This is a genomic window from Pseudoalteromonas sp. S554 (assembly GCF_005930865.1).
Classification (GTDB): Bacteria; Pseudomonadota; Gammaproteobacteria; order Enterobacterales; family Alteromonadaceae; genus Pseudoalteromonas; species Pseudoalteromonas marina.
Window position 1 is genome coordinate 1 of record NZ_PNDV01000093.1, and the last position, 41,836, is coordinate 41,836.

The 41,836-nt window shown below is 39.8% G+C and carries 37 protein-coding genes, 7 tRNA genes and 1 pseudogene; 28 read left to right on the forward strand and 17 right to left on the reverse strand.

What is annotated here, in order from left to right; translation table 11 throughout:
* The first annotated feature begins 581 nt into the window (after nucleotides 1-581).
* Both CWB65_RS17245 and CWB65_RS17250 read left to right on the forward strand, forming a co-directional pair.
* Nucleotides 582-1,172: an ABC transporter ATP-binding protein gene (locus CWB65_RS17245; protein ID WP_138741084.1), complete on the forward strand. Its 591-nt coding sequence runs from the start codon at nucleotides 582-584 to the stop codon at nucleotides 1,170-1,172.
* The gene (locus CWB65_RS17250) at nucleotides 1,169-2,284 is read left to right on the forward strand and encodes a DUF6136 family protein (RefSeq protein ID WP_138741085.1); all 1,116 of its coding nucleotides are present in this window, start codon (nucleotides 1,169-1,171) and stop codon (nucleotides 2,282-2,284) included. The genes CWB65_RS17245 and CWB65_RS17250 overlap by 4 nt, the downstream gene beginning before the upstream one ends.
* Here the strand turns inward: CWB65_RS17250 and fadE are convergent, their stop codons facing one another.
* Nucleotides 2,285-4,741: an acyl-CoA dehydrogenase FadE gene (gene fadE / locus CWB65_RS17255; protein WP_138741086.1), complete on the reverse strand. Its 2,457-nt coding sequence runs from the start codon at nucleotides 4,739-4,741 to the stop codon at nucleotides 2,285-2,287.
* Nucleotides 4,742-5,045: 304 nt separating this feature from the next.
* On the opposite strand from fadE, the gene CWB65_RS17260 reads away from it, so the two are divergent.
* Nucleotides 5,046-5,810: a class II glutamine amidotransferase gene (locus tag CWB65_RS17260; RefSeq protein WP_008132190.1), complete on the forward strand. Its 765-nt coding sequence runs from the start codon at nucleotides 5,046-5,048 to the stop codon at nucleotides 5,808-5,810.
* A 28-nt stretch (nucleotides 5,811-5,838) separates the two neighbouring features.
* Here CWB65_RS17260 and CWB65_RS17265 read toward each other — a convergent pair whose 3' ends face one another.
* From CWB65_RS17265 to cmoA, 5 genes are all read right to left on the reverse strand, one after another.
* Nucleotides 5,839-6,567: a DUF3108 domain-containing protein gene (locus CWB65_RS17265; protein ID WP_039038063.1), complete on the reverse strand. Its 729-nt coding sequence runs from the start codon at nucleotides 6,565-6,567 to the stop codon at nucleotides 5,839-5,841.
* A 16-nt stretch (nucleotides 6,568-6,583) separates the two neighbouring features.
* Nucleotides 6,584-7,231, reverse strand: a complete 648-nt coding sequence (gene purN, locus CWB65_RS17270; RefSeq protein WP_138741087.1) for a phosphoribosylglycinamide formyltransferase — start codon at nucleotides 7,229-7,231, stop codon at nucleotides 6,584-6,586.
* Nucleotides 7,231-8,283 (reverse strand): phosphoribosylformylglycinamidine cyclo-ligase, encoded by a 1,053-nt coding sequence (purM, locus tag CWB65_RS17275; protein WP_138741088.1) that lies wholly within the window; start codon nucleotides 8,281-8,283, stop codon nucleotides 7,231-7,233. Before purM ends, purN begins: the two co-directional genes overlap by 1 nt.
* 191 nt (nucleotides 8,284-8,474) lie before the next feature.
* A complete protein-coding gene (gene cmoB, locus CWB65_RS17280; protein WP_039038061.1) occupies nucleotides 8,475-9,443 on the reverse strand; it encodes a tRNA 5-methoxyuridine(34)/uridine 5-oxyacetic acid(34) synthase CmoB in 969 nt (322 codons plus the stop codon).
* A gap of 12 nt (nucleotides 9,444-9,455) precedes the next feature.
* A complete protein-coding gene (gene cmoA, locus CWB65_RS17285; protein ID WP_138741089.1) occupies nucleotides 9,456-10,181 on the reverse strand; it encodes a carboxy-S-adenosyl-L-methionine synthase CmoA in 726 nt (241 codons plus the stop codon).
* A 116-nt stretch (nucleotides 10,182-10,297) separates the two neighbouring features.
* Between cmoA and CWB65_RS17290 the strand changes: the two genes are divergently transcribed.
* The gene (locus CWB65_RS17290; RefSeq protein ID WP_006794039.1) at nucleotides 10,298-10,984 is read left to right on the forward strand and encodes a DUF3334 family protein; all 687 of its coding nucleotides are present in this window, start codon (nucleotides 10,298-10,300) and stop codon (nucleotides 10,982-10,984) included.
* 97 nt (nucleotides 10,985-11,081) lie between these two features.
* Here the strand turns inward: CWB65_RS17290 and CWB65_RS17295 are convergent, their stop codons facing one another.
* The 3 genes from CWB65_RS17295 to CWB65_RS17305 form a co-directional block, all read right to left on the reverse strand.
* Nucleotides 11,082-11,645 (reverse strand): hypothetical protein, encoded by a 564-nt coding sequence (locus CWB65_RS17295; RefSeq protein WP_138741090.1) that lies wholly within the window; start codon nucleotides 11,643-11,645, stop codon nucleotides 11,082-11,084.
* 119 nt (nucleotides 11,646-11,764) lie between these two features.
* Nucleotides 11,765-12,259, reverse strand: coding sequence for a M48 metallopeptidase family protein (locus CWB65_RS17300; protein ID WP_138741091.1), 495 nt, complete (start codon nucleotides 12,257-12,259; stop codon nucleotides 11,765-11,767).
* A gap of 30 nt (nucleotides 12,260-12,289) precedes the next feature.
* The gene (locus CWB65_RS17305; protein WP_138741092.1) at nucleotides 12,290-13,138 is read right to left on the reverse strand and encodes a DUF72 domain-containing protein; all 849 of its coding nucleotides are present in this window, start codon (nucleotides 13,136-13,138) and stop codon (nucleotides 12,290-12,292) included.
* A 248-nt stretch (nucleotides 13,139-13,386) separates the two neighbouring features.
* Here CWB65_RS17305 and aspS point away from each other — a divergent pair, with 248 nt between their 5' ends.
* The gene (aspS, locus tag CWB65_RS17310; RefSeq protein ID WP_138741093.1) at nucleotides 13,387-15,165 is read left to right on the forward strand and encodes an aspartate--tRNA ligase; all 1,779 of its coding nucleotides are present in this window, start codon (nucleotides 13,387-13,389) and stop codon (nucleotides 15,163-15,165) included.
* Nucleotides 15,166-15,279: 114 nt separating this feature from the next.
* Entirely contained in the window at nucleotides 15,280-15,510 is a 231-nt protein-coding gene (locus tag CWB65_RS17315; protein ID WP_010557107.1) for a hypothetical protein, read from the forward strand.
* Nucleotides 15,511-15,606: 96 nt separating this feature from the next.
* Here the strand turns inward: CWB65_RS17315 and CWB65_RS17320 are convergent, their stop codons facing one another.
* Nucleotides 15,607-15,930 (reverse strand): hypothetical protein, encoded by a 324-nt coding sequence (locus tag CWB65_RS17320; protein ID WP_006794033.1) that lies wholly within the window; start codon nucleotides 15,928-15,930, stop codon nucleotides 15,607-15,609.
* A 222-nt stretch (nucleotides 15,931-16,152) separates the two neighbouring features.
* On the opposite strand from CWB65_RS17320, the gene CWB65_RS17325 reads away from it, so the two are divergent.
* On the forward strand, nucleotides 16,153-16,872 hold the full coding sequence (locus tag CWB65_RS17325; protein WP_138741094.1) for an alpha/beta fold hydrolase: 720 nt from the start codon (nucleotides 16,153-16,155) through the stop codon (nucleotides 16,870-16,872).
* 50 nt (nucleotides 16,873-16,922) lie between these two features.
* On the opposite strand, the pseudogene CWB65_RS17330 reads toward CWB65_RS17325, so the two are convergent.
* A pseudogene (locus CWB65_RS17330) lies at nucleotides 16,923-17,672 on the reverse strand (alpha/beta hydrolase family protein); the annotation flags it as partial.
* 260 nt (nucleotides 17,673-17,932) lie between these two features.
* On the opposite strand from CWB65_RS17330, the gene CWB65_RS17335 reads away from it, so the two are divergent.
* Together CWB65_RS17335 and CWB65_RS17340 are read left to right on the forward strand one after the other, a co-directional pair.
* Nucleotides 17,933-18,772: an isopenicillin N synthase family dioxygenase gene (locus CWB65_RS17335; RefSeq protein WP_006794030.1), complete on the forward strand. Its 840-nt coding sequence runs from the start codon at nucleotides 17,933-17,935 to the stop codon at nucleotides 18,770-18,772.
* Nucleotides 18,773-18,968: 196 nt separating this feature from the next.
* Nucleotides 18,969-20,366: a DEAD/DEAH box helicase gene (locus CWB65_RS17340; protein ID WP_138741096.1), complete on the forward strand. Its 1,398-nt coding sequence runs from the start codon at nucleotides 18,969-18,971 to the stop codon at nucleotides 20,364-20,366.
* A 55-nt stretch (nucleotides 20,367-20,421) separates the two neighbouring features.
* Here the strand turns inward: CWB65_RS17340 and CWB65_RS17345 are convergent, their stop codons facing one another.
* Together CWB65_RS17345 and CWB65_RS17350 are read right to left on the reverse strand one after the other, a co-directional pair.
* The gene (locus tag CWB65_RS17345) at nucleotides 20,422-21,165 is read right to left on the reverse strand and encodes a DUF3307 domain-containing protein (RefSeq protein ID WP_008132224.1); all 744 of its coding nucleotides are present in this window, start codon (nucleotides 21,163-21,165) and stop codon (nucleotides 20,422-20,424) included.
* Entirely contained in the window at nucleotides 21,165-21,788 is a 624-nt protein-coding gene (locus tag CWB65_RS17350) for a hypothetical protein (protein WP_008132226.1), read from the reverse strand. The genes CWB65_RS17345 and CWB65_RS17350 overlap by 1 nt, the downstream gene beginning before the upstream one ends.
* 147 nt (nucleotides 21,789-21,935) lie before the next feature.
* Between CWB65_RS17350 and CWB65_RS17355 the strand changes: the two genes are divergently transcribed.
* The 8 genes from CWB65_RS17355 (at nucleotide 21,936) to CWB65_RS17390 (ending at nucleotide 30,469) form a co-directional block, all read left to right on the forward strand.
* On the forward strand, nucleotides 21,936-22,439 hold the full coding sequence (locus CWB65_RS17355) for a LabA-like NYN domain-containing protein (protein WP_008132228.1): 504 nt from the start codon (nucleotides 21,936-21,938) through the stop codon (nucleotides 22,437-22,439).
* A 152-nt stretch (nucleotides 22,440-22,591) separates the two neighbouring features.
* Nucleotides 22,592-23,512 carry an NAD(+) diphosphatase gene (gene nudC, locus CWB65_RS17360; RefSeq protein WP_008132230.1) on the forward strand — a complete coding sequence of 307 codons (921 nt, stop codon included), beginning with the start codon at nucleotides 22,592-22,594 and terminating at the stop codon, nucleotides 23,510-23,512.
* A 9-nt stretch (nucleotides 23,513-23,521) separates the two neighbouring features.
* Nucleotides 23,522-24,703 carry a cystathionine beta-lyase gene (locus CWB65_RS17365; protein WP_008132231.1) on the forward strand — a complete coding sequence of 394 codons (1,182 nt, stop codon included), beginning with the start codon at nucleotides 23,522-23,524 and terminating at the stop codon, nucleotides 24,701-24,703.
* A 144-nt stretch (nucleotides 24,704-24,847) separates the two neighbouring features.
* Nucleotides 24,848-25,675, forward strand: a complete 828-nt coding sequence (locus tag CWB65_RS17370) for a DUF2705 family protein (RefSeq protein ID WP_039038051.1) — start codon at nucleotides 24,848-24,850, stop codon at nucleotides 25,673-25,675.
* On the forward strand, nucleotides 25,672-26,580 hold the full coding sequence (locus CWB65_RS17375; RefSeq protein ID WP_138741097.1) for an ABC transporter ATP-binding protein: 909 nt from the start codon (nucleotides 25,672-25,674) through the stop codon (nucleotides 26,578-26,580). The genes CWB65_RS17370 and CWB65_RS17375 overlap by 4 nt, the downstream gene beginning before the upstream one ends.
* Nucleotides 26,580-26,954 (forward strand): PH domain-containing protein, encoded by a 375-nt coding sequence (locus CWB65_RS17380; RefSeq protein WP_138741098.1) that lies wholly within the window; start codon nucleotides 26,580-26,582, stop codon nucleotides 26,952-26,954. Before CWB65_RS17375 ends, CWB65_RS17380 begins: the two co-directional genes overlap by 1 nt.
* A gap of 197 nt (nucleotides 26,955-27,151) precedes the next feature.
* Nucleotides 27,152-27,940 carry a putative porin gene (locus CWB65_RS17385; protein WP_006794020.1) on the forward strand — a complete coding sequence of 263 codons (789 nt, stop codon included), beginning with the start codon at nucleotides 27,152-27,154 and terminating at the stop codon, nucleotides 27,938-27,940.
* 252 nt (nucleotides 27,941-28,192) lie between these two features.
* Nucleotides 28,193-30,469: an acyl-CoA dehydrogenase gene (locus tag CWB65_RS17390; RefSeq protein WP_138741099.1), complete on the forward strand. Its 2,277-nt coding sequence runs from the start codon at nucleotides 28,193-28,195 to the stop codon at nucleotides 30,467-30,469.
* Nucleotides 30,470-30,533: 64 nt separating this feature from the next.
* Here the strand turns inward: CWB65_RS17390 and CWB65_RS17395 are convergent, their stop codons facing one another.
* Complete coding sequence (locus CWB65_RS17395) at nucleotides 30,534-30,968, reverse strand: hypothetical protein (protein WP_008132238.1); 435 nt, start codon at nucleotides 30,966-30,968, stop codon at nucleotides 30,534-30,536.
* A gap of 143 nt (nucleotides 30,969-31,111) precedes the next feature.
* On the reverse strand, nucleotides 31,112-32,080 hold the full coding sequence (cysK, locus tag CWB65_RS17400; protein ID WP_006794017.1) for a cysteine synthase A: 969 nt from the start codon (nucleotides 32,078-32,080) through the stop codon (nucleotides 31,112-31,114).
* A gap of 458 nt (nucleotides 32,081-32,538) precedes the next feature.
* Between cysK and CWB65_RS17405 the strand changes: the two genes are divergently transcribed.
* The 11 genes from CWB65_RS17405 to CWB65_RS17455 all read left to right on the forward strand — a co-directional run bounded on the left by CWB65_RS17405 (nucleotide 32,539) and on the right by CWB65_RS17455 (nucleotide 37,853).
* Nucleotides 32,539-33,690 (forward strand): dicarboxylate/amino acid:cation symporter, encoded by a 1,152-nt coding sequence (locus CWB65_RS17405; RefSeq protein WP_138741100.1) that lies wholly within the window; start codon nucleotides 32,539-32,541, stop codon nucleotides 33,688-33,690.
* Between the two features lie 150 nt (nucleotides 33,691-33,840).
* Nucleotides 33,841-34,491, forward strand: a complete 651-nt coding sequence (gene uvrY / locus CWB65_RS17410) for a UvrY/SirA/GacA family response regulator transcription factor (RefSeq protein WP_006794015.1) — start codon at nucleotides 33,841-33,843, stop codon at nucleotides 34,489-34,491.
* A 9-nt stretch (nucleotides 34,492-34,500) separates the two neighbouring features.
* Nucleotides 34,501-36,324 (forward strand): excinuclease ABC subunit UvrC, encoded by a 1,824-nt coding sequence (uvrC, locus tag CWB65_RS17415; RefSeq protein WP_008132243.1) that lies wholly within the window; start codon nucleotides 34,501-34,503, stop codon nucleotides 36,322-36,324.
* A 42-nt stretch (nucleotides 36,325-36,366) separates the two neighbouring features.
* Nucleotides 36,367-36,912: a CDP-diacylglycerol--glycerol-3-phosphate 3-phosphatidyltransferase gene (pgsA, locus tag CWB65_RS17420; protein ID WP_006794013.1), complete on the forward strand. Its 546-nt coding sequence runs from the start codon at nucleotides 36,367-36,369 to the stop codon at nucleotides 36,910-36,912.
* A gap of 140 nt (nucleotides 36,913-37,052) precedes the next feature.
* Nucleotides 37,053-37,128 (forward strand) — tRNA-Gly (locus tag CWB65_RS17425).
* A gap of 39 nt (nucleotides 37,129-37,167) precedes the next feature.
* A tRNA-Leu gene (locus CWB65_RS17430) sits at nucleotides 37,168-37,254 on the forward strand.
* 52 nt (nucleotides 37,255-37,306) lie between these two features.
* Nucleotides 37,307-37,382 (forward strand) — tRNA-Gly (locus tag CWB65_RS17435).
* A gap of 39 nt (nucleotides 37,383-37,421) precedes the next feature.
* Nucleotides 37,422-37,508: transfer RNA gene (locus CWB65_RS17440), tRNA-Leu, on the forward strand.
* A 51-nt stretch (nucleotides 37,509-37,559) separates the two neighbouring features.
* Nucleotides 37,560-37,635: transfer RNA gene (locus CWB65_RS17445), tRNA-Gly, on the forward strand.
* A 19-nt stretch (nucleotides 37,636-37,654) separates the two neighbouring features.
* Nucleotides 37,655-37,728: transfer RNA gene (locus tag CWB65_RS17450), tRNA-Cys, on the forward strand.
* Nucleotides 37,729-37,766: 38 nt separating this feature from the next.
* Nucleotides 37,767-37,853: transfer RNA gene (locus tag CWB65_RS17455), tRNA-Leu, on the forward strand.
* Between the two features lie 441 nt (nucleotides 37,854-38,294).
* Here the strand turns inward: CWB65_RS17455 and CWB65_RS17460 are convergent.
* Nucleotides 38,295-39,893, reverse strand: a complete 1,599-nt coding sequence (locus CWB65_RS17460) for a BCCT family transporter (RefSeq protein ID WP_008131063.1) — start codon at nucleotides 39,891-39,893, stop codon at nucleotides 38,295-38,297.
* 140 nt (nucleotides 39,894-40,033) lie between these two features.
* The gene (locus CWB65_RS17465) at nucleotides 40,034-41,449 is read right to left on the reverse strand and encodes an alanine/glycine:cation symporter family protein (RefSeq protein WP_138741101.1); all 1,416 of its coding nucleotides are present in this window, start codon (nucleotides 41,447-41,449) and stop codon (nucleotides 40,034-40,036) included.
* Between the last annotated feature and the right edge of the window lie 387 nt (nucleotides 41,450-41,836).

Sequence of the window (41,836 nt, forward strand, 5' to 3'; positions counted from 1 at the left end):
GAGTCCCGTCCACTCCGCCACTTGTTATTTCCTCAATAACAAGGTTTTAAAGATTAATTTTCTTATCATCAAATCATTTATAAATTTTATAGTCACCGATACTTATCAAACTATTAAATAAAAATTAATAAATAATCACTTTTATTTATTTTTTGTATCTTAAATAATACTTTTAAATATAAACATGTATTTGCCTTAAATAGGCTTATAACGCCACTGTTGATGCTATTTTTCGTTATCAGATAAAATCCTCTATTTAATTTTTTTACCGCCAAAAATTTCCTCAGAGCTAATTAAGTTGTTTTATACCAATCCGCAATAATACTTAATCATTTCGCGGGGCTAAACGTGTCGGTACCTGCGTTAAAAAATTCTCATTTAGAACAATTAAATAGTGAATTTTTTACCTAGCTATTAACACGTTTTCCCAGCCTCAAAATAGCTCATTTAATTAAGCGAGTTGGTATTAGTTTATTTATAAAAATGAGTAAGTACTTTTAGCTAACGCAGTAATCAAATCAATAAGTATGCCTCTTTACTTTGTAGGCTTATAATAAAACCTTAGTTTATAAGGATATTTTATGATTGAAGTTATTGGTTTAAATAAGCAATTTTCCAACAATGTAGTTTTTAAAAATTATAACCAGGTTTTTTCAGATCAAAAACTCTGCATAGAAGCACCTAATGGCCACGGTAAAACCACCTTACTTATGATGCTAGCAGGACTTGATAAACCGCAAAGTGGCTCACTTTTGTTTGCGGGGAGGGAGTTGAATGAGCCCACAAAAACAGTGGCCATAGCCAGTGACCGTATTACGTTACCTGATTTTTTAACAGCCCATCAAATTATTGACTTGTCTGTTAGTGCTATCGACTGCCCGTGGCCACATGAGCTGGTTAAAGGGTTTAGCTTTACAGCATTTTTAAATACGCGTTTTGATGCTTTGTCCTCGGGTAACCAAAAAAAGTGTCAGCTAATTTTAGCGCTAATGCGAAAGTCACCGTATTTGCTACTTGATGAGCCAAGTGCTGCACTTGATCAAACAAGCATTGAGCACCTTTTACAATTACTCGATGTGTATTTAAATGATAAGCCTAATGGGCAAATTATTATTACTTGCCATGAGCCGGCTGTATTTATTGAGCATGGCTTTAAGTGTGTTTCGCTATGAGTTTCGCGAGCGTGAAAGGTAAGCTTGAGCAGTATCGTGCATTTATGAGTTATCGGTACCTAGCATACACGTTTGAGCTTAAGCAGCTGCTACTGCAGTTAAAAAGCTTTGGTTTGATATTTTTAGTGGTGTTGGGTTCATCTATTTTAGGCTTGGTGTTGTTGCTCTTTTTGGGCCTAGGGAAAATTATAGATAGTACAGATGCACCTGCATATGGTGCCCAAATAGCCTTGTTTTATTTGTTATTGCAAAGTGTGATGTTAAGCGCGATTAAGTCGGCAATTAAAAATAGCAAGCAACGGCTATTTCAACACACAATAGCTTGTCCTAGCTGGCTGAACATAGCAGATATTAAATTATTACTTATTAGTAATGGCTGGCTTATAGCGAGTCTGTTGATAGCGCTTGATTTAACCTGGGCTCAGTGGATAAAAGTACCGCATTTTTTTGTTTTTATGTTTATACAGTTAGGTTTAGGCATTGTTTGTTTATACAAACCTAGCGCGCTCGTGTATGGATTTACTTTAACTACTTTATTTTTGTTTACTCCTGTTGAGTTATCGCCGCTAATTTATCATTTGGGTTTTGCAATTATCTTTCTTTTAAGCGCATTTATACCTGTCATTAATATAAATGGAATGATGAGTGTTCGGTCTTTATTTAGCTTTTGGTTTTGTTACTTCATAAACCATAGTTGGACATTAGTATGGCGTATATCGTTGCTTTTGTGTGTATTTATGGCATCGGCTGAGTTATTAGAAAAGCGGCCAGATCTTGTGACTATAATAGACGGTGTGGCAGTTGCTTTTATTGTTCTTTTTAGCAGCTCATTACAGTTTGATTGCACTAAAGTTTATGAACAATATCGGTTGTTTTTTAAAATGAATCAAAAGGCACGAGCGTTTTATATTGGCCAGTTTATGCCCAGTATGCTTTTGCTTTTAGCAGCCTTTATAGCCTATAGCATTATGTTTGAGAGATTAAACAGCACTTTGCTAAGCGTGGGGTTTGTGTGGTGTTTATTGCAGGTTTATTTTGCACAAAAAAAACCAGCGCATTATGCGCTGGTTTGGGTTCTTTCTAACATTGGGTTGCTTGCTTTACTAAACTAGTTAAGCGGCATCCACTTTTGTAATAACGCTATCACGCGCTGCTTTACCTGCAAGCAAATCAGCAGGGTCAAAATCGTCTACGTTAATTACGTCTAAACGAGCTTGCTCTACAGCAGCTAGCTTATCGGCCTCGGCTTGGCTTAAAATACCTGCTTCAAGCCCCATTTGCGCCACTTTATCAAGTTGGAAAAACGGTAGTTTCACACCTTTCTCTTTACATACTCTTTCAAATAACGGCTCAACTTCAAGTACGTCTTTAAGCGTTTGCTCCTGACGACCTACAAGATTAAGAGGCTCATTTGTTAAGTATACATAACTAGCTAAACGGTTACGTGTTTCGCTAGGAACTTGTAAGATTTGAGCTAGTTTATGCTCTAACTTATCTGTCGGTTTACGTACCGGGCGACCAAACGGGAACAATAACACTTTTAATACGCCACGAAGTGGTGCAGAAGGCATATTGTTAATTAAATCAGCAAGCGCACGTTGACAGTGGTAAAGGTGATCCTGACAGCTCCATTGAACAAGCGCAAAATCTTCTTTTTTACGGCCTTCGTCGTTATAACGCTTAAGCGTTGCAGATACTAAGTAAAGGTAGCTAAGTAAGTCACCTAAACGTGCAGAAATACGCTCTTTACGTTTAAGAGAGCCGCCAAATACAGCCATGCTAATATCTGACATAAGTGCTAAAGAAGCACTAAAGCGCGACGCTATACGGTAAAACTCAGCTGTTTCGTCATGGTAAGGCACACTTGTAAAGCGAGCACCTGTAAGGGCTAGCCATTTAGTACGCACTAGGTTTGACATAGTAAAGCCTATATGACCCATTAGCGCTTTATCAAATACGTTAAGCGCTTCTTCGCGGTCTTCAATTTCGCACGCACCTAGCTCGGTTAGTACAAACGGATGACAGCGAATCGCACCCTGGCCGTAAATGATCATATTACGGGTCAGGATGTTTGCACCTTCAACGGTTATGGCAATAGGTGCACCTTGATAGCCACGACCTAAATAGTTATTTGGACCAAGCATGATCCCTTTACCGCCAAGAACGTCCATTGCATGGATTGTTGCATCGCGCATTTGTTCGGTTAAGTGATATTTAATAATCGCTGATACAACAGATGGTTTTTCACCTAAGTCAACCGCACCAGTCGACATACTTACTGCAGCATCTGAGCTGTATGCGTAACCGGCAAGTTTAGCCATTGATTCTTCAACACCTTCCATTTTACCAATCGGTAAACGGAATTGACGACGAATACGGCTGTATGCACCCGTAGCGGTTGCAATCATTTTAATGCCACCGGCAGAATTTGACGGCAAAGTAATTGCACGGCCTACCGATAAACACTCAACTAGCATTCGCCAGCCTTGGCCAGCCATATCTGGCCCACCAATAATGTAATCAAGAGGTACAAAAATGTCTTTACCGCAAGTAGGACCATTTTGGAATGGTACGTTAAGCGGGAAGTGACGACGACCAATTTCTACTCCAGGAGTATCTGTTGGGATCAATGCACAGGTAATACCTGGCTCTTTTACATCACTTAATAAGCCATCTGGATCTTGTAATTTAAATGCAAGACCAAGTACCGTTGCCACGGGCGCAAGCGTGATATAGCGCTTGTTCCACGTTAGGCTTATACCTACAACTTCTTCACCGTTCCATTGTCCTTTACATACAACACCGTAATCAGGGATTGAACTTGCGTCAGAGCCAGCTTCTGGTGATGTTAATGCAAAACATGGAATTTCTTGGCCGCTAGCTAAGCGCGGTAAGTAATGGTCTTTTTGCTCTTTTGTACCATAGTGTTGTAATAATTCACCTGGACCTAACGAGTTTGGAACACCAACAATTGACGAAAGTAATGTTGATTTACTCGTTAGTTTTTGAAGTACACAAGACTGAGCAAACGCAGAAAACTCTAAACCGCCGTATTCTTTTTTAATGATCATGGCAAAGAATTTATTGTCTTTAAGGTATTGCCATACATCTTGCGGTAAATCAGTTAGCTCGTGTGTTGCTTCCCAATCATCTAGCATGCTACATACTACTTCAACAGGGCCATCTATAAAGGCTTGCTCTTCAATAGTAAGTTTAGGCACAGGGTATTGGTGTAGCTTTTTCCAATCAGGGTTACCGCAAAATAAATCAGCTTCCCACCAAGTTGTACCCGCATCGATGGCTGACTTTTCAGTGTCAGACATGCTCGGTGTTACTTTTTTGAATACCGTAAAGATAGGTTTGATGATGTATTGCTGGCGAATACCAGTAACTGAAAGAGGCACTGCGATGATCAAAAAGATCAACCAGCTAATTAAACCAAAAGCACCTGCGAAGGTACCGATTAATAATGTTGCAGAAGAAACACCAAGTGCTGTGTTCCAACTCGCTCTGTGGTAAATCGCAGTGCACAGCAGCACGATTAAACCGAGTGTAAATATGAGTGTCATTTTAATTCCTTAATAGAGGTCAGACCACCTCATTTAGAGTAGCGCTAGTCAGCTTAAGTTTCAAGTAAATTAGCGTGTAAAATTATAGTAAAAAGTCAGAAGTTTTGCTTTACAAAATACCTTTTAAGGGTACGGATAGTGCTTTTTGCCATACACATTATGTTTTTTATTAACTCAGAGCGTTAAAAATTTATAATTCAGGTAGCCATAATGATTTTTTTAAGTAAATATGCAACTAATTTAGAAAATTTTTTTTGTAAAGTGTACTGCTATTCATCCGTACTTTTTAAGGGCTTTTTTATAAATGTGTGAATTACTTGGTATGTCTGCCAATGTGCCTACTGATATATGTTTCAGTTTTGCAGGGCTATTAGAGCGTGGTGGTAATACGGGGCCACACAAAGATGGATGGGGCATTACGTTTTATGAGGGAAAAGGGTGTCGAACTTTTAAAGACCCAGAACCAAGCTACCAATCAGAAATTGCTAAGCTTGTTAAAGCCTATCCTATAAAAAGTGTGTCGGTTATTAGCCATATACGTCAAGGTAATCGCGGGCGAGTATGCCTTGAAAATACCCACCCGTTTACGCGTGAGCTGTGGGGGCGAGAAATAACCTATGCACACAATGGGCAGCTTTCAAACTATCACGATTTAAAACCCGAATATTATCGTCCAGTGGGTAATACTGACAGTGAACTCGCTTTTTGTTGGTTGCTTGATAAAATTCGTGAAAAATACCCTAAACGACCTTCTAATATGGCGTCTGTTTTTAGATACGCTGCCAAGCTTTCTCACACGCTGCGTGAAAAGGGCGTATTTAATATGTTGTTGACCGATGGCGTATTTGTTTTAGCGTACTGCACAAATAACTTACATTACATAACGCGCCGTGCGCCTTTTGGTAAAGCTACATTAATTGATGCCGATATGGTTGTTGATTTTCAAAAAGAGACAACCCCAAACGATGTGGTAACTGTCATTGCAACAAGGCCGCTTACTAACGATGAGCGTTGGCAAAAAATGGAGCCAGGAGAGTTTTCGTTATTTAAAATGGGTGAGCTTATATAGTTCACCCATTTTGCAAATAAATCGTTAGCTAGTTCGCTTGAAGGTTTTTAGTGTGCTCAGCTGTTGCGGTTGGGGCGGTCACAGTAAACGAGTTCATTTGAACTTCAAACTGCTCAGTCCCTTTTTCACCTTTCCACATGCGCACAAGCATGTAATCCATTTCAGGTGCAAACCAAGCGAGGGCTTGTCGCTTGTCGGTATCGTATAAACGTTTTACTTTAATTGCCTCTATGTTACCTATAGGCAAAGAAATCATCTCTGTGCCTACCACTTCAAAGTTATAATCCCGACGGTTACCTTTTTTATCAACAAGCGGAAACGAGAAGTTGGTTTCGCCTTTTTTTAACCCTTCACGAACCTGAACTTGATACGAAATGGCATCTTGAAAATCATCAGTCCACTCGCATTTTAGCGGGTACTCACTGTTACTGCTGGTAACAATTTCATTCTCTTTGTCAAAATCAATTTTATAGTTTTTATCAGGACCTGTTCCTTTACGTACCATTGAATAATGATCAGGAGAAACCTTACCGTCTTTAAACGTAAATTGAGAGGTTTCTTTACGCGAGTCAGAAAAAATCATCCACTCAATGTCACTGTGGTAGGTTAATTCATAATTTTCATCATCAAGCTTTTTAAGAGAACGAACTGCCGTTCCGTGATTGCTGCCTTTACGCAAAATATCATACTTGGCTTCGTATTGAGTCAATTCGCCTGCAATAAGGCTTGTTGGAAGTAAAGCGCCCGCACATAGCATTAGGGCGCTTATTTTTTTATTGTGGGTAGTGCGCGCCGTGTGCAGGAAGTTGTTTTTTGTCAAGAACCGCATAATCTTCTTCCATAGTAAGTCTTTGTTCACTGAACCATTTGACCACCAAAGGATAAATTATATGCTCTTGTTCGTGCACGCGTTTTGCTAATGTGTCTGCTGTATCATCCTTGAGTACAGGTATTTGCGCTTGAAGAATGACCGGACCACCGTCTAATTCTTCAGTTACAAAGTGAACACTTACGCCATGAACATCGTCTTTTGCATCAATTGCTCTTTGGTGGGTATTCAGCCCCTGGTACTTAGGCAACAAAGATGGATGAATGTTCAACATTTTTCCAATATATTTTTGCACTAAGCTAGGTGTAAGAATACGCATAAACCCAGCTAATACAACTAGATTTGGTTCAAAAGAGTCAATAACGTTCATTAACTGCGCGTCGTAGGCCTCGCGCGAGTCAAAATCTTTATGACTGAGTACTTGCGTTGCAATGCCTGCATTTTTAGCACGTTCTAGGCCATATGCGTCTGCTTTATTGCTAATAACAGCCGCAATATGTCCGTTTATCTCGCCACGTTCACAGGCATCAATGATGGCTTGTAAATTAGAGCCACTGCCTGAAATTAAAACTACTAGACGAGTAGATGCCATTACTTAGCACCACCTACGATGTCTACTTGCTCTTCGCCTGGTGCCGCATCTTGGATTTCGCCAAGGTGCCAAGCGTTTTCACCTAAATCTTTAAGCATAGTTAAGCTTTGCTCAAGTTTATCGGCAGGAACAACCAAAACCATGCCTACACCACAGTTAAATGTGCGGTACATCTCATGCGTAGTAATGTTACCGTTTTCTTGTAACCAGTTAAAAACACTTGGCCACTTCCAGCTATCGCCTTTAACCACAGCTTTAGCTGATGCAGGTAATACGCGTGGAATATTTTCCCAAAAGCCACCGCCAGTAATGTGCGAAAGGGCATGCACGTCAACGTGCTTAAATAACTCAAGTAAAGGTTTAACGTAAATACGTGTAGGCTCTAATAAATGCTCGCCTAATGTTTTACCATCAATTACTTGATTGGTGTCGGCGTTAGATACCTCAAGTACTTTACGAATTAAAGAAAAACCATTTGAGTGTGGGCCACTAGAGGCAAGGGCAATAAGCTGATCGCCTGCAGCTACTTTAGTACCATCAATGATTTTTGATTTTTCAACCACACCGGTACAAAAGCCTGCCATGTCGTAGTCTTCACCATCATACATACCTGGCATTTCTGCTGTTTCGCCACCAATTAGGGCACAACCTGAAATTTCACACCCTTTACCAATACCTGTTACTACGTCGGCTGCTGTGTCTATGTCTAGTTTACCCGTTGCGTAGTAATCTAGAAAAAACAGGGGTTCAGCACCTTGAACAATTAAATCGTTTACACACATAGCTACTAGGTCAATACCTACGGTATCGTGCTTTTTAAGGTCAATTGCCATACGCAATTTAGTACCCACGCCATCAGTACCCGCTACTAATACAGGTTGTTTATAACCTTCAGGAATTTCGCAAAGTGCGCCAAAACCACCAATTCCGCCCATCACTTCAGGACGACGGGTTTTTTTAACTACGCCTTTAATACGCTCAACAAGTGCATTACCAGCGTCGATATCTACGCCCGCGTCTTTATAGCTAAGAGACTGTTTTTGTTCGCTCACAGGTTTTCCTCAAAATAGTTGTTTTGGGTTGCTTAGAAACGCGCGTATTTTACAACAATTGCATCTGCGCGGCTAGCGTAAATATAGGTTTGAAATAATTAACAAGGACACTTGTCCGCTGTTTGTTGTTTAAATAAACTAAAAAAACGCCCGTTGGCGCTTTTTTAGTATTAAAAGCGTTAAATTAACCGCTATGCTTTGGCGGTTAGTATCGCTCTAAGTGGAGCAGGGTAGCCTTCAATGGTTTTACTGGTGTCGGTTGGGTCTAAAAAATCAACTAACGATTCGTTTTCCATCCAATCGGTTTTGCGTTGTTCATCAAGCGTGGTCATTGCGCAATCTTTTATTTGCACATCTTTAAAGCCAACGCGCTCCATCCACAGTTTTAATGCAGCAGTACTTGGAATAAACCACACATTGCGCATTTTTGCGTAGCGGTCGGTAGGCACGAGTACTGTATTTTCGTCGCCTTCAATAACTAAGGTTTCAAGCACTAACTCGCCGCCCGGGCGAAGCTGCGCTTTTAACTGCGCTAAAAAATCAATTGGTGAACGACGATGATAAAGCACCCCCATTGAAAATACCGTATCAAAGGCTTTAAGCTCTGGAAGGGCTTCTACACCTAATGGTAATAAATGCACGTTTTCGTCGGGGTTGAAGTGTTTAATTGCCTGAAACTGGCACAAAAATAAGTCAGAAGGATCAATACCCACTACAAACTCGGCGCCTTCTCCGCGCATGCGCCATAAATGATAGCCAGAGCCACAACCAATATCTAACACTGTACGGCCTTTTAATGGCTCAATATGTGGAAGGAGGCGATCCCATTTCCAATCACTGCGCCATTCGGTGTTTATTTCAATACCGTGCACACTGAATGGGCCTTTTCGCCAAGGCATCATGCGCTTTAATAAGTGTGTAGTTTGCTTTTGTTGGCCTTCACTCATTTCCCCTTTTGCGCCAATTTCTACTTTAGTGGCTATATCAACGTGAGTTGTGTTTATTTCAGGCAAATTTTTAAGCACTTTTTGCCATTGTGGTAAATCACCATGGCTTGCCTCTAACTGCCAATGTTTTAATTGGGCAGGTAGCGTTTCTAGCCAGTGGCTAAGTGGGCTTTGTGCAATTGCAGCGTAAAATTGGTTAAACCATTGAGACATAAATTACTCTTTTTATTTAATTGCTACCATTGAGCAAAAATTAAAACATTGATACCACACTTGTGTTTGGCTAAAGCCAATATCACTTAACCTATTAATATGTGTGCTGAGTGTATCGGGGCGCATAACGTTTTCTATTGCTGTGCGCTTTTGGCTTATTTCAAGCTCAGAGTAGCCATTATGACGCTTAAAATCATGATGCAAATCGATCAGTAAATTATCGCACTGCTCGTTTTCGGCTTTAATTTTTTCACTAAGTAGTAATACACCACCGGGCTTTAAGTTAGCGTAAATTTTTTCAAGCACAGCTTGGCGCTGTGCATGGGGTATAAACTGCAGTGTAAAGTTCATTGCTACAACCGATGCGTTTTGAATTTCAAGCTCGTTAATATCGCCAAGGGTAACAGTAACCGGCACGTCCGATTTAAACCCTTGTAAATGCATTTTACAACGCTCAACCATGGCTTGTGAGTTATCTACTGCAATAATGTTGCAATTATCGGTGCGAATATTACGGCGCATGCTCAGCGTAACCGCGCCCAATGAGCAGCCTAGGTCATACAAGTTAGAATTACTTTGAGCGTATTGGCCCGCTAATTTACCCATAGTGCTTACAATGGTGGCATAACCAGGCACTGATCGCTGAATCATATCAGGGAATACTTCAACCACATTTTGGTCAAAGCTGAAATCTTTTACTTGTTGCTCAGAGGCGTAAATACTGTCTTTTATGGTCACGAAGGCAGTCTCTTTAAAAATAATAAGGTTATTTTAACATTTTATGCTGGATAGTCAGTGATAAATTCAGTAGGTTGGCTAGAATTATGAATAATAAGTACAAAAGAGAACGTTAAATGAGCAAAAGTAAAGTTATTAGCACCGACGATATACTAGCAACGCTTTGTCACTCTGTGACAGGGGTACTTTCATCAGCAAGCGGTAACGAAATAAGTTACTCGGCCATGGTTCAAAAAATAACACGCACCTGCATGCGACCAGACATTGGTTGCTTTGTATTGTTTGATGGCGGCTTTACAGGGCTTGTTGTAACCAACTTTACATCGCAGGCTGCAATGGAAATCTACGGCGACTACATGCGCAACATGGGTATGCCAGAAGAAGAAATTGCACATAGTCACTTGTCAGACGATGTTTCAAACGTAATGGGCGAGTTAATGAACCAAATAGTAGGTGACTTTACTTCTAAGGTTCGCGAGCAATTACATACCTCTATTACGCAAAATCAGCCAAAAATGATGGCGATCAATAAACAAGTGCAAATTTCGGTAGATACCACAATGGATCGCCCACAAGCACGACGTGTTACTTTTACTACACGTAATCAAAATATTTTTTACCTAGAACTGGCAATGGATAAAACAGAGTTTATTAAACTACACGATTTTGACATTATTGAAGCCATTGACCCTGACGACATTATTGAAAACGAAGCAAAGCAAAAAGCTGAAAAAGCGCAGGCTAAAAAAGAGCCCGTGCAAGATGATGCCGATGACGACTTTATGGCTGAGTTAGGGCTTTAACACCCAAAGTTGTCAGTTTAAAGCTTTCAGAATTGAAAAAGTATTAATAATAAAAGCGCGATTTAGTTCGCGTTTTTATTGTGTTGGGAATAAACAGCTAATTATGAAAGTCACATTTATCTCTAAAACGGTATTTGGTGCTGTTGGTAACCAGCTCTTTTGTATTAGCTGCTCTTTCCAGCAAGTCATTGAAATACTTTTCGTTCGAGACTTTATTTCTTGGTGAAACAATATAATTCCCCTGTAATTCTAAAAGAAACTTTATTGAGCTTTCTAGAGTGATTGATTTTTCAGCATTTTCGATATAGTTTTTATATATATTTTCAACTTCCTCTAACTGCTTTTTTGACGCCTCAAGCATTCTCTTTTGTTGAGCTAAATATTCAGAACCGAAGTTCGGATAATAGGTTTTTAGTTTCATGTACAGTATATTATGCTGGTTATATATTTCAGTGAGGTTGTCCATTGATTCTGAAAACAGAGATTTAATATTCATTTTTTCCTCTACTAACTTTATCCTTTCCTCATGTGCTCTAGATGCTTTTGCATTGGAGAGCATTTTAAAGCTTAGATAGACAGCAAAGACACTGATGATTAAAAAAAGTAATGGTTGTATTTTAATCATAAACTCTAGAAAAAGGCCTAAATCTCTTAAAATCATTTTTAATCCCTTAAATTGTTAAGTAAAGCAAGCAGATCACTTACTTTTATGGATAAACTTGTTTATATTTTCGCTGACCGCTGACCGCTGACCGCTGACCGCTGACCGCTGACCGCTGCTCAATACGGATTCTCTCCCATCGCCACCACTACACAAAAAATGCGTAAATCTAACTCTAGCTGGTGGTATTGTGGCTCCATGTGGCAACACAGCTTATAAAAGCTTTTGTTGTGGTCTTTTTCTTTAAAATGGGCGAGTTCGTGCACAACCAACGCTTTTAATAATGGCTCGGGGGCGCGCAGTAAATCGCTATTTATGGCTAAATCGTGTTTACGGGTTTTACCTTGCATACGGTAGGTGTGTGTACCCAATGCGTTTGTTACCATGTCGCCTTGTTTTTTAAACGCCGCGCGACCAAACGGTGGCGCATTTTTTAAATACTGTTTTTTTAAATCAGTGGCGTAGCTGTAAAGTAACTTATCGCTGGTAATAGTATGTGCATCTGGGTATTTTTTAAGTAAGTAGTCACATACCTTATTGTTACTAATAAGACTTAATACTTGCTCAACAATATTTGCAGGGTAGCCTGTAAAGTAACGGGCGTATTCACTCATTTTTATGTCTCTATATTTTTGTTTTAATTTTTAAAACAGGGCGTGCTGCTGCGCTTCTTTTTCGCCGCTGAACGGGTTGAGTACAAGGTGATTATACCCAAGGTCTTTACAAAATTGACGTGCAAGTAGTGGCGACTCACGATTATCGGCAGTATGAAAAAACACATAAGGGGATTTACCCTCATCAAGCCATTGTTTTACTTTACTCAGCCACGGTTTATAAAAGGCTTGATAGTCGTTTTGTAAATCAGCGATTACAAATCGGGCCATAGGTTGCGAGCCAGTAGCAATAGCGTGTACAGGTAAGTGAGGCTTTTTTTGTTGGGCGTCTATTAGCGCTTCGGTGGTTGGCTTTACTGCAAAAAGCGCCCGTGTATCCATTGAAATACGATTTATGTTATTTGCTATTAATAGTTGATTGAGTGCTACTTCGGCTTCACCCTTTTTGAAAAATTCAATATGACGAACCTCTACACCGTAAGTAAGCTCTTTGGGGAGCAAGCTAATAAATTGCGCCAGTTTGGGTAAATCGTTCGGGCCAAATGCTTTGGGTAGTTGCAGCATTATTTGCCCTGTTTTTTCAAGTAAAGGGGCAAATAATGTAAGCCAGTCGGTAAGCTCTGTTTGTACGTTGCTAAGCGCTAGCTCATGGCTAAAACGGCGATGAAATTTAAAGGTAAACTTAAAATTGTCAGGTACGCTTTGTGCCCAGCGCAAAACAGTACTAGGTGATGGGTCGGCGTAAAAGCTGGTGTTACCTTCTACCGAATTAAAATGCTGTGCGTATTGGCTTAGCATGTCGGCGTTTTTACATTGGCTTGAAAATAAATTGCCTTTCCATGCACTGCTAGACCACTGAGGGCATCCAATATATAACATAAGAAATAGCTGATAAATTACATCGTGGCGCCAGTGTAGCAAATACCAACAGCGCCTGCTTTAAATTAACACCAACACACCAAACACGCCTAGCATCTTCAACCTACTTGGGTATAATGCAGGGCTTAATTTGAATATTTTTAGATTGCTTACGGCTTTATTTGAAGTGTGGTAGCTCTTTTTTAAATTATGCGCCTATAAAAACAAATAATTTTTACCGTTGAAGCCTTTTATCTGACAGGAAAACTATGCGCTCTATATACTGCGGACAGCTAAATAAAACTCACGTAGATCAAGAAGTTGAACTATGTGGCTGGATCAACAAACGACGTGACCTTGGTGGACTTATCTTTGTCGATTTACGCGATAGAGAAGGTTTAGTACAAGTTGTATTCGATCCAGAAGTTGAAGGACTCATGGATACAGCGAACAAGCTTCGCCAAGAATTTTGTGTTCAGTTAAAAGGGGTTGTACGTGCTCGCCCAGAAAGCCAAGTAAATAAAGATATGGCAACAGGCGAAGTGGAAATTTTAGGCACCGAGCTTACAATTATCAATCGCTCAGAGCCATTGCCGCTTGATTTTAACCAAACAAACTCTGAAGAGCGCCGCTTAAAGTACCGCTACTTAGACCTTCGTCGCTTAGAAATGAGCGACCGCATTAAATTACGTGCTAAAGCAAGCAGCTTTGTTCGTCGCTTTTTAGATGAAAACGGCTTTTTAGACATCGAAACACCGGTACTTACAAAAGCAACGCCAGAAGGTGCTCGCGATTACTTAGTACCAAGCCGTGTGCATAAAGGCAGCTTTTACGCATTACCGCAATCGCCGCAATTATTTAAACAATTGTTGATGATGTCAGGCTTTGATCGTTACTACCAAATTGTTAAATGTTTCCGTGATGAAGATTTACGTGCCGATCGCCAACCTGAATTTACTCAAATAGATTTAGAAACCTCGTTCATGAGCTCGGATCAAGTACGTGGTATGACGGAAAAAATGATTCGTGAAATGTGGCAATCGTTACTTAACGTTGACTTAGGCGACTTCCCGATTATGCCTTATTCTGAGGCGATGAGCTTATATGGTTCTGATAAGCCAGACTTACGTAACCCAATGAAATTAGTAGACGTTGCTGATTTAGTGAAAGATGTTGAGTTTAAAGTATTCTCAGGCCCTGCAAACGACGAAAAAGGCCGTGTTGCTGTATTAACAGTACCGGGTGGCGCTAAGCTTTCGCGTAAGCAACTTGATGATTACACTAAGTTTATTGGTATTTACGGTGCTAAAGGCTTAGCATGGATGAAAGTAAACGACCGTGATGCAGGCGCTGAAGGCGTGCAATCGCCAATCGCTAAATTCTTAAACGAAGATGTGATCACACAGTTACTTGAGCGTACTAATGCACAAACTGGCGATATCATTTTATTCGGTGCAGATAAGCGCAACACAGTAAATGAAGCCATGGGTGCACTACGCCTTAAAATTGGTGTAGATTTAGAAATCACTAATCTTAACAGTTGGGCACCACTTTGGGTTGTAGACTTCCCAATGTTTGAAGAAGACGACGAGGGCACATTACACGCTGTGCACCATCCGTTCACCGCACCAAAAGATATTAGCGCAAGTGAGCTTGAAGCAAACCCTGCAGCGGCTATTTCAGATGCCTACGATATGGTATTAAACGGCTACGAAGTGGGCGGTGGCTCGGTACGTATACATAATGCAGATATGCAAGAAGCAGCATTTAGAATTTTAGGAATTGATGCACAAGAGCAACAAGACAAATTTGGCTTTTTACTTGATGCCCTTAAATACGGTACACCGCCACATGCAGGTTTAGCATTTGGTCTAGACCGTTTAGTTATGCTTTTATGCGGAACAGATAACATTCGTGACGTTATTGCTTTCCCTAAAACTACACAAGCATCTTGTTTATTAACCGACGCGCCAAGTAAAGCGAACAATGATTCGTTAACTGAGCTTGCAATAAGTGTGGTAGAAAAATCAGCCGCTAGCGAAGAGTAATTTGAGCTGAGTTTACAGCATTGAATTTAAAACCCTTAAGTTGTTTGCTTAAGGGTTTTTTTGTGGTTAAATTTAGCGCAGATTATAATTTAACCACTATGAAAAGGAATTCCCATGTCAATTAATCTCACTTTATTTGGCGAGTTTTTAACATTTTTCATCTTATTTTGTATTCCTATTTTTGCGCTTATTAGCTACAAAATTGGCAAGCGAAAAAGCACCAGCCCAGGTGTTTTAGCTTTTGTAGGCGGGTGCTTAGCATTATTTCCATTATTTGGGCTTATTTATATTGCAGTGCTTGCGCTAAGAAAAGATTTGCCAGAGAGAGGCGACTACAGCCATTGATAATTGTGAAGAGGAAAGCGTTAAGTAAAAAGTTTAACTAAAACATTAGAAGCAAAGACGATGCCTAAGCTTCTAAACGTTACATGCGTTGTTTAATTATCGGCTAGGACCATTTTTATTGCGTGCACTGGCTAGTTGCCTAGCAATTGCTAGTAACGCCGGCGAAATATCGTCAGCGCCATTTTTAATTAAAGCAGTAACATCACCAGATGAAAACAGCCCATCACGCGGTGATTTAATTCCTAATTCACGAACAAAGTCCTTTGTTTTACCTGTACTGCCGGTTTCAATAAACTTAAATATAATCCGTTCATTGTTGTTTTTAGCGGGTGTTTTTAATGTGCTAATTTCATCATTAATTAAGGCTAACTTTTCTTCTAGAATTTCAATGCGCTGTTCAATGGTGCTGTATGATTTCATGTATCGGATCTTTTACTGAGTATATTGGAACAATTGCCTCTATTATCGCACAATTTTGTGTTTGCGGCTGTTAGTCTTTTTCAACATTTTTTAATCTGCAATTTAAATGTAAATAAATTTGGTATAACCACACAGACTACTATTACTTTTAAGGCTGTCATTAATAGTATAAAACGCCTAAACTAACCCGCATTAATTATAATAAACAATACGTTAAGTAATATGCATAAAACACTTTTTTACCTCACACTTCTTTTCACAAGTGTAAGCTCCTATGCCAGCGAAACATATATTACAGACATTAGCCGTGATCGTGAGATCCCAATTAGCATTTCGTTGCCAACAAATAACGTTAAATGCAGCAAACAAAATAAATGCCCAGTTGCCTTTATTAATGCAGGGTATGGTATGGCTCACAATAGCTATACTTTTGCCAGTGATGAATTTAACAAACAAGGCTATTTAGCCATTGCAGTGGGCCATGAATTAAAAACAGATCCTATGTTAAATGTGCATCCACCTTATATGGCAACTCGCATGGAGAACTGGCACCGCGGTGTGGTCACCCTTAAATTTTTAGTTAATGAATTAGCAGCCAAATACACAGAGTATGATTTTTCAAAGCTCACTTTATTTGGTCATTCTAATGGTGGAGATATTTCAGCCTTGTATGCTGCAATGTATCCTGATGAAGTCAGTGACTTAATTACGCTTGATCATCGCCGCATGTTACTGCCTCGTAATAAAGATATTCGTGTACTTACCCTTAGAGGTAGTGATTACCCGGCAGATGCCGGTGTGCTCTTAAGCGAAAAAGAGCTGAGTGAGTTTCCGGTTACTCAATTACGTATAGAAAAATCGCGCCATAACGATATGTATGATGGTGGTCCTGACTGGTTGGTTGATAGAATGAGTAAAGAAGTTGCTAAGTTTATAAATTAGCAGGTTAACGCGCCGTTTTAGCAGCGCGTAATGGTAAGTTTTCCTTATGCGTAATTTACGTAGCGGTTTGCCCAATGTGCAATAATTGTTGCTGCGTAATCGGCATCGTTTTTATTTGTCAGTAAATGATCGGCGTTATCTAGACTTATAAAGCTTTTTGGGTGCTTAGCGGATGCGTAAATTTTTTCAGCTTCAGTAATGTTTACGGTTGTATCAACCGGTGAGTGCATGACTAATAAAGCGCGTTTAAGTTTACTTATGTGGCTTTTATCGTATTTAGCTATATCGTCGATAAATTGCTTTTTAATGGTAAATTCACGCCCAGCTAAACTCACTTTTGCTTCGCCAGCTGCGTTTATTTCATCTAAATGGGCTTCAAAATTATGTGCTACATGTTGTGCATCTGACGGTGCGCCAATGGTTGTAATAGCTGTCACCTCAGGAATATATTGTGCAGCAGCAAGCACTGCGGCACCCCCTAAACTGTGACCAATGAGTAATTGCGGTGCTTTAAAGTGCGCTCGTAAATGATCAGCAGCAGATACTAAGTCTTGAATGTTTGATGAAAAGTTACTGTTTGCAAAGTCGCCATCGCTGTTGCCTAGGCCGGTAAAATCGAAACGAAGTACAGCGATTCCTTGCTGTGTTAAAGCACGACTAATACGTGTTGCTGCTGCAATGTCTTTACCGCAGGTAAAACAATGGGCAAAGAGGGCATAAAATTTTACTTCATCATCGGGGAGTTCAAGTTGTCCGGCAAGTTCTAAATTACCACTTTTAAAAGATACTTTTTGTCGCATGGGTCGCCTTTTTGAACAAATAAAATACGTTGTAATACTAGACCATACATATGCATCAATGTGTGCAAATTCAATCATTTTTATTTATTGATCTTGATCAATACACCCTTTGATGGGGGCGCTTTGCGGACATATGTCCTTATGTTTTTGGGGCTGTTTGTCTATCCTCGCATGGCGCTATAATGAAGTCCTTGCTACTTTATATACATAAAAGTACTTGAAGTACCTAACTTCAAATAACCTATTCACTGGAACGTACAATGCAATTACCTACTGTTGATTATAAAGCTCCCGATGCGGCTGCACAATTTGTTGAATCGTTAAGAAATACTGGATTTGGTGTTTTAAAAAACCACCCAATTCCACAGTCTTTAGTTGAGTCTATTTACAAAAACTGGCAAGACTTTTTTAACTCAGAGCAAAAGCACGACTTTTTATACTCTAAAGAAACACAAGACGGTTACTTTCCGCCTTCAGTGTCTGAAGTAGCTAAAGGCTTTACCGTTAAAGACATAAAAGAGTACTTTCATGTTTATCCAAAAGGGCGTGTACCTGCTGAGCTTGAAGCTGATGTACGTGAGTACTACCGCTTAGCAAACGAGTTTGCTGCAACACTTTTAAGCTGGGTTCAAGCTGAGGCGCCTGCCGATGTGCGTGCTAAGTTTTCGATTGATCTAAAAGACATGATTGCAGACTCTGATCAAACATTGCTACGTATTCTACATTACCCACCAATGACTGGTGATGAAGAGCCAGGCGCAATTCGCGCAGCTGCACATGGCGACATCAACTTACTAACTGTATTACCAGCGTCAAACGAGCCGGGCTTACAAGTTCAAAAGACAGACGGCGGTTGGTTAGATGTACCATGTGATTTTGGTAGCTTAATTATTAACATTGGCGATATGCTGCAAGAAGCATCTGGCGGCTATTTCCCGTCTACTATTCACCGAGTTATTAATCCAACAGGCAAAGCGTCTACTAAGTCGCGTATTTCATTACCGCTGTTTTTACACCCGCGCCCAGATGTTGTACTTTCAGAGCGTTACACCGCAGATAGCTACTTGCAAGAACGTTTACGCGAGCTAGGTGTTAAGTAATACCTGAGCTTAATTAAGCCTTACTTCTAGGTTTTTAAGCATTAACAAAAAACGGCTTTTAGCCGTTTTTTGCGTTTTAAGCTTAGTAATATATGGCTTCAATTGAGTGCAAAGTAAATAATGGCATGCATTCTAGCCCACGACAGGTATAATGCGCGCAACTGGCCGTTTTGGCCTTATTTAAAAGAGAGTTTATATGAGTTTTGAAGGTCTAGGTTTATCACAGTCTTTAGTTAATGCGGTTTTAGAAAAGGGCTATGAAACGCCAACGCCAATTCAGGCTCAAGCAATTCCTGCAATTATAGAGCGTCGCGATGTAATGGCGGCAGCACAAACTGGCACAGGTAAAACAGCGGGTTTTACGCTTCCACTTATCGAACGTTTATCTACGGGTCCAAAAGCGAAAAGTAACCATGTACGTGCGCTTATTTTAGCGCCTACACGTGAACTTGCACTTCAGGTAAGCGAAAACGTTGAAGAGTACGCTAAGCATTCAAACGTGAGTTCGTTTGTTGTGTATGGTGGGGTTAAAATTAACCCGCAAATGCAGCGCCTTCGTAAAGGTGTCGATATTTTAGTGGCAACACCTGGGCGTTTAATTGATTTACATAATCAAAATGCCGTTAAGTTTGATAGCGTAGAAGTGCTCGTTTTAGATGAAGCCGACCGCATGCTCGACATGGGGTTTATTCACGACATTAAACGCCTTATTGCTAAAATGCCTGCTAAGCGCCAAAACCTCATGTTTTCGGCTACGTTTTCAGATGATATTCGAGCGTTAGCTAAAGGATTAATAAACGATCCGGTTGAAATTTCAGTCGCTGCAAAAAACACCACAGCTAAAAGTGTAACGCAAAGCGTTTACGCGGTAGATAAAGGCCGTAAAACAGCTTTACTAAGTCATTTAATTCGTAGTAACGATTGGCAGCAAGTTTTAGTATTTAGCCGCACTAAACACGGTGCAAACCGATTGGTTAAACAACTTGAGCGCGACGATATCGTAGGCGCAGCTATTCATGGTAATAAATCGCAAGGCGCACGTGTAAAAGCGTTAGATGGTTTTAAAAGTGGCGAAGTACGTGTACTTGTAGCCACTGATATTGTGGCACGTGGCCTTGATATTGTTGAGCTTCCGCATGTTGTTAACTACGACTTACCAAATGTGTATGAAGATTATGTTCACCGTATTGGCCGAACAGGACGTGCGGGTGCATCGGGCCATGCAATTTCGTTTGTTACAATTGATGATGCAGTCGATTTATACGGTATTGAACGCTTTATTGGTGAGCTTATTCCTCGTGCTGAAGAAGAGGGCTTTGAACCAGTAAACCCAGTAGCAGAACGCGCATTAGACGCACGCCCATTACCTGCTAAAAAGCCAAAGAAAAAGCAACCTTTTAACAAGCCTAAATCTGATAGCAGTAAGCCAAATAGTAAAAAGCCAAATAATGGCGGCAACGGTACTGGCCCTCGTCGCGGTGGCTCTAAAAAGCCTGCTGCTAAAAAAGATGATAACGCACAAAATCCCTGGGCAAAGCGTCAGTCGGTAGGCGGAAACGGTCAGCGCCGTCGCCGTCCAAATAATAATGACTAATTAGGTTTAGTTAGTTTTAATAAAAACGCGCTTACTTTAAACGGTAGCGCGTTTTTTAATGTATTAAATACCTTACTATTAAACCTACAAACAAAGTTACACTTACGCTAAGTAGTGTGCCTAACATTACGTATTCGGTGAGCTTTTTATCTTTACTGGCGCTTAAATCGCCAAACCTAAAGACCGACTTAGCCGCTAATAAAAATCCAACCCCCGCAAATTGATCGAGTAAAATAAAGCTCAGCATTAATACGCGCTCCAACATGCCAATACTTTGCCCTGCAAGTACTAAGCTGCCTTTACTGCTAAAGTTACCCGTTAAACGCTCTAGCATCATTCTAATAAATACTGCACTTGGGCTTAAAATAATTAAATAACCGCACACAACCCACAGCACATTTGGGTTAGTGACAAGTGAATATAGGGTATCTAAAAAGTGTGTATTATCGCTCAGCCATACGCTTAAGTAGATTATTACGGCTATGTGGGCAAGTTGATCCAATAAAAAGGGCACGACACCTTTGCTTGAGTAAGATTTGGCTATATCAATTGCGTAATGACTAAGCATAATAACGGCGGTTGCTATTACAACACTGCTAATTTGTTGCCAGCCATAAGTGTATTCCCAAGCGCTAATAATTATTGCGCTAGTGACCCCATGGACCAATACATGAAAATACAGTTTAGTTGCTTTGAAGTGGCGGGAGTTTCTGTCGTTAACCCAGCTCATAGGTTGCCAGTAAAAATCAGCCAATAAATGGCCAATAATTAGGGCTACGAGTAAAAGCGAAAAAGCCATTAGCTTCTCCCTTGATTTATATTTTTTATGATGTTGCTCGCATGCTCTAAAAACCGTTCGATAAGTTGGTAATGGGCTAAATTAAGTAGCTTAGTTACGTTTTCTCTGCTGGTTTTAAGATCTTTTGCTAAAGCTGCATGGCTATTATCTGTACTGGTTAAATAGGCGTACAAAGCATTGGCTTGTTTTTGTGTTATTTTAGTAAGGAGTACATCAGCAAAGGCTAAATTGAGGTTTAAACTTTCATGGATGTTTTGAGGAGGCGTATTAAATAAAAACCGTTGATTGGCTATTTTATCAAGGCCATGACCCGAAAGAGTAAATGCTGAACCTGTAGCTGTTTTTATATCATTGCGCGGGTTATCTATTTCCCCAATAGCCATACTTTGTCTGACTTCGTACCCTGATACCTTCAAATATAAATAAATTAAAACGGCATGCTTAAACAAATACTCAGGGTCATTAATTTGTAATTGAAAAGAATCGCCTCGATAAATATTCCAAAGTGTACTCTCGCCCGATACACAACGTAAACTTTGCTCTAGCTCATAAAGCATGGCATCGTATTGCTGTTTAGGAATAGTTTGCGATTTAATAATATCGCCGCTGATCACACCAATCATAACAATCCAAATTAGTTACTTTTTAAAATGTAACCAAAAATGGTTACATAGCGTTATGTAACTAATTTAGGTTACTTAAAAGCAAATAGCAAGGTACACTGAGTTTAAATTATTTCGCTATAGCTATTATTCTAACTAGGGCATTACATGACTTCATTTAACTCGCAGCAAAACATTAAACCACGTGTAGGCATATTTGTTGACGTACAAAACATTTATTACACGTGTAGAGAAAGCTATAGTAAAAACTTTGATTACAATGCTTTTTGGCGAGTTATTCAGGAGCAGTACGAAATAGATTGTGCATTTGCTTACGCTATTTATCGTGGAGATGAAAAGCAAAATCAGTTTCAAAATATTTTGAGAGCGATTGGGTTTGAAGTAAAACTAAAGCCGTTTATTCAGCGCCGAGATGGCAGTGCTAAAGGCGACTGGGACGTAGGCATAACGATAGATATGTTAGAGCATGGAAAAAATCTCGATAAAGTAATTTTGCTCTCGGGCGACGGTGATTTTGCACTGTTACTTGCTCATTTAAAAAATCAATATAATGTGCCGTGTGATGTTTATGGAGCAGATAAGTTAACCGCTGAAGTACTCAAACAAAGTGCAGAACAGTTTCATTTGATTGATGATAATTTATTACTTTAAAGCTTACAAAAAAGAGGCTAAGTGCCTGCAACATGAGAGTTTTTAATACAGAGCTTATATAGTTTAATATAGGCTTTATTGTTGCTGTAATAAATTGGGTTTGCTCGTCGGTTATGTTAATTTTAAGCGATAACGAGTAATTAAGGATTTACATGCTCAACTACAGTGATATGCCGCTTGATAGATGCTCCAATGTGCGAAAAGACCCAATATGGCTAAAAGGTCAATTGTCGTCGCAAAGCGTGTGGCTTTTGGTAAAAAACAACGAGACATTATTTATTAAAAATACGCCTCAAATAAAGTTTTTACCGTACGAGAAAATTGCACAGCTAAACTTAACCAATGCCCTATTTTTAGGCTTAAAAACCACACAGCAGGGGGTGTTTGCCCTCGATGTATCTACTATTGATGACACAACACTTACCCCCATAATAAGTGGCGCAGAGTTTATGGATATTCGTAAACAGGGCCCACTTGTTGATATAAAAGAGGGGTCTATTGCTGCACTTGCCCGCGGATTGTGTTACTGGCATGCAACGCATCGTTTTTGTGGGCGTTGTGGCAGTAAAAACCACTTAGTTGAAGCAGGACATTCTCGTTTATGTGAAAACGAGCGCTGTAAACACCCTACTTTTCCTCGTACTGACCCTGCGGTAATTATGGTTGTAACTAAAACGTTTGCTGATGGCATTGAGCGATGTTTGCTTGGCCGCCAAGCAATGTGGCCCACGGGAATGTATTCGTCATTAGCCGGCTTTGTAGACCCAGGTGAAACTTTAGAGCAAGCTGTTGCCCGTGAGGTAAAAGAAGAGGCAGGGATTGACGTTGATGACGTAACTTATGTGGCCTCTCAGCCATGGCCATTTCCTTCATCTATCATGCTTGGCTTTTTTGCAAAGGCAACGTCTGAGCAAATTAACGTAGATAAAGATGAGCTTGATGATGCTAGGTGGTTTAGCCGTGAAGATTTGGCAAACTTTGGTAATTGGCATGACGAAGGAGATCATTTAAAACTTCCTCGTACTGATTCTATTTCTCGCTATTTAATTGAACATTGGCGTACTAATCCATAAGGAATAACCATGTCGAGTAACAGTAATAAAAATACTCAGCTTGTGTCATCTGGGCGCAAAAAAGCTTACACCCATGGTGTAGTAAACCCCGTTGTGCAGCGCGCATCAACGGTGGTATTTGATTCGGTTGCAGAACTTAAAGAAGCGGCGAAGAAGCGTGGCGATAAAACCCTTTTTTATGGGCGTCGTGGCACAACCACCCATTTTGCATTACAAGAAGCAATTACCGATTTAGAAGGCGGTGAAGGGTGTGCACTTTATCCGTGCGGGGCTGCTGCAATTAGCCAAGCGCTATTGTCGTTTTTAAAAAGTGGCGACCATATTTTAATGGTTGATAATGCGTATGAGCCTACTCGCGATTTTTGCGATAAAATTTTAGCAGGCCTAGGTATTACCACTACTTATTATCCGCCAACAGTTGGTGCAAGTATAAAAGATTATATTAAGCCAAATACCAAGGTGTTATTTTTAGAATCGCCAGGCTCCATAACGATGGAAATTCAAGACGTCCCTGCCATGGTAAACGTAGCCAAAGAACATAATGTAATGACCATGCTGGATAATACCTATGGAAACGGTCTTCATTACCGTCCGCTAGAACATGGCGTAGATATTAGTATTCAAGCGGCAACAAAGTACATTGTTGGCCATTCAGATGTAATGATGGGGGTTGCAGTGGCTAATAAAAAATATTGGCCAACGCTGCGCGAGCATTCTTACTTACTAGGTCAGTGTACAAGTGCTGACGATGCATACTTAGCATTACGCGGTTTACGCACGATGAGCGTGCGTTTAAATCAGCATGAAAAGGCGGCGATAGAGGTGGCAAAATGGCTTGAACAGCATGAGTTAGTTGATCATATTCGCCATCCAGCCTTTGAAACCTGCCCAGGCCATGCGTTTTTTAAGCGTGACTTTGACGGCAGTAATGGCTTGTTTTCAATTGTTATGAAAACAGGGAATCAAAAAGCGATAGATGCATTTTTAGATAGCCTTCAGCATTTTAAGATGGGTTTTTCGTGGGGTGGCTTTGAAAGTTTAGTTACCGCTAATTTAACCATGAAAGGGTTGCGCTCAACCACCGGGTGGGATCTAGGACCGGTTATTAGATTGCATATTGGCCTTGAAGATATCGATGACTTAATAGCTGATTTAACCCAAGCGCTTGAGGTATACAAGCTGCATTTATAACTATGCGCTAGTTACATTTAAATGGTTTGTTACAAAGCTCACTCTTCGTGGGCTTTTTTTTGCTGGTAATTCAAGGTGTTTACACTTAGGGTAGTTATATTAGGCTTTGAACTAAAGCATGAGCAACGTCATTAAGGATAGTCAATGGCAACACCATTACCAATAAACGTAGGGCGATTAACGCAAATTGCGGGATTTGAGCTTGTACGTATGTTTTTAACTAAACGTGGGCTTATAGCCCTTGCGGCATTTGCGCTCGTTTGGTTAATTATTTTGCGCTACCCGATAGGGCAAGCGGTGAGCATTATTAGCTCCCCAAACTTTGAGCAAATAGCCCGCGATATTTCAGGCTCAATTGGCTTGAGTAAACTTCTTGATTGGCCTGAAGCCGAGTTTGCTATGTATTGGCTAATTGCTTTGTACAGTTTTCCTGTGTTTAGTTTATTTATTTGTAGTGACCAAACAGTGGGTGACAGAGAGCGCGGTACACTTAGGTTTTTATCATTACGTTCAACCCGATTTGAAATTTTGTTTGGCCGGTTTATAGGGCAATTAGCGGTATTAACGTGTTTGGTCGCAATTACTCTTGTAGCCACATTAGCGGTATTAGGGTATCGCGATCCGAGCTTGTTGGTAGGGGGCGTTGGCCGCGTACTGTCGATATTTTCAATTCTTATAGTTACATTTGCACCGTTTGTGGCGTTAATGACTTTAATTAATACTTTTGCACGTTCATCGCGGTTATCAATTGTACTCGCTATTTTATATTTTACAGCGGGTGGAATTGTAGTGGGTTTACTACAGTGGCAAATACCTGCATTAAGCGTGCTTGATTATTTATTCCCGGGTGTACAAATAGAGCAACTCGCCGGTCAAAACCTGCCATTATTAAGTGCCGTGGGAATACCACTTGTACAAACTGCTGTGTTACTGGCAGTGGCTCAACGTATTTTTGCAAGGAGCTCACTATGAATCCATTAATTACAGGGCGTAATTTAAGTAAGTCGTATGGGTCTAAACTTGCGCTTAATAATGTGAACTTTGAAATTGAGCAAGGTGCTCCTGTTGCTCTTGTTGGCCCAAATGGTGCGGGTAAAACAACATTATTTAGTTTGTTATGCGGCTATATAGCGCCCAGCAATGGTGAGCTTGAAATACTTGGTCATAAACCCGGCAGTGCCGCCTTATTTAATAAGGTCAGTGCTTTACCACAAGATGCGCAGCTCGATCCGCGTTTTAATATAGATAAACAACTTGCTTTTTACGCCAAATTACAAGGTATGAGTACCAAGCAAAGCCAAACAGAAGCATTGCGCGTGCTTGATTTAGTTGGGCTGCGTGAAATTGCTAAAAACCGTGCAGGTGATTTATCTCATGGTATGCGCAAACGTGTAACCATAGCGCAGGCTCTTATTGGTTCGCCGCAAATTGTTATGCTAGATGAGGCAACCGCAGGACTTGACCCTATTCATGCCAGAGAAGTACGTGAGTTGGTGTCAACGTTGAGCTCTGAAGCAACCTTTATTTTAAGCTCGCACGATTTAACTGAGCTTGAGCGGTTATGTTCCCAAGTGCTGCATTTAGATAAAGGCGTATTGAGTGAGCATCAAACAAAAGTAAATCAAACCGACAAACACTTTTACACATTAATGCTAAACGAGATGTATGAAAACGTTGAGCAACAGTTACAGTTACTCAATGGTGTAAGCTCTGTTTATATGAGCCAACACAAAGAGTATGTTATTGAATACACACAATCTGAGCAGGCACTTGATATTGCACTATTACAGTTTTGCCACCAACATAATTGGCAATACAGGCAATTGGTTAATGGCCATACATTAGAAAATCAAATTTTTAAACAGGAGAAAGCATAATGGGTTTATTAAGCGGATTAATGGGTAACGCAAGCGAAGTTGATGATTCTGATTTAGAAAAAGTACTCGCTAATACATTAATTGAGGGTGAGCACGTCGAAAAAGCCTATAAAGTTATTCGCGATATGTTCATTTTTACAAACAGGCGCTTAATTTTAATTGATAAGCAAGGTGTAACTGGTTCTAAAATGGAAATGGTGAGTATTGCTTACTCTAAAATTACCAAGTTTAGTAAAGAGAGTGCAGGGCACTTTGATTTGGATGCTGAACTTAAAATTTGGATTGGATCTGACCCAACGCCACTTACAAAAGAGTTTAAAGCAGGCGATAACATTAATGAAGTTTATAGAGTAATTAGCCAACACGCTCTATAATTGTACAACTACTTTAAGTAGTTGTTGACTAAATGTTGCAACTACTTTAATTTTACAGTTTCTTACACCTCCCTACAATTAACTCAACAAATACAATGGTTTAATTAAGTTTTCATTCAGTTTCCCGGCGTTAGCATGTGCCCACTTTAGTAATTTAGCTAAAGCATAAAACGCAATGTACATAGGGAAGTCTTACAATGAAAAAATTAGCAGTTATTATTTCAAGCATTTTATTATCTAGCACTGCGGCTGCTGCAGACAGCTATAACTCAATCAGTAACTTAAGTTACAAAGACAGCGACAATAACGATACCGTTGCTGTAGATTCTATTTATTACCTATCACCTAAAAAAACATTAGGCCCGTACGACCAATTTGAATACATTAATAAACAAAGCAACATTTACGGTGCATACGCTGATGACGACTTTAGCGATACAACGTTAGTTGGTGGTGAGTACTTTATTAATGAATTTGTTATTGGTGCGTCATACACAAACCTTGATGTTGGCAATCATAACGAAGCATATACAATTTCAGGCGGTTACTTTTTTAACCCAGATTTGCTTGCAAAAGTGACGCTAGTTGAAAATAAAGATGGCGAAGACTTCGCTTTATTCGATTTGGCGTATAACCATATGCTTAACAGTACCGATTACATTGGTGTAACTGTTACTGCGGATGATGATTTTGATTACCGCGCCGTTGCTGCTAAATACTTTATTGATTTACAGCAAGGTAACTACTTAACATTTGAAGGTAAATACGAAAGCATTGATGATGCTGAAAACCAATGGGTGGCAGAAACGAATTACTATTTTTCAAAAGCGACCTCTGTATTTGCAAGCTACGATAAACAAGATACCTACAGCTTTGGTGCTCAGCACTTCATTAACAAAAATATTGGCCTTAAAGTAGGTTACGAGAACAATGCCGATGACTCTGATAATGATGCTTACTTTGCAAACATGCGTTTTCAGTTTTAATTAATAACACAATTTAAGTTTTCAGCTTAATTAAAATATAAGCCCGCTCATGCAGCGGGCTTTTGTATTGATAAGGCTTATACGTTTTATTTGTTAGTTGCTTTACCCATATCAAAATTAATAATTACAGACTAGTTTATTCTTTATTACCTAATTTACAGGCTTAGTAGACAGCGTATTTGCAATGATTGTATTTAAACTAAGATGGGTCATACTTAGGTTATTAATTTCTAATGTTAAAGGAATGTAGGCATGTCGGTATTTATCATTTTACTGGTTGTTATGGTGGTTATTTTTGCTGTTAAAGATATCCGCTTAAACCTGATCAGTAGACCCACGTTTAAAATGTTTAAAAAAGTACTTCCACCGCTTTCGCAAACAGAGCGAGAGGCTATGGAAGCAGGCGATGTTTGGTGGGATGGAGAACTATTTAGTGGTAACCCTGATTGGAAAAAATTACACAATTTTCCAAAGCCAGAATTGAGCGAAAAAGAAAACGCATTTATGGCTAATCAGGTTGAGACCCTAATGGCGATGCTAGATGATTACCAAATAGTGCAAAAAGATAAAGATTTGCCAATAGAAGTGTGGGATTACTTAAAAAAAGAAGGTTTTTTTGCATTAATCATTCCTGAAAAGTTTGGTGGGCGAGAGTTTTCGGCGATTGCTAATTCAACCATTGTTTCAAAAATTTCGACTAAGAGTTTAACTGCGGCGGTTACCGTAATGGTGCCAAATAGTTTAGGGCCGGGTGAGCTATTGCTGCATTACGGTACTAAAGAGCAGCAAGATCGCTGGTTACCAACGCTTGCCAATGGTGAAGATGTTCCATGCTTTGCACTTACAGGCCCAGAAGCAGGCTCTGATGCCGGTAGCATTCCAGACTCTGGCGTTGTATGTAAAGGAGAGCACAATGGTGAAGAAGTAATTGGCCTTCGTTTAAACTGGTCAAAACGTTACATTACCCTTGCACCCGTTGCCACCGTGTTAGGCCTTGCTTTTAAAATGTATGACCCCGATGGTTTATTAGGAGACGAAAAAGAGCTTGGTATCACGTGCGCACTTATTCCAACCGATCACCCTGGAGTTAAAACAGGTGAGCGCCATTACCCACTTAATATGGCATTTATGAACGGTACAACTTATGGTGAAGACGTGTTTATTCCGCTTGACTGGATTATTGGTGGACAAGAGTGTGCGGGGCGTGGCTGGCGCATGCTGGTGGAGTGTTTAAGTGCAGGGCGTGGTATTTCGCTGCCGGCTTTAAGTGCTGCAACCGGTCACCTAGCGGCTAAAATGACTTCAGCATATGCCGTAGTTCGCCAACAATTTGGTGTATCTATTGGGCAATTTGAAGGTGTGCAAGAAGCGCTTGCTCGCATTGGTGGCTTAACTTACACACTAGAGTCATGTCGGTTAATGACGGCTGGCGCAATCGATTTAAAACTTAGCCCTTCGGTTGTCACCGCTATTGCCAAATACCATATGACGGAAATGGGTCGTACAGTCATGAATGATGCGATGGATATTCATTCAGGCAAAGGCATTCAGGTGGGGCCAAATAACTATTTGGCACATGGTTATATGGGAATACCGGTGTCTATTACGGTAGAAGGCGCAAATATTTTAACTCGAAATTTAATGATATTTGGCCAAGGTGCGACCCGTTGTCACCCCTTTGTTCTAAAAGAAATGGAGGCCGCTGCACTTGAAGACGACGATGCTGCTCTGAATCAATTTGATGGTTTATTAATGAACCATATATTATTTGCTGTAAGTAATGCCAGCATGGCATTTATACATGGTTTAACACGTAGTTACTTTGCAAAAGCGCCTGTTGGCGGCGAAACAGCAGTTTATTACAAGCACCTAAGCAGAATGAGCAGAGGCTTAGCTATTTGTACCGACGTAGCCATGTTAATGTTAGGTGGTGAGCTCAAACGCAAAGAGATGATATCTGCCCGATTAGGCGACGTATTGAGCCAGTTGTATTTAGCTTCTACTGTTTTAAAACGCTACGAAGACGAAGGTCGTCAACAAGCAGACTTACCTTTTGTTAAATATGCGATAGAAACATCGTTATTTGAAATTGGCCAAGCGTTTGATGGCTTTTTCAAAAATTTCTCAAACCCGATTATTAATTTTGTGCTTAAGCGTATTGTATTTCCAATTGGCAATCATTACGAAAAACCAAGCGATGAAATTGCACAACGTATTTGCGAGCATATGACACAACCAGGTGTGTTTAGAAATCGCTTAACTCATTTGTGTTATGTAGATGAAAACGCAGGTACAGGGGTAATGGAAAATGCATTTTTAGCTATGCACGATATGCAGGCTCAATTCAAAGATTTAAAACAATGGCAGCGCAAGGGTAATATTCCTGCAACGCTCGATATTGAAGGTGCGATTAACTTTGCATTAGACAATGATTTAGTAACGCAAACCGATGCCGATGCTATGCACCATGCCAATAAGCTACGTAAACAAGCAATAGCGGTTGATAACTTTCAGCAAGGCGAGTTGTAGCTAATTATTTGAACTGTAAATAAAAAAGGCCTTACAAGTGTAAGGCCTTTTTTCAATATAATGATTAGCGTGCGTATGGGTCAGCAACTATTTTGTCGATATACCATTTACCTTTTTTACGTAGCATTTTTACGCTACGCATGTCATCTATTTTGTTACCATTTAAATAACCGGTGAAAATAAGATTTATTTTAGCATTGTCACCATACTGTTCGCGTACACTCATATTGGTCATATCGACTTCAATAATAACCTCATCGTACTGCATATTAACTAAGTTACGAGTAAATTGTTTAGCTGTACCGTACGACTTCATGATTCGCGTAAGGTTGGGTGTTGCCATGGTTGTTGCTTTTTGAAGGTCTTGCTGATTGTACAAGGCATCAAAATAGGCTGTTGCAGTGTCTCCGGGTGAATCACCAAGTTTTTTTACATCATCGCTACAGGCAACTAAAAACAAACACAGAATAAGGCTGACTAAATAGGTTATTTTTTTCATGTTAATTTTTGTTAGTTAGTTTTATTTAAGTGTGTGGTGAATTAGCTAATATGTAAAGACATGGAAGGTAAATAAAAAGATATTGCAGAGTAAATAATAAAAAAGGATGCCTAGGCATCCTTTCAAAAAAAGGTTAGCTATGATTATTGAACAAGCTCTTGGTCACTAAATTCCTCATCAAATAGTGGGCTTGATAAGTAACGTTCAGTGGCACTTGGTAAAATTACAACTATATTTTTGTCGGCATTTTCTGGTTTTTCAGCAATGCGTTTTGCTGCCACTACAGCAGCGCCAGATGAAATACCCACTAGTATACCTTCTTTTTTCATTAGCTCATGTGCCATAGCAATTGCATCTTCGTTAGATACTTGCTCTGCAGCATCTATTAGGCTCATGTCTAGGTTTCCAGGGATAAATCCTGCGCCAATACCTTGGATTTTATGTGGCCCTGGCTTAACTTCTTCACCGGCAAGTGTTTGGCTGATCACTGGCGAATTAGTTGGCTCAACAGCAATAGACTTAACGTTTAGACCTTTTTCTGTTTTAAGGTAACGACTAACACCTGTTATAGTCCCGCCAGTACCTACGCCTGCTACAAAGTAATCCACTTTACCGTCAAGAGCATCAAAAATTTCTGGGCCCGTAGTCTCAAAGTGTATTTTTGGGTTTGCTGGATTCTCAAACTGCTGTAGCAAGATATACTTTTCAGGATCGGTGGCTTGAATCTCTTTTGCTTTTTGGATTGCACCATTCATACCTTTAGCACCGTCTGTAAGCACAAGGTTGGCACCCAGTGCTTTTAGAAGTTTACGACGCTCTAAGCTCATAGTGTTAGGCATGGTAAGCGTTAGTTTGTAACCACGTGCTGCGGCAACGAAGGCCAATGCAATACCTGTATTACCAGATGTAGGCTCGATAAGTTCTTTACCCTCAGTTAGCTGACCTGCTTTTTCAGCCTCCCAAATCATCGATGCACCAATGCGGCATTTTATACTAAAGCTTGGGTTACGCGCTTCCACTTTAGCGAATACATTCCCACCTGTAACACGTTTAAGTTTTACCAGTGGTGTATTACCGATACTAAGTGAGTTATCTTCAAAAATAGTAGACATAATGTTCCTTTGGATACAATCTGATCAACGTGCTAATAGCCTTTGCTACTAACTATATGTTGACACTTTACTGAGAGTTTAAAAAAATAAAAGTAAAGTTTGGCTATAAGATATATCTATTGAGCTTATAACTAAGTGAAATAAAAATCTATATTAGCTGTGCCTTTTGTTATTAGGTACGCACATTAAATTTAATGATAAGACGCTTTTGTTTGTTATGTCGGCTTTTTACTCATAAATAAACTAAATAGAAGCTTAAATATTTAAATAGGTGCAGACACCCATGTGGCCTAACGGCTAATAAATTGACTGATTTTTGAATATGATACTTTATCGAGACCAAATGTACTTTTTATTGATGATTATTTATGCAAACAAACTTTAGTTCAGCGGTTTTATGACACAAGCCAATCAAAACATGATAAAAACGTTTATCTAACAATAATTGAGTAATAAAAATGAAGTTAATCTTAAAGTTAATTGCCGGCATTGTGGCTGGTATATTGGTAGGCTTTTATGTGCCTTTGACAGGTGTTGAACTCTTATTTACGGTTAAAGAGTTAATTGGTCAAATTATTTCCTTCACTATTCCTCTTATTATTCTGTTTTTTATTGCTTCTGGTATTGCAGGGCTTCCTAAAGGCTCTGGCCACTTACTTGGTAAAACGGTTGGATTTGCATATAGCTCTACCGTTATCGCCGGCACGCTTGCATTTTTATTAGTCAGTGCTGTTATCCCATTTTTAAGTGGGGGTATTACGTTCGAAGCTGAAGTAGCCACTGAAATAGGCAGTTTTATTGATATAGAAATCCCACCATTAATGGGGGTGATGACTGCGCTTGCCACGGCTTTCATATTTGGTATTGGTATGAGCCAGCTTGAATTAGACACACTAAAAAAAGTATCGGATCAGGGTCGTGATGTAATAGATGCGTTATTGTCAAAAGTGATTATTCCGGCATTACCGTTTTATATTGCCGGTATATTTGCTGAAATGACTGTAGCTGGCACAGTGGTTGATACGCTGCAAACATTTGGCGTGGTGCTTATTGCAGCCCTTGTAATGCATTGGTTATGGTTAAGTGTTCTGTATATTGCAACAGGCATTTTATTGAAGCGTAATCCACTTGAGTTAGTTAAAAATATGCTACCTGCTTATTTTACTGCATTAGGTACTATGTCGAGTGCAGCAACTATTCCTGTGTCGTTGCAATCAAGTAAAGCAAATAATGTTAAAGAAGACGTAGCAAACTTTACAGTACCTTTATGTGCCACCATTCATTTGTCGGGTTCAACAATTACGATTGTTACGTGTGCCATGGCTGTTATGTTTTTATCACCCGGGATGGAAGTGCCATCGTTAATAGGTATGTTGCCATTTATATTTATGCTCGGTGTTGTGATGATTGCAGCGCCAGGCGCACCGGGTGGTGCGGTAATGTCGGCGCTTGGCTTACTGACAAGCATGCTTGGCTTTAATGAAGGAGCTGTGGCATTAATGATTGCACTGTACTTAGCACAAGACAGCTTTGGTACGGCATGTAATGTTACCGGTGATGGTATTATTGCATTATGGGTTGACCGTTTTAGTGAAAAGTCAGCCTCTTAAATCGCTGGGTACATTGATTTCAGTAGTTTTAACTTTAGTTAACGTGCCTGAGTGAGAGCGATAATATTAGTTATTGTTTCGCTTTAACTGTGTTAATGTGACAAATTAAATTATTTAGACGTGTGTAGTTGAGTTAATGAGGGTATTGCATTGATTAATGTACTTTTAGTTGATGATCATGAACTAGTACGAACTGGGATCAGACGCATATTAGATGATGTGCGTGGGTTTAAAGTTGTAGGTGAAGCAAAAGACGGTGAAGCCGCTGTTCAGTTTTGCCGACAGCACACACCTAATATTGTACTTATGGATATGAATATGCCTGGCATGGGGGGATTAGAGGCAACTAAAAAGATTTGTCGCTATTGCCCAGATGTAAAAATTATCGTTCTTACTGTTAATTGCGAAGACCCATTTCCGTCTAAAGTAATGCAAATTGGTGCTCATGGCTTTCTTACCAAAGGAGCTGGCTCTGATGAAATGGTTCGTGCCATTCGTTCAGTCCACGCCGGTCAACGCTACATTGCGCCTGAAATTGCACAACAAATAGCACTGGCACAGGTTACTGGTCGCACAGACGAAAATCCGTTCCAGAGTTTATCAGAACGCGAACTTCAAATAATGCTTATGATCACCAAAGGTGAAAAAGCACAAGATATTGCAGAGCGCTTAAACCTCAGTTCTAAAACAGTTAATAGCTATCGTTACCGTATGTTTGAAAAATTAAATGTAGGTGGCGATGTTGAACTTACACATTTAGCTATTCGTCATAAGATGATTGACATAGACGTGTCGTACTAACCCTTTTATATGTCTGAATTTGATCACGTACATTTTTTAAAAACGCTATCAAGCGAGCCCGGTGTTTACCGCATGCTTGATAGTGACAACCAAGTTATTTATGTTGGTAAAGCTAAACAATTAAAAAAACGCGTAAGCAGTTACTTTAGATCCAACATTACCGACAGCAAAACCCGTGTTTTAGTCAGTAACATTAATGATATTGAAGTCACACTGACCAACACCGAAACCGAAGCGCTACTGCTCGAAAATAACCTCATAAAAAAATATCAGCCTCGTTATAATATTCTACTGCGAGATGATAAGTCTTACCCCTATATTTTATTAACGAACCATAAGCATCCGCGGTTAGCGTTCCATAGAGGGAGCCGAAAAATAAAAGGTGAGTATTTTGGTCCATTTCCGAGTGCAGGCGCTGTCTCGGAAAGTTTGCGTTTAATGCAAAAAATATTTCCCGTTCGTCAATGCGAAGATGCTTATTATCGTGCCCGAAGTCGCCCTTGTTTGCAGTATCAGCTCAAGCGTTGCTCTGCGCCATGCGTTAACAAAGTTACCGAGCAAGACTACAGTGAACAAGTTGACTATGTTCGCAAATTTCTGACGGGTAAATCGGATGAAGTCATTGCCGAACTAATAAAAAAAATGGAAGCGGCCAGTGCGGAGCTCAACTTTGAGCTTGCCGCAAAAGTACGTGACCAAATAATGCTACTGCGTAAAATGCAGGAGCAACAATCTATTTCGGGTAACTTTGCAGAAATGGATGTGGTGGGCTTTGCGCATTTAAATGGATTAAACGGCATACATTTATTAATGATTCGCGATCATAAAGTACTAGGCAGTAAAACGTACTTTCCAAAAGTACCAAAAGATTCAAGCGAGCAAGAAATTTTAACTTCATTCTTAGGTCAATATTATTTAGCACCAGGTGCAACAGGACGCATTGCTAAAGAAATTATACTCCCGTTTGAAATAGAAGAGAGCAGTGCGTTAAGCGAAGCACTGACGCAAATAAGCGATCGTAAAGTGGCGCTTAAAGTGGTTACACGTGGAGAGCGTGCGCAATACCTTCAACTAGCAAATAAAAATGCGTTAAACAGTATTGCTGTCAAACAAAGTACACAAGACTCTATTAATAAACGCTATGCCCAATTAAAAGCAACATTACGCCTAGATGATATAGCGCGAATGGAATGTTTTGATATAAGCCATACTATGGGAGAAAACACGGTAGCAAGTTGCGTTGTTTTCGATTCACAAGGCCCAAATACAAAAGAATACAGGCGCTATAATGTAACCGGTATAACCGGTGGTGATGATTATGCAGCCATGGAGTTTGCTTTAAATAAGCGTTACAACAAATTAGTGGATGAAGACAAAATCCCAGATGTAATATTTATAGATGGCGGTAAAGGACAGTTAGGGCGTGCAGAGCAATATTTTTCTAATTGGTCTCATTCTAAAATGCCTCTGCTAGTTGGGGTTGCAAAAGGGACGAGCCGTAAACCTGGCCTAGAAACATTACTCATAGATGGGGGGCGTAAAACAATTCCGATGGATTCTGATGCGCCTGCACTTCACCTAATACAACATATACGAGATGAATCTCACCGTTTTGCAATAGCTGGGCATCGTAATAAGCGCCAAAAACAGCGAACACAATCATTGTTGGAAGAAATTAATGGAGTAGGTTCTAAACGTCGCCAAACATTATTAAAATATTTAGGGGGCATGCAGGGGGTAAAAGCTGCTAATATAGAACAATTAAAGAAAGTTCCCGGGATCAGCCCTGATATGGCTGAGAAGATATTTAACCATTTACATGACAAGGGCTAGCCCTTCATGCGAATATAAAAGAAAAGACATATCCAAGTAGTTATGTGGAATATTCCAAACACACTCACAACATTTAGACTTTTTCTTATCCCCATTTTTTTGGTGATATTTTATTTGCCTTATAGCTGGGCTTTTTTTGCTGCCGCTTTTATTTTTTGGCTTGCATCAATTACCGATATACTTGATGGCTACCTTGCAAGAAAATTAGAACAATCAACGCCATTTGGAGCCTTTTTAGATCCTGTTGCAGACAAGGTAATGGTGTGTGCTGCACTTGTTGCTCTCTCTGATCAATATCAGTCAATGTATATGACTATTCCTGCGCTTATTATTATTAGTCGAGAAATAGTTATATCAGCATTAAGGGAATGGATGGCTGAGCAGGGCAAGCGTGGTAACGTGGCTGTATCTAATATGGGGAAAATTAAAACTGCTGCGCAAATGTTAGCCATCATTGGTTTGATTTGGCAATATGACACCTGGATGAATTATTTAAGTTTTGGGCTACTCTATATAGCAACCTTTTTGACCCTGAGTTCTATGCTGCAATATTTGAACGCTGCATGGAGTGAATTGACCAAAAATTAACTGTAAATGTATAATAACGCACCGTTTTAGATAAAAAACAAGCAAACAGTTCAAAACTAGCATTTTTTGTATTGACGCGTTTAATAATCTCTGTAGAATGCGTCCGTGTTGAGAGGGCATAGCCCCCAAGATAACGAAATGCGGCACTAGCTCAGTTGGTAGAGCGCGACCTTGCCAAGGTCGAGGTCACGAGTTCGAGCCTCGTGTGCCGCTCCATATTAGTTTTATCCACTTGCTTTAAGTAGCAAACTCGATGCCCGAGTGGTGGAATTGGTAGACACAAGGGATTTAAAATCCCTCGACTAACAAGTCGTGCCGGTTCAAGTCCGGCCTCGGGCACCACTTTTAATTACTGACCAATTTAATTAAAAGTTTGATAAAAATTTAATATGATGCGGCACTAGCTCAGTTGGTAGAGCGCGACCTTGCCAAGGTCGAGGTCACGAGTTCGAGCCTCGTGTGCCGCTCCATATTAGTTTTATCCACTTGCTTTAAGTAGCAAACTCGATGCCCGAGTGGTGGAATTGGTAGACACAAGGGATTTAAAATCCCTCGACTAACAAGTCGTGCCGGTTCAAGTCCGGCCTCGGGCACCACTTTTAATTACTGACCAATTTAATTAAAAGTTTGATAAAAATTTATTATATGCGGCACTAGCTCAGTTGGTAGAGCGCGACCTTGCCAAGGTCGAGGTCACGAGTTCGAGCCTCGTGTGCCGCTCCAAATTATATGGAAGCGTTAAGGCGGAATGGCAGAGTGGCCATGCACCGGATTGCAAATCCGTTTACCCCGGTTCGACTCCGGGTTCCGCCTCCACATAATTTACTCCACACGCTTTAATTAGCAAACTCGATGCCCGAGTGGTGGAATTGGTAGACACAAGGGATTTAAAATCCCTCGACTAACAAGTCGTGCCGGTTCAAGTCCGGCCTCGGGCACCATCTCTATATAAACTCCAATGATAAAAAACATTTTAAATATATCCATATTTCATTTATCTAATCTATTTTTAATATCTCCTTAACTTTACTATTTAAAGATTTTGTCACTTAGCCTTTGCAAGGCCCAATTTTTATCGTCATTACTCTATTTCACTCAGCTCAGTTAATACCAATCCGAAATAGTACTTAATTATGTGAATCTGTATGAGTAACGCACTTGTCCATAACAAAATAAACAAATCAGAACATTAGTAATTTAATTACTCCTTTATCTATGTTTTAGTCAATCAGATATTTTCAACACGATGAGAGTAAGGTTTGCTCTTTTAAAATAAAAAAGCAGCAACTAGAGCTAGATTGAGGAAAATGTGACGTGGCTATAATAAGTTTTAAATGAGTTGTATAAGCGACTCTTAAGAGCCACTTATACCGGATGAATTGTTAGTGCAGTTTGCTTTGAACCTTATAAGTAGGGTATTCGCTTAGCAAGCCTTGTATAAGCGCAACACACATTAAAATAAGTATGATTGAAAATGGGAGTGCAGTAGTTACTACACCCGATTGAAGTGCTTGTAAGGCTTGCGAGCCGCCAACCCAAAGTAACACTGCTGCTATCATACCTTCGACAGTAGCCCAAAATATACGCTGTGGCACTGGTGCATCAATTTTACCGCCAGCAGTTATGCCGTCTATCACCAGTGATCCTGAATCAGATGAAGTGATAAAAAAGACTAAAACTAAAGCAATAGAAATAATTGAAATAAAGCTAGAAAACGGTAGCTGTTCATATACCTGAAATAAAGTAACTGAAATATCAGTCAAACCATTTTGTTCAAGTGGTCCGACTTTGTCTATAACTTGTGTTATTGCCATATTGCCAAATACACCCATCCACACAAGGCTAAGCAGAGTTGGTAGCCCTATAACAACAAGTAAGAACTCTCGTACAGTGCGCCCTTTAGAAACACGCGCTATAAACATACCAACAAACGGTGACCAAGATATCCACCACGCCCAATAAAATACAGTCCAAGAATGCATCCAATCTTCATCGGGCCTATTAAAAGGATTACTCAATGGTACAAAATGTTCTACGTATGCTCCCAGGGTAAACCAAACAGCAGGGATTGAATCAGAGAATGTAAGTACGATAACAACTAACAGTAAAAAAAACGCACAAATTAAATTAACGTTGCTTAGTACTTTTACACCGCCCTCAATACCTCTAATAACAGAGAAAATAGCAATACACGTTACTAAGCCAATAACAGATATTTGAAAAGCAGTGCCATAATCGGTGCCTAAAAGATAATTTATACCACTGGTCGCTTGTTGCGCGCCAAGCCCCAGTGATGTTGCTAAACCAAATAAAGTCGACAATACCGCGAGTATATCTATGATATGCCCCATCCACCCCCATGCGCGATCACCAAATAAGGGATAGAAAACAGAACGTATAGACAAAGGCAGGCCTTTATTAAATGCAAAAAAAGCCAAGCTTAAGCCAACTACTGCGTAAATTGCCCATCCGTGCAAACCCCAGTGGTACATAGTTGCACCTAAAGCTAATGAATGTGCTTGTGCTGAATTGGGTTCAACCCCCATAGGCATATGATACCAACCTGTATAATAAGCTGTTGGCTCTGCAACACCCCAAAATAGTAATCCAATGCCCATTCCTGCAGCAAATAACATGGCAAGCCACGATATGTAACCATGCTCTGGACGAGCTTTTACACCGCCTAAACGAATTTTACCTAAGGGAGAGAATGCCAAGATAATACAAAAGATTACAAAGGCGTTAGCAAGTAACATAAAGTAACTATCGAATTGATTTATGATAGCGTCTTTAGTGGAGGTTAGTGCGTCGCGAGTAACGGTAGGGTCAAAAACCAAGCTAAGCAATACAAATAAAACAACTAAAAAAGCGCTTATTCCAAATACAGGATTATGTATATCAAACCCCCATTTTTGAATATTATCTTGTCCAACTTGATAATCAGTAGTATCGATACTGTATTTTTTTGTCATGTCATCCATCGGCTTTCCTTTTTTAGATATCTCTTTTTGTTCCTATACGCAGTAAATATAAAGTAGTCGTAAAAATTAATCTAAGTTTTAATGTTGGGTAAATAAACTTTAGAACTAAAAAAGCGAGCCGGAACTCGCTATTTTATTTTTTATTTCCAAGCTAGAGGGTCTACCTCTTTATCTAGCTTTGGATGTTTACTTTTATCAAATGAGGGGATAAGGCCTTTTTTACGTTGTTCGTTATAGTCTTTTGAAAGCCATACAACGACACCTGAAAGCATAAATAACGCGATTACATTAACAATAGCCATTAAACCCATAGATATATCTGCTAATGTCCAAATTAATCCGAGCTCACCTACAGCCCCAAACATAACCATTCCTAAAACGATCAGACGGAATAAAAACATTCCTTTTTGGGAGTTATGTTCTAAAAACATAAGATTAGTTTCTGCATACGAGTAATTAGCAACAATAGAGGTAAAGGCAAAGAATAAAATTGCAATAGCGATAAAATAAGTGCCCCAACTACCAACATGTTCTGATAATGTTGCTTGAGTCAATTCTATACCCAATACTCCTGATTCAGGAATTAATTGCTGAGATAGAAGGATAAGTGATGCAGTCGCAGTACAAATTACAATTGTGTCAATAAAAACCCCAAGCATTTGCACATAACCCTGTGAAGCAGGGTGAGGAGGGTAAGGTGTTGCTGTTGCTGCAGCATTAGCGGCGCTACCCATACCCGCTTCGTTAGAGAACAAACCACGTTTAATTCCTTGGATCATCGCTTGTATTACACCATAACCTATAGCGCCAGCACCGGCTTGCTCTATTCCAAAAGCACTGTTAATTACTAACATGAATACATCAGGAAGTGCAGCAAAGTTAATAGCACAAACATAAAGCGCAACACATAAATAGGCCAAAGCCATAAAAGGCACAACCATTTCAGCAAATCGAGATATTGTTTTAAGGCCTCCAAATATGATGATCCCAGAACCAATAACTAAACAAATACCTACAATATATTTAGGGATATCAAATGCTACTTCAAAAGCGGCAGCAATAGAGTTTGACTGCACAGCATTAAATACCAGACCAAAAGCTAAAATTAAACACAATGAGAATAAAACCCCCATCCAACGTTTACCTAAGCCAGTTTGCATATAGTAAGCTGGACCACCTCTAAAATTGCCTTCAGCATCTTTTGTTTTATAAGCTTGTGCAAGTGTACTTTCGGCAAAGCTTGTCGCCATACCAATTAATGCAATTAACCACATCCAAAAAATAGCTCCCGGGCCACCCAGATACAATGCAACAGCGACACCTGCCATATTCCCAGTACCGACTCGAGCTGCTAATGAAGTACAAAAAGCTTGAAAAGAAGAGATTTCGTTATTCCCACATTTTCGAGATCCAAACATAACCTTGAACATATGTGGAAATTGTACAAATTGAATAAAACCTAATTTAAAGGTAAAAAATAAACCCGCTGCTATTAATAAGTATACGAGGACGTGCCCCCACAAGAGACCACTTATACTATTTATTATATCTGCCATAAATACTACCTAAAGACATGCGTTAAAAAAGTGACCGCAACTTACCATAGGAATGGCCAAGTGTTTAGAATAAACGACCATAAAAATAGAGTTATCAACAGGTGTTTGTGAGTAACTTGTGTTTAGGGTGTGCGCTTGCTTGGGGTGTAATTTAAATCACTTTTTTAGTTAAAAAAGGCTTGCGTTAAATTCGCTGCTCCCTATAATGCGACCCCACTGAGACGGCAGAGCAGGCAACGCTTAAGCTGCAAGCAAACCACTTAGTGAGTCGAGTAAAACTTAAGTTTAGATTTTTATAAAATTTAAAATTAAGTGTTGACAAAAACACAGGAAAGCGTAAGATTCGCTTCCCTTGAGTCGCTAATGAAACTCAAACGTACATTAACA

Excerpts from the sequence above, each read along its gene's own strand:
- CWB65_RS17245 (WP_138741084.1), top strand. The coding sequence starts at position 582 with ATGATTGAAGTTATTGGTTTAAATAAGCAATTTTCCAACAATGTAGTT.
- CWB65_RS17250 (WP_138741085.1), top strand. The coding sequence starts at position 1,169 with ATGAGTTTCGCGAGCGTGAAAGGTAAGCTTGAGCAGTATCGTGCATTT.
- fadE (WP_138741086.1), bottom strand. The coding sequence starts at position 4,741 with ATGACACTCATATTTACACTCGGTTTAATCGTGCTGCTGTGCACTGCG.
- CWB65_RS17260 (WP_008132190.1), top strand. The coding sequence starts at position 5,046 with ATGTGTGAATTACTTGGTATGTCTGCCAATGTGCCTACTGATATATGT.
- CWB65_RS17265 (WP_039038063.1), bottom strand. The coding sequence starts at position 6,567 with ATGCTATGTGCGGGCGCTTTACTTCCAACAAGCCTTATTGCAGGCGAA.
- purN (WP_138741087.1), bottom strand. The coding sequence starts at position 7,231 with ATGGCATCTACTCGTCTAGTAGTTTTAATTTCAGGCAGTGGCTCTAAT.
- cmoB (WP_039038061.1), bottom strand. The coding sequence starts at position 9,443 with ATGTCTCAATGGTTTAACCAATTTTACGCTGCAATTGCACAAAGCCCA.
- CWB65_RS17290 (WP_006794039.1), top strand. The coding sequence starts at position 10,298 with ATGAGCAAAAGTAAAGTTATTAGCACCGACGATATACTAGCAACGCTT.
- CWB65_RS17295 (WP_138741090.1), bottom strand. The coding sequence starts at position 11,645 with ATGATTTTAAGAGATTTAGGCCTTTTTCTAGAGTTTATGATTAAAATA.
- CWB65_RS17300 (WP_138741091.1), bottom strand. The coding sequence starts at position 12,259 with ATGAGTGAATACGCCCGTTACTTTACAGGCTACCCTGCAAATATTGTT.
- CWB65_RS17305 (WP_138741092.1), bottom strand. The coding sequence starts at position 13,138 with ATGTTATATATTGGATGCCCTCAGTGGTCTAGCAGTGCATGGAAAGGC.
- aspS (WP_138741093.1), top strand. The coding sequence starts at position 13,387 with ATGCGCTCTATATACTGCGGACAGCTAAATAAAACTCACGTAGATCAA.
- CWB65_RS17315 (WP_010557107.1), top strand. The coding sequence starts at position 15,280 with ATGTCAATTAATCTCACTTTATTTGGCGAGTTTTTAACATTTTTCATC.
- CWB65_RS17320 (WP_006794033.1), bottom strand. The coding sequence starts at position 15,930 with ATGAAATCATACAGCACCATTGAACAGCGCATTGAAATTCTAGAAGAA.
- CWB65_RS17325 (WP_138741094.1), top strand. The coding sequence starts at position 16,153 with ATGCATAAAACACTTTTTTACCTCACACTTCTTTTCACAAGTGTAAGC.
- CWB65_RS17335 (WP_006794030.1), top strand. The coding sequence starts at position 17,933 with ATGCAATTACCTACTGTTGATTATAAAGCTCCCGATGCGGCTGCACAA.
- CWB65_RS17340 (WP_138741096.1), top strand. The coding sequence starts at position 18,969 with ATGAGTTTTGAAGGTCTAGGTTTATCACAGTCTTTAGTTAATGCGGTT.
- CWB65_RS17345 (WP_008132224.1), bottom strand. The coding sequence starts at position 21,165 with ATGGCTTTTTCGCTTTTACTCGTAGCCCTAATTATTGGCCATTTATTG.
- CWB65_RS17350 (WP_008132226.1), bottom strand. The coding sequence starts at position 21,788 with ATGATTGGTGTGATCAGCGGCGATATTATTAAATCGCAAACTATTCCT.
- CWB65_RS17355 (WP_008132228.1), top strand. The coding sequence starts at position 21,936 with ATGACTTCATTTAACTCGCAGCAAAACATTAAACCACGTGTAGGCATA.
- nudC (WP_008132230.1), top strand. The coding sequence starts at position 22,592 with ATGCTCAACTACAGTGATATGCCGCTTGATAGATGCTCCAATGTGCGA.
- CWB65_RS17365 (WP_008132231.1), top strand. The coding sequence starts at position 23,522 with ATGTCGAGTAACAGTAATAAAAATACTCAGCTTGTGTCATCTGGGCGC.
- CWB65_RS17370 (WP_039038051.1), top strand. The coding sequence starts at position 24,848 with ATGGCAACACCATTACCAATAAACGTAGGGCGATTAACGCAAATTGCG.
- CWB65_RS17375 (WP_138741097.1), top strand. The coding sequence starts at position 25,672 with ATGAATCCATTAATTACAGGGCGTAATTTAAGTAAGTCGTATGGGTCT.
- CWB65_RS17380 (WP_138741098.1), top strand. The coding sequence starts at position 26,580 with ATGGGTTTATTAAGCGGATTAATGGGTAACGCAAGCGAAGTTGATGAT.
- CWB65_RS17385 (WP_006794020.1), top strand. The coding sequence starts at position 27,152 with ATGAAAAAATTAGCAGTTATTATTTCAAGCATTTTATTATCTAGCACT.
- CWB65_RS17390 (WP_138741099.1), top strand. The coding sequence starts at position 28,193 with ATGTCGGTATTTATCATTTTACTGGTTGTTATGGTGGTTATTTTTGCT.
- CWB65_RS17395 (WP_008132238.1), bottom strand. The coding sequence starts at position 30,968 with ATGAAAAAAATAACCTATTTAGTCAGCCTTATTCTGTGTTTGTTTTTA.
- cysK (WP_006794017.1), bottom strand. The coding sequence starts at position 32,080 with ATGTCTACTATTTTTGAAGATAACTCACTTAGTATCGGTAATACACCA.
- CWB65_RS17405 (WP_138741100.1), top strand. The coding sequence starts at position 32,539 with ATGAAGTTAATCTTAAAGTTAATTGCCGGCATTGTGGCTGGTATATTG.
- uvrC (WP_008132243.1), top strand. The coding sequence starts at position 34,501 with ATGTCTGAATTTGATCACGTACATTTTTTAAAAACGCTATCAAGCGAG.
- pgsA (WP_006794013.1), top strand. The coding sequence starts at position 36,367 with ATGTGGAATATTCCAAACACACTCACAACATTTAGACTTTTTCTTATC.
- CWB65_RS17460 (WP_008131063.1), bottom strand. The coding sequence starts at position 39,893 with ATGGATGACATGACAAAAAAATACAGTATCGATACTACTGATTATCAA.
- CWB65_RS17465 (WP_138741101.1), bottom strand. The coding sequence starts at position 41,449 with ATGGCAGATATAATAAATAGTATAAGTGGTCTCTTGTGGGGGCACGTC.